We start from the raw sequence: 56329 nt of genomic DNA on the forward strand, positions 1-56329 counted from the left end.
CCCTACCGTCTGGTAAAACATCTAATACAACTGCCTCAATCAATGGAGGACTTAACATTTTTTCCATTTCTGCTTTATAATAGTTTAATTCTTTTCTTAGATTTTCAATTTCAATCTGTAATGACTTAATTTTTTCTTCCATCAATCTAACCAATTGAACCTCGTCTGAAGAAGAAGCATCCCTTATTGTGTCGAAATCTCCGGACAATTTAACCCGTATATATACTTGTTTGGCATAGACTAAAAACGTTTAATACAAGTATTTACAATAGGTATTTATATGCAAGCTAATAGTGAAGAATACTGTGAATTATGTGGATCTCCAATCCATGGTAAAGGTATAACTGTGTCATATGAAGGCTCAATTATTACTGTATGTAATTCATGTTATAATAGGATAAGAAAGCATGCAGTGATAGTAAAAGAAGACAGTAAGAAAAGCGAGACAAGAAAGAAAACTGATCCTAAACCACCTAAAATGGGAGATACAGAATTAGAAATTGTAGCAGACTATTACAAGATTATTAAAACAGCTAGAGAACAACTAGGTATCTCACAGCAACAATTAGCACAAAAATTAAAAGTATCAGAAAATATCGTTAAAAGATTTGAAAGTGGTAAATTAAAGCCTACGATCTCTCAAGCTAGGCAGCTAGAGAAAATTCTTGGCATTAAACTAGTTACCCCATTAGAAAATGAAGAAAGCGAGAGGGAATTCGACGATACTGGATTAACCTTAGGAGATGTGGTTAATATTAAAGAGGGAAAGAAGTGAAAACTGCAGCCCTTTTTGTATCTGAAGAATTTAAGGAAGAGGCAATAGCGTTAGCTGAGGGGGCTGATCACAAGATAGTTAGAATTTACAAATTACCAAAATCACCTAATGTGAAATTTTATATACAATATGATAAGTTACAACAAATCAAAAACGATGAGGAAATTTCTACGTTAATTATATTCGAAGAACTTAAGCCTAGACACTTTATAAATCTGAGAAAAGAACTAAAAGGAAAAGAGGTCCTAGACAAAATACTCCTTCTTTTGGATATATTTGCACTACATGCAGGGTCAAAAGAAGCAAAAATGCAAATAGAACTGGCCAGGCTTAAGTATGAACTACCCATAATAAAAGAAACGTATACTAAATCAAAAATAGGTGAACAACAAGGTCCTTTAGGAGCTGGAACATATGGAGTAGAATCTATAATAAAATTTTACAAAAGAAGAATCAATAAACTTATGAAAGAATTGGAAAATATAAAAGTTTTTAAAGAAAAATCCATAGAATCTAATAAGAGAAATAATATTCCTTCTGTTGGAATCGTAGGGTACACAAATTCTGGAAAGACCTCGTTATTTAACTCATTAACTGGGTTAACACAGAAAGTTGATACAAAACTATTCACTACAATGTCACCTAAAAGATATGGGATCTCAATAAATAATAGAAAGATTATGCTAGTTGACACTGTAGGATTCATTAGAGGAATTCCTCCACAAATTGTAGATGCTTTCTTCGTCACTCTGTCAGAAGCTAAATACTCTGATGCATTAATTCTTGTAATAGACTCTACATTCTCAGAAAATCTATTAATTGAGACTTTGCAATCCTCTTTCGAAATTTTAAGAGAAATAGGAGTTTCGGGTAAGCCTATAATAGTAGCCCTTAATAAAATTGACAGAATTAATGGCGATTTATATAAAAAGCTTGACTTAATAGAGAAGCTATCAAAAGAGTTGTACTCTCCTATATTCGATGTCATACCTATATCAGCTTTAAAGAGAACAAATCTTGAATTATTAAGGGATAGGATATACCAGCTAGTCACACAGTTGAGTTAAAAGATATATATGTTTTAAGGCTAGGCCATAGACCAGCTAGAGATAAAAGAGTGACAACACATGTAATTTTGGTAGCAAGAGCCTTTGGCGCTAAAGGTGTGTATATCGAAGGTAAAGATGAAAAAGTGATAAAATCTGTCTTCAAAGTTGTAAATAGTTGGGGTGGATCTTCGTATTTTTTTGTAAAAGAAATTGAAAATGGAAAGAATATAGTAAATGAATGGAAAGAAAAAGGAGGCACAGTAATACACTTAACGATGTATGGAATCAATATTAATGATCTTCAAGATAATCTTGAGAAAATAAAGTATCCTCTATTAATAATTGTAGGATCAGAAAAAGTTGAAGGTTGGTATTATCGTAATGTAGATTACAATATAGCAATAGGGAATCAGCCACATTCTGAAGTAGCAGCACTAGCAATCTTTCTAGACAGAATTTATAAGGGACGAGAGCTATATATGGAATTTGGAGATTCAAAAATAAAGATATTACCTCAGAATGCTGGCAAGAAGGTGATAAGAAATGGTTAATGCAGAGGACCTGTTTATTAATCTAGCGAAAAGTTTGTTAGGAGATGATGTAATTGATGTTCTACGAGTCCTATTAGAAAAAGGTACTGAGATGACCGATGAAGAAATAGCAAATCAGCTCAATATAAAAGTTAATGACGTGAGAAAGAAATTGAACTTACTAGAAGAGCAAGGTTTCGTAAGTTATAGGAAAACGAGAGATAAGGATAGCGGATGGTTCATTTATTATTGGAGGCCTAACATAGATCAAATTAATGAGATATTATTGAATAGAAAAAGACTAATATTAGATAAATTAAAGTCCAGATTAGAATATGAGAAAAATAATACGTTCTTTATATGTCCACAAGATAATAGTAGATACTCATTTGAGGAAGCATTTGAAAATGAATTTAAATGCTTAAAGTGTGGATCTCAATTAACCTATTATGATACAGAAAAAATTAAGTCGTTCTTGGAGCAAAAAATAAGACAAATAGAGGAAGAGATAGATAAGGAGACAAAACTTGGAGCAAATAAAAATCATTGATCTATTCTCCGGAGCTGGAGGATTTTCATTAGGTTTCAAAAAATTAGGAATAGAGCCTAAATTAGCAATAGATATAAATCACGCTGCGACTAGAACGTATTCATTAAATTTTCCAAACACAATAGTAATTGAAGATGATATAAGGGAAATAAGCGGAAAAGAGATTTTAAAAAATGTAGGAGATGAAATAGACGTAATAATTGGAGGTCCTCCATGCGAAGGATATACTGCAGCTAATCCCTTACGTATGCTAGATCCTTTAGATAGATTGTATTTAGATCAAAGAGGGAGTTTAACACTAGAATTCATAAGGATTGTGGATGAACTGAAACCGAAAATTTTTGTCATGGAAAATGTTCCAGCAATTATAGAGACTCAATCATTAAGAGATGCTCTAATCAGTGAATTTAAGAGAGCAGGATACGATAATATATTCTTCAATATACTACATGCTGAAGATTATGGTAACCCATCTAAACGAAAGAGAGTATTCATCTCTAATGTTAGAATATTACCTATTAAAACTCAAAAAAGAGTCACAGTTTATGATGCAATTCATGATTTAGATAGCAAACCAGACGTTCCTAATAACGATATAAGTGAGCCTAATGAGAAAAAACTTCTGAAAATTTCTAAAATTGGACATGGCGAGTATTTAACAATGTATAAGGCGAGTAAAGGAAAAAACATGCCACTATATATTAGACTTTCTCCATTTGATCTAGCACCTACAATTTTAGGTAATTCTAGATTTATACACCCATTTCATGATAGATTCTTAACTGTGAGAGAACAAGCCAGACTAATGAGTTATCCTGATGATCATGTATTTTTAGGAAGCAAGGATGAACAGTATAATCAAGTAGGTGAATCTGTTCCAGTAGCCTTATCTACCGCCATAGCTAAAGAGATTCTGGGTATCTTAAATGAAAGAGTTATATTTCGGCCTACATAATCTAACTAGTAACCAAAGACTCATCGACTTTTCTAAATTGGCTTTTAGTATAAAATACGTAAAGTATTTAATTCTTACTAAGGTAGGTGGGACAGCTGCACAATCTGGAGTTCCAGAAGTTAGTAAACTCGCATTTAAACTTAATAAGCCTATTTTAGTACTACCGGAACTAAAGGATGTTATAGACTTATTAAAACCAGAAATTACACTCCTAGTTTCACAGAATGCCGAAAAACAAATTGATTTTAATAATCTTATGAAATATGATAGAATATTGGTAGTATTTTCCGGAATAGAAGGAGGGGGGTTTAACAAAATAGAACAATCTCTAGGGGAGTATGTAAGAATAGTAGAAGACGCTCAGGATTTAGGAGCCGTAAGTTTAGCATCCTTCTTTTTATGTAAATATCTACAATTAGTAGAAGGTAAAGTTTAAAAGAGAAAACAATAACCTAGTATTAAGGGCCCGTCGTCTAGCCTGGTTAGGACGTCGCCCTGACACGGCGGAGGTCCTGGGTTCAAATCCCAGCGGGCCCAAACTTTTAATTTCATCATATTTTTATCGAAAAGTCAATTCATACAATATTAGCGGTTCATAACAGAAAGTCTCATATCTTTAGGGTAGCTAAAAAGAACAGACATAATGTTATGAGAACTTTTATTTTTACCCGTAATAAGTTATAAATGATAATCCTAGAAATTTTGTCAAGATATTAACAATTTGAAGTCAACTAATAATAGTTAAAACTGATTACTAGATAAATTATTAACCCTTAGACGGGTAAAGAAGTGTAAGTGTCTTCAAATCAAACAAATAAGCGTCTTTTATTGAAAGCTAGAAGAGTAGTTAAAGAAGGAAGATTTGTAAGTCTAACTCTTAAAGATACTTTGTATATGTTCTTTATTTATATTGGACGTAATAACGACTACGTGCTTAACCTTAATTATTGTAGTTGTCCATTCTATTTATTCAATGTACTTTTAAGAAACGAGTATGACTTTTGCTATCATACTTTAGGTTTAAAATACGCATTAGAAAAGGATCAGATAACAAAAATTGAGTTATACACGAAAGATTTTAAAGAAATATTAACCGAGATATACAGTTGTGGAAAATCTTTAAAACTAAGAAGAATATTGAACAGAGTGGAGAGTTAACTTTGAACGATGTGCAGTTAGTATTTATATCCGGAATTTTGATACTTACCTTTGTAATAATTTATATAATATTAATGGAATTTCCAATAAAGTCTTCAAGTACAAAAGATATTTATACGAAAAAGAAGAAAGGTAAAAGTAAATAGTGGTCGATTATGGGAGGAAAAAGACGAAAGAGGACTAAAATTATCAGAGTAAAGCCTAAATTACCTAAAACCTTCGAGTGTCCTAGATGTGGGAAGGTTTCAATTAGTGTAAAGATAAAAGATAATATTGCGACAATTACATGTGGGAATTGTGGCCTTTATACTGAAATTGAAGTGCCTCCTATATTTGATGAAGCAAATGCATATTCCAAATTCATAGACATGTACTTAGATGGAAGATTACAAATAAAAGAGAGAACGAATGAAAATATGGAAGAAGAAAATGAAATTGAAGGGGAAAGTGAAGAAATACCTCATGGACAAGTTGAATGATAATGAGAAATTGCATTTTTCTCTCCTAGATCCATTTAAAATTAATTCTAGTGAGGAGCTTAAATATATCGCAAAGAACTTATATGACGCAGGGACTGACGCATTTCTTATTGGAGGTACACTAGGTGTTTCTAAAGATAAATTAGATTTTGTCATATCCTTACTTGACGATTATGAGATACCGAAGATTGTATTTCCTAGCAATATAAACTTATTATCTGAGAAGGCTGATGCGTTGCTATTTTTATCCCTATTAAACTCTGATGATATATATTATGTAATAGGTGCTCAGATAGTTGCTGCTCCAATCATAAAAATGTTACAAATGGAGGTAATACCAACTGCTTATATAATAGTAGGACATGGAGGTACTGCAGCACATATAGGTAAGGCCAGAGTAATACCCTACGATAATTTTGAATTAGCAACTGCCTATACTTTAGCGGCGGAATATTTAGGAATGGATTTTGTTTACCTCGAAGCTGGATCTGGAGCCCCAGAACCAATAAGGCCAGAAATGATATCTTTTATCAAAAAGACTTCCAGTATTCCGTTAATTATAGGGGGTGGAATAAGAAGCGTAGAAGTTGCTTTGAAATTGATCGAAGCTGGGGCAAATATAATTGTTACTGGAAATATAATTGAAAGTGATGTCACTAAGGCAATAAAAATAATAAGGGGAATAAAGAATAAATAAGTAGAGAAAGAGGGATCTATAATGCCTTCACCAAAGAAGAAAAAAGACGTTGTTCCAGTAATGTCAATGGCAGGATTAATTAGATATTATGAGGAGGAAAACGAGAAAATTAAGATAAGTCCTAAAATTGTAATAGGAGCTAGTCTAGCATTAGCAATTATCGTTATAGTTATTACAAAACTATTTTAAAGCCATAATAAGAAGATTAATTATGGGACCCCTAGCGGGGGCAACGGGGTAAAACCCTGAGGAAACTCCGGCCTCCAACCCTTGCAAGAACCCCGTAAGGGGTAGGGATAGGATCCTTGGCAACTACACAGAAACGAAGTCCTAATACTAGATAGATGAGCGGAACTACTAGCAAGCAATTGCTAGTAGTACATGATAGATGAAAGTATTAGGACTTGAAACGGTAGACCTCTTGGGAGCAAGTCAAAGGGGGATGAGCAAAGGGTTGACCCCTTACAGTACGCTTAGTCGAATCCCCCAGTACAGAAGCCGGGTTATGCTAGGGGTCCCTACTAATGTATTAATGGAAGCCTCATCTACAATGTTTAAGTGATGTCTTATTCCCGTGATCTTTAGAGATTATAAAATAAATAGATGGAAAATTTAATGTTTAGCTACAATATAGTTCTTGTACCTCTCCAAAAGACAATACTTATCTTGGTCATCATCATCACCTATGTCATTATATATATTAATATATATTATTATATTAATCATTTTTAGATTATATTTTTGAAACTCATTTTAAGTTACTGATCATCCTTATACATAATTATATCTTTTCCCAAAATTAATTAATATAGATACATTAATTGTCGCAAAGTTCTTATAGCCATATAAAATTAAAACTCTGTGGATAAAAGTGGCTAGTGCGATAGTCCTTATAAATACAGACGCTGGAGGAGAAGAAGAGGTATTCGAAAAGCTAAAAAACATGAATGAAGTCGTGGAAGCGTACGTAGTTTATGGGGTATATGATATCGTAATAAAAGTTGAAACTGAGAATATGGATAAGCTTAAGAATTTCATTAGTAATTCCATACGAAAGATACCGAAAGTAAGATCGACATTAACAATGATAATAATGGAGGGAAGAAGTGTAATAAAGAAATGAAATATGTAATAGGAATTGATGACCATGATTCCTACAAGTTTGGATGTACTACACATTTTTCTATTATTCTAACCTCCTATTTATATAAAAATCATAGTACTATTTTATTAGACTTACCTTACTTAGTTAGATTAAATCCAAATGTACCTTGGAAAACAAGAGGCAATGCTAGTATAAAACTCGTTGTCGACTTTAATGGAACAAAGAAAGAGCTAGCGGATATAATTTTCTCGTATTCGGTTAAATATGCTAAAGATGTTTCACTAGCACTAGAACATGGAAGAAAACCTGGAATAGCAATAATCGAATATGATAAATATAAAACTTTATTCGAAGAACTATATAATTTCTATACTAAAGCAGTATCGGATATTGTTCCTATAGATTATGCGAAAAATTTCGCAGAAAAAAACGATATAGAAATTAGAGGGGATAGAGGTATTATCGGAAGTATTGCAGCGTTAGGAATGAGTGGAGACTATACCTATGAATTAATTACTTATAGGAAAAAAGAAAATTGGCTCAAAAAGAGAATGATAAATAAAGACTCAGTAAAGAAAGTAGATGAAGAGACGTTCCCGCTAACATTTGCAAATTACGATTATATAAATGATGTTCCCCTTATAACTCCACATGGAAGTGATCCAATCCTATATGGTATTAGAGGAACTTCCATTGAACATCTACTTAAAGCTATGAAATTGATAGAATCGGATGAAGATATTGATTTTTTCGCGGTGTTTAAGACTAATCAAAGTACTGATGTTCACTTCCAAAAAATTGGTAACTATTTCTATCAGCAAACTAGGAAAGTCGTAAAAATAAAAAATGTAAGGATACTTGAAGGAGGAGATGTAATAATTAGGACTACTGATGATGATGTGTTATTCGTGTATAAAGAAACCGGGGAGTTAAACAGTGCAGCTAAACTATTAAAGGAAGGTGACGAAATAGTAGCTTATGGCGCTATAAAGCCATCCATAGCTTATGGAAAGATCATAGAGCTGGAGAGATTTGAGATATTAAAATTATATGATACACAATTGGTCAATCCAAAATGCCCCATATGTGGTGGATCTACAAAATCTTTAGGAAAAAATAAGGGATATAAATGTAAAAAATGTAAATATATTATAAATACACATAATAAGAGTATAAAAAATATAATGAGAAACTTATCATTAGGAATGTATCAAACTAGAGCTTACAGGCATCTTACTAAGCCGATATTCTTAGAACTAGAAAATAATAATCAAAGTTTTTATGAAGAGAAAAAGTTCCTAGAGACATTCAGATCAGAATTATACAAGATTAATTATTATTATATTATTTAGTATGATGTTGTTTTACGTTGTGTACTACTCCAGTTGGCAGTTGCAAAAAATTCAATGCGTCGGTTTGTCATAGAGAAAAATAATGCACAACTTCACAACACCCTACCCTGCCCCTCACCGCTTATTTTGACACTATGGAAAACATTTTTTATATTTTCCTTCTTCTCTCTTCACATGGCTCAAAAAACGCTAATAGCTGTTATCGGTGTTTTGGTAGCATCCTTTTTATCTCTCTTCTTCTACATTCATATGTCTCAAACCACACAAACAGTTACATCTATCAACTTATCTAATATCAATTTTGCCGTGCCCCCTCTTCTAATTAATAACACTACCTATACTTATACTGGCAATACTAATAATTTCACTGGCAAAATCATTATACCCAACCAAACATCACCATGGTACATTCAATATCTACCAGAAATAATAATAACTGCCATTGTTGATGCATTTGTTATATCCCTCATCTTATCCCCAACTTTTAGACAGATATTAAGAAGATACCTCAAGCTGTAAACAGTTTTTATGATTTTGTTGAAATAGAAGCGGAAATTTACTCAATTTGCTCTGCGTCATTTTTTCTGTCTATTCATTTTTTACAATAACCTAAAACACAAAAGCGGGTTTAGAAAAAACTGTAGTACAGACGTCTGGCCTCCCGACAAATACAAACAAAGTGCTTCTGAAATTTATTTTCACATCACGTACGCAGTCAATAATTTACTTTTTTTGCACAATTGAGGAATTTTTGCCCCATTCTTTCAATTTCACAACTGTTTATGGCAAATGCCCCATGCTTAAAAGCTTATATCACGCAAAAGGGGCATAGTTAATATATGGGTTATAGAGTTTTCTCTGCCGGGCAATACAAAATACGTCAAAGAGGGAACAAGTATTACGTCTATAAGATAGAGAATGACGATAGAAATCACACAAAGGAAACTTACATAGGACCTTTAGACAAGATAATTAAAACATACATTAGGATTGGGAGTGTGGGGGTATCCCCACAGTGGACCGGCCGGGATTTGAACCCGGGACCTCTCGGGTGCAAACCGAGCACTCTTCCAGGCTGAGCTACCGGCCCTCGAATAAAATAAAGACAAGGATAGATTAAAAGTTTTACCCGTTTATATCTCAACTGACACCCCTTTATTTCTCTTGGAGATTACTTTAAACTATTCCTTCTTTTTATTATAGAGACTAAGAAATATACATTATACAAAGTGATTATATGCGGATAAAAACTAGAATTTATTGTATCGTAGAATTCTCCAAATGAAATGCTGGGGTATCCCTTTATATGATGTTTAACTTAGATTTTCCAGTGGAAATAAAGGGGTTTTTTACTCCCCGGTTAAATAGCTTACGTCTTAAAAACTGTGTTAGTATAAATGTTACAAAAGATGAGTGATATAATTGATGAGGTTATTTCTTCATTTAAGACCTCAAGTATCTTTGTAAACAGAGAATATTTAATGCCTGATTATATTCCAGACGAGTTACCACATAGAGAGGACCAGATAAAGAAAATTGCCAGCATTTTAGCTCCATTATATAGGGAAGAGAAACCCAACAATATCTTCATCTACGGTTTGACTGGAACAGGAAAGACGGCTGTAGTAAAGTTTGTTCTATCTAAATTACATAAAAAATTTTTTGGAAATTTTAAATATATCTATATTAACACTAGGCAGACAGATACACCATATAGAGTATTGGCTGATTTGTTGGAATCATTAGACGTAAAGGTTCCTTTTACTGGACTATCAATAGCTGAGCTTTACAGACGTTTAGTAAAAGCTGTAAGAGAGTATAATTCACAAGTTGTCATAGTTTTGGATGAGATAGATGCTTTTGTTAAGAAATATAACGACGATATTCTATATAGGTTAAGCAGGATCAATAGTGAAGTGAATAAGAGTAAAGTTTCGTTTATAGGAATAACTAATGATATTAAGTTTGTAGATCTATTGGACCCTAGAGTTAAAAGTAGCTTAAGCGAAGAAGAGGTAGTTTTTCCACCTTATAATGCTGAAGAGTTAGAAGATATTTTGACAAAGCGAGCTCAGATGGCATTTAAGCCTGGAGTTTTATCAGATAATGTAATTAAATTATGTGCAGCATTAGCTGCACGAGAGCACGGAGATGCACGTAGGGCATTAGATCTTTTGAGGGTAGCTGGTGAAATAGCTGAGAGATTGAAGGATTCTAAGGTTAAAGAAGAGTATGTACATTTAGCTAAGGAAGAAATAGAGAGAGATCGAGTAAGGGACATTATATTAACTCTTCCTTTTCACTCTAAGTTAGTTCTTACTGCAGTGGCCTCTATGTCTTCTAAAGAGAATGTAGTTTTGACTACTGGTGCTGTATATGAGAGTTATTTGGCTATTTGCAAGAAGTTAGGTGTAGAACCTATTACACAAAGAAGAGTTAGTGATATTATAAATGAATTAGACATGGTAGGTATATTAACAGCTAAGGTTGTAAATCGAGGTAGATATGGCAAGACTAAGGAGATAGGTTTGGCTATTGATAAAAATATAATTGTTAAATCTTTAATAGAAAGTGATAGTAGATTTGCTGATCTCTGGAGTTGATGACGGTTATTTTCCATTATCATATAAGGGAGGAAAAGGCAAAACTGCATTAGTTGTAGTTACTTTTTACGATTATGACCTGATTGATTTAGACTGGGGTCTAATAACTGTTGATGGAAATGACGCTACTTATGTTCTGAAGCAGTTGAAAAAAGGTGATATTCTTATTTTAGATGGTGTAATATTTGCTGGTTTCAACTATATTGTACCTTATTCTGATAACATGATTTTCTTTTATTCTAAGATGCCGAAGGTAGATCTGATTAAAAATGCTCTTATGAAGCACTTCCAGACTGATACGGAAAGAGTGAGAGAGATACTCTACGTTTTAAATAATCTTAAACAAATTCCCACAAAGAGGGGAAACGTTTTCCTTTATTCTACAGTCGAATTAAGCCTAGCTAAATCGATTATAGAGAAATATCAAATTTATTCGAAAATACCGGAGTTGTTGAGGAGTGCACATGTAATTGCAAGTAGTCTGGGAAGGTTTTTATCGCGTTATAAGAAAACAATATAAAAAATTTTACTTATCTGTACCTACTATCTCTCTTAATCTTTGATCTCCATGAATATCTAAGATGTACTTATATACAGGTTCCGGAACTAGCTCACTCCAATTATCGTTTAGGATTATAAGACGTCTAATATAAGTTGAGTTATACTTTTCTCTATTAAAAGCTGGAGGAATCTCTACTTTATATCCGGCTTCTTTGAATATTCTAACTACTAGCGGATTTCTGGCAAATACGACTTCAAATTTAGGGGTATAAGTACTTACATAATGTGCCCAAATGTTATTCATTAAAATATCTGGCATTGGTATTATAAATATTCTAGACAAATCTATCCCACTATACTTAAGAGAATTTCTTATCATTTCTACTCTTTCTCCTGCGGTAAATGGATTGGTTACTGTGTGACTTTCTTGTGAACTACCTACTAAAATTATTAACTCGTCAACTCTCTCTAAGCTCCACTTGATTACATTTAAATGACCTAGATGGAATGGCTGAAATCTCCCTGGGTATAACCCTCTAGGCATATCTCATCACCTTCTCTAACGTTTAATTTATCTTTTGCACTCCCTTTATTAATTCCTATTTCGACCATAAAATAACCGTTGAAGTAGATTAACAGCTCGTTTTCCATTCCGTAACCGAATGTTTTCACAAATCTACATTTATATTTAGAGTTATTTACCTTTATCTCTACGTTTTGACCATATTTGAAGTTATTTAGTAAAACTTCTTTAGGTATACTAGTTGCTATATTTCCAAAATGGTCTACATAAAGGATCTTTCCACAAATTTCATTCCCTAACGATTTATAGGTAAAATCTAATTTTGTAAGATCTTCGTATCTTAGCTGGTTTCCGAATATATCAGGTTCTACTCCAATTGAGATAAGAGCAGCAGCTACGGAGAAGATATCTCTACCATGGAAAGTATTCGAAATTGTTTTAGCTAAATATAGTTTCTCATTTTGTATCTCTATTATTTTTATTATTTTCTCAGAAGCTATAGCTGGGTATAACACACCATTATCTGGACCTATAAATACATAATTTTTTGTTTTTATTATTAAGGGTCTTCTGTTAGTACCTACCCCTGGATCTATAACCACAAGAAATATTGTATTTTTAGGAAAATATTTGTAAGATGTATATAATAGATATGCACCAGCAATCAGATTAAAAGGTTTGCTATTTCCAGTTATATATGTGATTTTGGCCTCTGGATTTATTTTCCTTATTACTGCCTCCATTACCCCATTATAGTTATCATTAAGCCCAAAATCAGTAAGTATTGCTATTTGACCTGAAATTCGCTTCATATTTATCAATTAGTAACTCTAGATAAGATTTTGTCGTTAACTTTCCTTTTATCTCATATTTTCTAATGAAGTTAGAAGTATAGTTCTGGATCTCTTGATCACTAATTTCATTAATGGCTTCTATTTCTATGAACTGCCCCAGGTTCTCGACTGAATCTAACGATATAATAAATGATTTATCTAAGTAATTTATTCTAGTCTTTTTGATAGTTATAACAGGATAAAATCCTATTTTCCCCAGAAGTTCAATTGTTTTATTAAGGTCATTTACAATTATAGATATTTCTTCTCGAGCTTTTAATGACGAGTGTAATTTAGGCCCCTTATATGTAAGCTCTATTCCTTTAGTATTAACCCTTATTCTAACTGCTTCATCAGTTATTTTGAAATTTCGGTAAACATAATTAAAATAAATATCTTCTTGTTTTTCTATATCCAATAATTTTAGTTCTTTTTCCAATGACTCTTTTAGCTCGTTTAATGATGGGTATTCAACTACTATTTTAACCTCTTTTTCGATCATTATTTCTCTGATGGAAAATCGCATAGCGAGATATTTAAGTGAACATGCCAATTTGTTTCATATTTCTCCTAGCTATAATGCTAAAAGATTAGCCTCTAAATATGGATTTTTAGATTATATGATAGAGCGATATTTGAATATGTTTAGTAATAAAGAAGAATTAGAAGAATATCTAAATTCTTGTAGTTTTCCTTTAAAAAAGAGTATTAGATGTAATACACTAAGAATTAATTGCAAAAAATTGGAAGAGATGATGCTAGATAAAGGATTTATTTTGGAAAAAGTCAAATGGCTTCAACATGGTTATATAATTAAAAAAACTCCACCTAAGCCATCTCTAGGTTCTACACTGGAGTATCTTATGGGATATTATCATATTCAAGGGCTAGCTTCTATGGTGCCAGCATACGTTCTAAATCCCTTACAAGATGATTTTGTTTTAGATATGGCTGCAGCACCAGGCGGGAAAACTACACAATTATCTCAAATAATGCAAAATAAAGGTTTGGTAGTAGCAGTTGAGAAAAAACGCAATAGAATTAGATCTCTTCTCAGTAATGTTAATAGGTTAGGAGCAGAAAATGTTATACTAATTAAAACCGATGTATCAAACTTAAGAAAAATAAATAAATTTCAATTCGATAGAATCTTATTAGATGCACCTTGTAGCGGTGAAGGATTAATACAAAGGGATCCTACTAGACGATATAAAACCACAATGGATGACTTAAGAGATTTTGCATATTTGCAGTTATCTCTAATCGAAATAGCATATGAACTCTTGAAAGAGGGTGGTTATATTGTTTATTCAACATGCAGTGTGGCACCGGAAGAGGACGAATTAATTGTTAATTTCGCCATCGAAGAGTTAGGTATGAAAACTATAAGTGTAGAAGGATATCCTGCTTCTAATGGATACGTAGAGTATTATAATACTAGATTTAATAATGATGTGAAGAATTGTTTAAGATTTTTTCCTCATATACAAGGTACTGAAGGGTTTTTCCTATGCCTTTTAAAGAAGGAATAAGGATGAGTTTTAGTGAAGTTAAAATAGATGAGGTTAAACCTAAACTTGAGATTATTTTCTCAAGATATGGTTGTTTAAATAAGTTAAGTACATTTATACTTAACAAATCGTTCTATGAACTTAAAGGAAAATATAATCAACTGTTTATGCTAGCTAATAATGTAAATAATATCCGTTTATCGGAGTTCCTAAGTAGTCTATTAAGTAAAGGTTTTCATCCATATTCCGTTGGTACGCCAATAATTATTTATGATAAGTCTGAGATCTTGCCTACTTTAGCTTTTGGAAGATATTTAGCTGAGATGTGTGAGAATAAGTTAGTAATATCAGATTACAATTTGATATATAAGATTATATATAAAAGACCTATATATATTAATTCTATGTATAATTATAATAATGATGTGATAATTGTAGATAAAATGAGCAATTTTATAGCATACGCAAAGGTTAAAAATAGGAAGAGAGGAGTGTATGAGGTAATACCAGTTAAAGATATAGGATGGTATTTAAGGCGCGGTGGATAAATATAAAAATTAGAAAGTAGAGGTATATGTCTAGTATAAATGTCTGGTGGTAATAGATGTCAAATGAAGTTGAGCAGAAAAAGAGTGTAAAAACAATTAATGATTTACCTGGAATTAGCCAGACTGTAATTAACAAGCTAATAGAAGCTGGTTACTCTTCCCTTGAAACCTTAGCCGTTGCATCTCCACAAGATCTGAGTGTAGCAGCTGGTATTCCGCTGTCTACAGCGCAAAAGATAATTAAAGAAGCTAGAGACGCATTAGATATAAGGTTTAAGACGGCTTTAGAAGTCAAAAAAGAGCGAATGAACGTTAAGAAAATATCTACCGGTAGTCAAGCATTAGACGGTCTTTTAGGTGGGGGTATAGAAACTAGGACTATGACTGAATTTTTCGGCGAATTTGGGTCTGGTAAGACGCAACTATGTCATCAGTTAAGTGTTAATGTACAATTACCACTTGAGAAAGGTGGCTTATCTGGTAAAGCAGTTTATATAGACACTGAAGGTACTTTTAGGTGGGAAAGAATTGAAAATATGGCTAAAGCTCTAGGATTAGATATTGATAATGTGATGAATAATATATATTATATAAGAGCGATAAATACAGATCACCAAATAGCTATTGTTGATGATTTGCAAGAGTTAGTCAGTAAAGATCCTTCAATTAAATTAATTGTTGTAGATTCTGTAACTTCTCATTTTAGGGCAGAATACCCTGGAAGAGAAAATTTAGCTATAAGGCAACAGAAGCTTAACAAACACTTACATCAATTAACCAGACTTGCAGAGGTTTATGATATTGCAGTGATTATAACTAATCAAGTAATGGCTAGGCCAGATATGTTTTATGGAGATCCCACCGTAGCAGTTGGTGGTCACACCCTTTATCACGTACCGGGGATAAGAATTCAGCTTAAAAAGAGCAGAGGAAATAGAAGGATAGCGAGAGTTGTTGACGCTCCGCATTTACCAGAAGGAGAAGTAGTGTTTGCATTAACTGAAGAAGGAATAAGGGACGCCGAAGAGTAAAAGTTAATATTTTATGTGTCAGTGAATAATATTTTACTTATGAATGTTTTATGGGCGCCATGGAGAGCTAAGTATATATCTGAAACCAGCAAGGCGAAACAAGACGAATGCTTATTTTGTAGAGTAATAAAAGAAGAGAACGACGAACAAAATTACGTAGTATATAGGGGAAAACATGCTTTCATAATACTTAATGCATTTCCTTATAATACTGCACATGTAATGGTCGTCCCTTATAGGCATATCCCTTCAATTGAGCTTTTAAGTAACGATGAAGCATTAGACATATTTAATTTAACTAGTGTCGCAATAAAAGCTATAAGAGAAATTTATACTCCAGATGGTTTCAACATAGGTGTAAATATAGGCAGAGTCGCTGGAGCGGGTATAGAAGCTCACATGCATGTGCATATTGTACCAAGATGGAATGGTGATTCCAATTTTATGCCAGTTATTTTTAATACTAAGGTTATGCCGGAGACACTTGGAGATACGTTTAAAAAATTAAATGCAAAAATTAATGAGATTATGAAGAAGCCCTCGAAATCTGAGTAATTGATGAAGGCAGGGTTTTACGGATGAATTATTTAGAATATTTTGATAGAATTAAGTTAGCAAAAGAGAAAATAGAAAAATATGTACATACTACTCCAATAGACTATTCTACAACATTTTCTAGGATTATAAACGCAAAAGTTTATCTTAAATTAGAAAACTTACAGAAAACGGGGTCATTTAAAGTTAGAGGTGCATTTAATAAACTATTATCTCTGAAGGAGGAAGACAAAAAGAAAGGCGTTATTGCCGTCTCAGCAGGTAATCATGCTCAAGGAGTCGCATATGCTGCCTCAACGTTAAATATTAGATCAACTATAGTGATGCCAGAAACAGCTCCAGCTTCTAAGTATTTAGCTACAAGATCCTATGGTGCAGAGGTGATCCTATATGGCAAGTATTTGCATGAGAGTATGAAGAAAGCAGAAGAATTAATTCAAAATACTGGTTTAATATTTGTTCATCCTTATGGCGATTTAGATGTGATAATCGGACAAGGTACTATAGGATTAGAATTATATGATATTGAACCAGATTACGTAATTATTCCAATAGGAGGTGGAGGACTAATTTCTGGTATAAGTATAGCTTTAAAGTATAGATTTCCAAATGTCAAGATAATAGGCGTTCAGTCTTCCTCTTCTCCTTCTATGAAGGTTTCTAAGAATCTTGGAAGACTTGTAGAAATAGAGCCGGGTTATTCTATAGCTGATGGCATACTAGTTAAATCTCCTTCTGAACTAACCTTTGGGATCATTAATGAATTAGTAGACGATATAGTATTAGTAGATGATGAAGAAATTGCTGAAGCAATAGTTTTACTACTAGAAAGAAGTAAAACATTAGCAGAAGGAGCAGGAGCTGCTTCACTAGCGTCAATAATCTCGGGGAAGGTTAAAGTGAATGGAATAGGCAAAAGGGTAATTTCACTAATAAGTGGAGGGAATATTGACTTGTCCTTATTATCTACTCTAACTGAGAAGTTCTTATATAGGCAAAAAAGGGTCGTCAAAGTAAGGGTAATAGTTCCAGATAAGCCAGGGCAATTAAATAAAGTATTAAGTTATGTGGTTAAGATCAGAGGTAATATAATCGATATAGTTCACGATAGGCATAGTAGCGATGTACTACCAGGATATACTAAAATATATATAACTTTCGAGCTTCAATCTTCAGAAGCTCTTAGCTCACTTTTGATGAATTTAGCAAATGAAGGAATAGATGTTAAAATTGTAGAATAGTTTATAAGTCATTTATGTAGAGATTTTAGATGGTAGATGCAGATGGAATTTATTATTTAGGTCCGGAGGGAAGTTTTACACACGAGGCAGCTACTCTGCTTAATGAAGGAAATTTGAAGAGTGAATTAACAATATCTTTAGTATTTAAGAAAGTCAAGGAAAGAGAAGGTTCTATAGGTATAGTTCCAATAGAAAATAGCATAGAAGGACCGGTAAATGAAACCCTTGATAATCTCTACACTTATGATAATATATATGTTGTAGGCGAGATTGAGAGAAAGATAGAACTCGCTTTAGCTGCTAGAAGTACTGATTTGAGTCAGATTAAGAGAATATACTCACATCCCCATGCTTTCAATGAGGCTAGAGAAAAGTTAAAGGAGTTAGGCTTTAACGAATACATACCAGTAGAAAGTACTTCAAAGGCTGCACAGATTGTATCTCGAGATTCGGAGGCTGCGGCTATTTGTTCTACTTTTGCAGCTAAGCTTTATAATTTAAAAGTTCTCTTCACAATTAATCCACATAATAATTATACTAGATTTGTAGTTCTATCTAAAAAAATGAGCTCTAATGGAACTAAGTCAATGATATTATTTACTGTTCCTCATAAGCCTGGAGCTCTTTATAAGGTTCTTCAAATATTTTATGAATATAATATAAATATTTCGATGATATATTCTAGGCCATTGAAATCAATACCTTGGCAATATTACTTTTATTTAGAGTATGAAGGCGATATCTCAAATCATGAGTTTATTGAAAAACTAGCTAAGTCTACATCTGTATTAAAAATAAAAGGATCTTTCTCTAAACTAAATAACGATTCCAGGTTTTAGGTTCTCTAAGCTGAATAATATCATGTAGCTTCTTGAATCTGTTTCTTTTGAAATCTCTTTTGCTACACTTCTTATAGTTTCTTTCTTACTTGCATGTATCATACTGTAGCACAAATATTTCCAACTTTCATCGTTAGATTCTCTAAGTACTACATGTGTAGCCTCCGGGATGTTTAAAGCTAACTTTTCACAAGCTTTTTCTACATTATTAGTATCTAGAAGAACCATTCCATTTTCAACTATTCCTATTTTCTCTCCATTAAGAGTTGCCCCATAATCTTTAATTACGTTTTTATCATATAATTCTTTAACTAATTCAATTAGCTCATCTTCTTTCATTTTATGTTTTTCAGCTATTTCTTTAAATGGCCTTTGTGAAATTTTTAATGGATAAGATAGCTCTGTTAATAACTGTTTATCTATTCCTAGTTCTTCTGCTGTAGGAACTCTATTAAGACTCCTTATGGAGTTATTTGGACTCCATGATACACCTCTTATAACATCATATTTTACACTTAATTTCAATGTTCTTTTAGAATATAATATAATATAATCATTACAATCCACCTGGCTAAGTAATTCTTTAACATTCTTGTTTAGCGTATCTCTATCACTTGCTTTTAAAACAAACCATATATTATACTTTGGATGATCCCTAACATAATTGTGAGTTAGTTCTTTAATTCCTAGTGCAATCTTCCTAAACCTTTCTATCTTATCTGGAGGAATACGTGCTGCAATTAACGCTCCATCCATTCCCTTTGCTCTAAAACTAACATACATTCCTATTCTTTTAATTACACCATTTTCTAGTAGTTTTTTAATTCTATTTAATAATTCTTCCTCGGAAATTTTTAGTTCTTCACTAATAATTTTAAAAGGTTCAGGATCAAAGGGAAAGTCGTATTCTAGTTTCATCAATATTTCCTTATCAATATCTGAAATTTCGGATAAATCCATAATTTAAAAAGCACTAACGTGATATATTAATCTAACCCTAACTTAATAGCAATTCCTCTTGCGGCCAATATACCAGTTGCAGCAGCTACGTTTATTCCCCTAGAAAGTCCAGTCCCATCACCAGCTGCAAATAAATTATCCACTACAGTTTCCATATTATTATCCACTACAGCTCTTACGCTATAATATTTTATTTCAGGCGCATATAGAAGTGTATTTGAAGAGAATATACCTGGCGCTATACTATCTAGCCTTTCTAAACCATCTATTAAATTATCCACTACTCTATAAGGAAGTCCCATACTTATATCACCTGGTGTTACATCTCTTAAAGTTGGTTTTACGGTAGATCTGTTTATTCTCTCCCATGTACTCCTTCTTCCTTTTTGAAAATCTATCAGCCTTTGCAATATTGGTTTACCACCACCTAGTCTAGTCATTAATCTAGCTATGCTCTTTCCATATTCTATAGTATCCTCAAGTGGATCTGAAAGCTTAATAGTAGTTAAGAATGCGAAATTAGTATTATTACTCTTTTTATCAACATAGGTTTCTCCATTAACTCCAATAGTTCCATCGTCATAAACCTCCTTCATAATATATCCTCTTGGATTAACACAGAACGTTCTTACTTTATCGTCATATCTCTTAGAGTATAATATCACCTTGGGATCCCATACAGCTTCTGTAAGTTCATCAAACACAAATGACTCAGTTTCTACTCTTACTCCTATATCTAATGGCCCTGGTATTGTATCAACCCCTAATTTTTTAGATTGCTCATAGAACCATTTAGCACCGGCTCTTCCCGGGGCCACAAGGACTATTCTAGACTCTATTTCACCTCTTGAAGTTTTAAGTAGGAATTTATTACCCTTCTTTTCTATATCTATAACCTCAGTTAGCTCTCCTATTTTAATTCCCTTCTTTTCAACATAGTTTACAATATTCTCTATTATTAATGGTGTTTTATCGGTCCCCATATGTCTTTGCCTAATTGGAACAAACTCAGCACCTACTTTTGCAGCTCTTCTTTGTATTTCTTTGACTTTTTCCATATTTGGTTCAAATACTCTGTCCTTTGGTGCTCCAAATTTTACGAAAATATCGTCAACGTAGTTTATTAATTCTTGTGCCTTATCCCAACTTCTAGTTATTTCATGCAATTCTCCTCCAATATCTGGCCTTAGGTTTATTATTCCACTACTGAACGTTCCCGCTCCACCAAAACCATACATGATATGACATGGATCACAAAATGTACATTTCTCCTTCGGAGATAAAAGTGGGCAAGTTCTTTTACTTGCTCTAGCTCCCTTATCAACTAATAATATCTTATAGTTAGTAACATTTTCTTTAGCCAAACTCACTAGCTCATACGCAGCGAATAGCCCAGCTGGACCTCCTCCGATTATCACAACATCATAAGAGCTCATTTATTCCACCTCCTCTCTCAGATCTATCATATCGTATGCATCTTCTCCAGTGCCAATAAGTCCAATAGGTGTTTTTAGCTCTTCTTCTAATTCATCTAACCACTTCCTAGCCTCAGCAGGTAATTTTTCATATTCTCTCACTCTATATGCGTCCTTAAATAAGGCATCTAGTTTAGTTATCGCAACTATTGTAGCTGAATTTATTCTAATTGCTTCTCTAGCAAGTTTAACGTTAAATGGTGCTACTCTCCTTAATCTTCCAGTTACCGTACCATATTCTGTTAAACCGAGTTTTTTTGCGTCTTCTTCTGTTAACTCACCTTCCAGTGGACCTTTTCCTACTCTGGTGACGTAACTCTTGAAGGTAATTATTATGTGATCTACATATTTTGGTCCTATTCCAGCCTCGCTTAATATCCCTGATGCAGTAGTGTTTCTACTAGTTACGTATGGATACTCGCCATGGTATAGACTTAAATAATGTCCTTGCGTTCCTTCTATAAGGATATTGTGACCATTATCTAAGTAATCCAATATTTTATTAGGAACATCTATGATAAACTTCTCAAGTTCTTTGTAATCTTTTGCTAACTTTAATTTTCTTAATATTCTTTTACTTTCTGCATAACCTACACCTTGACCAGTGCTTCCAATTACATTTATAAGATGTGGATCGTTTTTCTCTTCTCTTACCTCATCTTCAGTTATGATTCCAACATGAGAATCAATATATAATCTATCATAAGTTTCAGTTTCTCTCATCTCCTTAAATAGGACTTCTAATGACGTAAGTGCACCAGGAGCTAGAGCTAATTCTGTGGATTTATTTACAAATGCAGATGGAATAATCCTTAGCTTCCATATCTTTCCCGAATATATAACGGTATGTCCGGCATTAATAGATCCAGTTCTCACGCTTAATTTTGGTTTATCTTTAATACCCAAATAAGCCGCTACTTTTCCCTTTCCTTCATCGCCAAAAAATCCTCCAACTACTAATTCTAGCATCAAACACCGTTTTGTATACCTCTACTCTATCTTATTTAAACATATCTATGCGTTATTTAACATTATAGAAATCTAGACACTTTCGAAACATTTCGTTAACTAACGTAAAAATCATAATGACATATTAAGTTAGTATTTTTTCGGTAAGATTATTTATTATAGCATGCTTTATCTCTAATGCTATTCTTCTTCCTAAACTTATTGGTTTTCCGAAGTAAAATTTAGAATATTGACTCCCAATTCCCATATATGCATTTGTACCACCTCCAATTCTTGGGGCTACATCGTATACGATAAGATCTAAATCTGGAGTTACCATAACCTGTAGAGTAAAGGGTCCTATTATTCCAGGAGGCTCAAGTTTTTGTGTAGCCTCTACAAATCTATATCCTATCTCAAATACTTTTTCTAACAGACTTTCTCTTATTGTTACCGGCTCGTGGCCAACCTCTATCAGTCTCGGTATCCTACCTAATTTTATTTGTATGTCAGCAGGTAATCTATATAAGCTATCCCAATCACTTTGAATTCTTCTATCTACGCTTATTAGTTCTAGCCTATTAAATATTGGACTGTAAAAGTAGTTAAGATTAAAATGAGCTCCGAATACAAATTCCTCTATTACCATATTTTTTAATCCTTCATTATCTATTATGTTATTTTTAAATAATTCATTAAGTTTAGCTTCGAAATCTTCCTTATTTACAGCGAAAAAGAATCCCCTCTCAACTTTCCTTTTAGCCTCAGGTAGTTTAACTATTACTGGCCTATCGATCTCTTCTGGTTTGAATAATTTTGGTATAGGTATTTTTGCCTCATTTAATATTCTATAATAATTCTTCTCACCAACTCTTTCTTCCCATCGTAACATGTATCTATTGCCAAAGACTTTCGTTTTCATTTTTTCTATTCCATCATAACCTACATAAACTGCTAAGCTCCTATTAGGGATAATTATTGCGTTTTCGCTGAGTAATCTATCTTGCACCTCATCTGAGACTATTTCTTTAAAATCATCTAAGATTATACACTTATCTAAGATTGCCTTAAATTCCAAATAAGGCTTTTCTCTCCCCTTTTTGCACAGCCCTATTGTTTGAAAGCCTTCATCCTTAGCTCCATCGAAGACGTCAAGAGCAGAATGGCTAGCTAGTGCAGCTATCTTAACGTTCATTTAACTCACCACTAAACTTAACCTATCTTTTTCATTAGCAATTTTGATTTCTCTTGCGATTCTTCTTCCCATACTCATGGGCTCATCCCAGTAAAGCCAACTATATGGGCTCCCATTTACGTATAAATTAGTTCCGGCAACTATTCTTCCAGAGAACTCGAAAACTACTATATCTGAATTATCAGTTACTATTGATTCCAAACAAAATGGCCCTATCATACCTGGAGATACTAATTCCTTAGTAGTTCTAACGAAATTATCAGCGTATTCTAAAGCAACTGGTAGTAGGCTTTCTCTAGCCACAGCCGGAATATTACCAACAACTACAAACGTTGGGTTTATGTTAAGTTCTTTACTATACTCAAAAGGAAGTCTTTTAAGTCCATCCATATTAGTCTCATATCTTATATCTATTCCAAAGATTTCTGTTCTATTTATAATATTACTATAGAAAAATTGAAAATACATTGGGACTCCGACAACATATTCTTGGATAATTACTTCATTTTCATCTCTTATTATTTTAGTCTCAATGAGCTTTCGAATTCCCTCTTTTACTTCACTTTTGTTCCTAGCTAAGAAGTATCCTTTTCCCCCTTTAGCTCCGTTAAGTTTTACAATTACTAATCTATCCACATCTTCCGGTCTTTCAAATACCTCAGGAATCTTTATGTTTGACTTTCTAAGTAGTTCCATTTTCTTTTTCTGATCAGCCTCCCATTCGAATATTCTTCTATTCCCAAAGATTTTTGTCTCAATTCTATCTACTCTTTCCTTACCTAAATATTCTACTAAGCTTCCATGGGGTATCAATATACCGTTATCCTTTATTTCATTGATTAAAGAGACAGCTTCATCTAAATTAGTATATGCTAAAATATAATCGATAAAACTAAAATTTTTATAAAACTCTTTCCTTCTATTATCTGTTATTACCATAGTTTGAAAACCTTCCTTTTTGGCTCCATGTAAGATTTGTAATGCAGAATGACTTCCGATTGTAGCAACTATCATTGTTGTGAGATTACAGTATAAGTTAATAAATGTTGAACATACTTTACAATTAGCCATGGAAGATAGTATATGTCCTTTAGAATGGAGATACGGCAGCAATGAGATGAGAAAGCTTTTTAGCAGAGAAGAAATACTGAAAACGAGAATTCAAGTCGAAATTGCATTACTAAAAGCGTTAAGCAAGTACGGTTTAGTAAAAGAGGAAGACATTCAAAAAGTTGAGAAAGCTTCATTAACAATAAGACCAGAAGAAGTTGATGAACTTGAATCAAAAATCGGTCATGACGTAATGGCTATGGTAGTGTTGATGGCAGAAAGAAGTGGAGATGCTGGGAGATATATTCATTTTGGTGCAACAAGTTATGATATCGTAGATACGGCTTATGCATTAATATTTAGAGACGCAATAAGATTAGTAAAGAAAAAAGTAATAGAAATATTAGAAATAATGATTAGTCTAGCAATTAAGTACAAAGATTTAGTAATGGTAGGGAGAACTCATGGACAGCACGCATTGCCTATAACGTTAGGCTTTAAAATTACTAATTATATCTATGAATTTTCCAGATCATTAGAAAGATTAAATGAAGTTGAGAGAAGAATAGTAAAAGGTAAAATGGCAGGTGCAGTTGGCACAATGGCTGCTTGGGGTAATATAGGGTTAGAAATCGAAGAAAATGTCATGAAAATTTTAGGATTAAGACCTCATGAGATTTCAACTCAAGTTGCTCCACGAGATGCGTTTGCAGAATTAACTTCTGATCTTTCAATTTTAGCATCTCAATGTGATAGATTCGCATTAGAAGTTAGAGAATTAATGAGACCGGAAATAAATGAAATAAACGAAGGTGTAGAAGGTCGTGTAGGAAGTAGCACTATGCCTCAGAAGGAAAACCCCGTTACGTCAGAAAAGATTGGAGGTTTAGCTAAAGTCTTACGCTCTCTTGTTGTAGCGTCATTAGAAAATATTCCATTATGGCATGAAAGAGATCTGACTAACAGTTCGTCAGAGAGGATAATAATATCGCATGAATTTCTAATTATTGACGAAATACTAGATAGTATGATAAATCTCTTAAGGAATCTAAGGATAAATTTTGAGAATATTGAAAGGAATTTGAACTTGACTAAAGGACAAATAATGGCAGAAAGTCTGATGATAAACTTAACCTTAAAAGGTATGAAAAGGCATGAAGCTCATCAATACGTTAACAAACTAACGTCAAAAGTAAGGCAAACTGGAAAAACGTTACTAGAGGTTTGTCTAGAGGATAGTTTAATTCTAAGTTATTTCTCCAAGCAAGAACTTGAGAACATACTTAACCCTAAAAACTACCTAGGATCTTATGATAAACTAATAGAGAGGACTATAAGCTATGCGAAAGGAATAATTAAAGGTTCAGAAATATGAGAAGTTCAGAACAAGTGCAGTAAGGTTTATCTTTTAAGCTTTAAATAATCCATTTAAATATATAGTAGAGTGATGCCGCCGTAGCTCAGCCTGGTTAGAGCGCCGGCCTCGTACCCAAAGTGAGATAGCCGGCGGTCGCGGGTTCGAATCCCGCCGGCGGCTTAAAACCTTATTTTTGAGAAATTAATTAAGACTTTGATAACTAGCTAATACTTTGTGAAACTAAAAGATATAGGTGAGCATGAGTTCATCAAGAGATATATTAAGAGTTACATCGACATTAAACTATTAGATGATGTATTCATCAATGATAAAAGAGGATATAAGGTAGATGGATTTAAACTGTCATACGCTTTTCCATTTATGTCACTCTACGATATTGGATGGAAGGCAATTTCAGCCTCTACCAGTGACATTATAGCGAAGGGAGTTAAACCTGAATTCTATTTAATTTCATTGGGCTTACCTCATGACTTCGATGTGAATAAAGCAGAGGAACTTATTAGCGGTATATCTGATGCTATTCATTATTATGGAGGAAGATATGTAGGAGGGGATTTAAATGATTCTGATTCTAATGGCTGGGTTGATGTTTTTGTGGAAGGAGAAGTTTTATGCGATATTAGTGATAAAGTTATTGATGATGGTGATCTTTTAGTAATTGGCGACTATATTGGTTATACCACTAATGTTTTTATTTCTTATATAAACAATTTTAATATACAAATCTTGCCAGAATCGTTACTTAAAGTAAAACATCCCATCATTAAAAAGTCATTACTATTTTTTATGAAAAAATACTGTAAGTTCATTAAATATTCTACTGATATTAGCGACGGTCTTATGGTATCTTTATACAAAATAGTTGATAATTTCAACTTAGGGATAAACATTACCGAAATTCCAATAGATAAAAATGTCTTAAACTCATTAAAGCTTCGCTTGAATTTAACTGAACTTGATATTTTAAAATACGCTGGAGAAGAGTTTTTGCCTTTACTTATTATAGACAAAAATTCCCCAGTGAAGGAAATACTAACTGAACTTCAATATCTAGCGTTTAATCCATTAATTATCGGACAAGTTATTCATGGAAATAAACTAATAACATATAAAAATGCTGTGATTAAAAATACTGGATGGGATAATTTCATCGGCTGGTATTAACTGAATGTACGTAAGTCAAAGAGAATATCTTTATATATAAAGATCGCAAATCTTACTTTCAATGGCTCAGATAGTAAACACTGAAAGGCATTCTAGACTTTTGCCTGCACCGTCAAGTTTCGAGGAAGGAGTAGTTAAATTTGGAGATAAAGAAATTAAGATAGGAGGACCCTTACCAACATTAGCTAAAGATGAGAAATTAGTTAGAGTAACTCATTCACTGTGTCCAGCGTGCTATAGGCTTTTACCAGCTACTATATTTGAAAAAGAAGGAAAATTGTTCATAAGAAAAATATGCCCAGAGCACGGAGAATTTGAGGACTTATATTACGCAGATTCTAGTTTATACTATAAGTTTGACTATTGGGAGTATGAAGGAAAAGGACCTAAAGTCCCCTATGTTGACTTGAAATCTCCTTGTCCTTATAACTGTGGACTATGCCCGATGCACCATCAACACTCAGCATTAGTTAATTTAGTGATAACAAATAGATGTGACTTATCTTGTTGGTATTGCTTCTTCTATGCTGAAAAGGCAGGATATGTTTATGAACCTACGTTAGAGCAAATTAAGTTTATGGTAGATCAACTAAAGAAACAAGATATTACGCTGGTTATCCAAGTGACTGGAGGAGAGCCTACATTAAGGGAGGACATAATAGAAATAATAAAGATGCTTAGAGAAAATGGTGTAAAACATATTCAGTTAAATAGTTGGGGAGGTACTTTTGCTAAACTGTACTTAGAAGATCCCGATAAGGCAATTAAATATGCTAGAGCTCTTAGAGAAGCAGGAGTAAATACTGTATACATGAGTTTTGACGGCACAACCAGAAAAACTAATCCAAAGAACCATTGGGAAATTCCATATACGCTAGAAGTGTTCAGAAGAGCAGGGATGACAAGCGTTGTATTAGTTCCCACTGTAATTAAGACAGTTAATGATAATGATCTAGGTAATATAGTTAAGTTTGCAGCATACAATATGGATGTTGTTAGATCAGTAAACTTCCAGCCAGTGAGTTTAACCGGAATGATGAAAAGGAATATGAGAGCTAAATTCAGAATCACGATACCTGAAGTTATAAAGAATATAGAAGAACAAACTGATGGTGAGATAACTAAGGATAGTTGGTATCCAATAGGTACTTCTGTTGTCTTCTCAAGGCTAGTTGAAGCTTTAACTGGTAAGGAACAATTCGAAATGGCTAATCATCCTTCTTGTGGAGCTGGGACATATGTGTATGTAGAATGGAGAAATCATGAACCTCACTTTATACCAATTTCGAAATTTATTGATCTAGAAGGTTTGCTAGAATATCTTAAAGAGAAAGAAGAAGAGTTAAGAGAGGGTGCTAACAAAGTATGGGTTGCAAGTAAAGTATTGTATAGTATAAGGAAGTTCATAGACAAAGAAAAAGGACCTAAGGACTTTGATGTATATAAGATGCTCTATAACATAATAATTCATCATAATTACGAAGCACTTGGAGAGTGGCACTATAGAACATTATTCTTAGGAACTATGCACTTCATGGATTTATATAACTACGATGTACAAAGAGTAATGAGATGTGATATTCACTATGTTGTGCCAGATGGTAGAGTGATTCCATTCTGTACCTATAATGTATTAAACGATTTGTATAGAGATAAAGTACTGAGAGAGTATCAAATACCTCTTGATAAATGGACTAAGGAACATGGAGAAAACTCATTAGGTGATGCTATAAAATATAAGCGTATAGCTTCAACCTTAGAGAATTCCGAGATCTATAAGAATACTTACAAATCCTTTCAACAACTTTGACTTAGCTTAATCAAAAGTATTTTTCTAATGTGGTTTTTTCTTGTTTTCTAAGCTGTTGTTTTTTATTTGGAATTAAATCTTTGAACCATACTCTTAGATTACAATCGCTTCGCTTTTTACATAATGTACAGCACTGATAACAAACATTAATTTTGAGTATTGAACAGTATTTTGTTTCCTTTATTTTCCCACAAGATTGACAATTCTCCTCGAAGACCATTTTAATCACTTGCCGATCTACAGTTGTTTACATCGCAAATATATTTTATGTATTTAGGATATTGTGTGATCCTTGTATTACTTCCGGAAAACAAGACATCATTATATTTTACCACTATATTTCCATTAGTGATATTTTTACTTAGAGTTATTAAAAAATTATCCAAAATATACTGTTTTTGCTTAATTTCCAGTGATATTGGAGATGGTGTGTATGTTCTATTTTCACACTCACCTTTTCTGATCATTATAGAGTCTGGAAAATGGGCTATCGTAATTGGTTTAAATAAATTATAAATATAGTACAATCCACCACTATTTTCAAACTTGCAGCTTGTTAATATAACGTATTTTAGTTTATCCTTTCCTTTTAAGACTTCTAAAAGGCTCTCTATTACATATTGAATGTTAGCACCAGTTGTAGTGTCAATGAGCGTATAATAATTTTTTTGGTCGTCATAAACTAGATATGCATTGGAATCATTACTATCTATTAATCTACCACCTATGACGTAAACGTTTCTTTGAATTTTAGCTATACTCATACTTTAAAAAGCACCATAACATTTATATCTTTGTCAATAAATTTATCCTTCCAAATATCAGTATTAGTTGCTATTATAAGGGCGCCTACTACACTTGCATTAGCTTTACTTATCAAGTTGTAAAGTGAAAGTAGGGTTTTTCCACTTCTAATTACATCATCAACTATAAGTATCTTATCCTTTTTTGAAATATAATCACTCCTCATGTAAAGTGTTGAAATTATGCCATTGCTTTCTCTGATATTCTCCTCAATATATTGTATCTGAGTAGAGTCCTTATGTTTTTTCGATATTATGAGTGGTTTTTCTAATATTGAAGCCACTATTGTAGCAAATGGGATTCCGTTTGAGGCAATACCTACTATTTTTGTTACATCACTAGCTTTATTTAATTTAATTAAATATAATTCTAGAAATGTTCTTAGTAAGTTAGGATAAAATAGTAAGTTAGATACATCTATGAAATCATCTTCATAAACTCTTATTTTTCTTATAAAGAAATTATATAGAAATTCCTTATTCTTTATCCTTGTAACGATTTCTAAAGCTTGTCTCTCGCTAGGAATTGTTCTCCCATTAACGTATCTACATATTAAACTTTCTTGAATATTGAAGAAATTGGACAATTCTTTGTAAGTATAAATATTTTTTAATTCTTTTAAGATATCTACACTAAATAGCCTAAGCCGCAATTCTTTTTCCTTTATTTGATTATTCTGTAACATAAAAATCTCCATGTTAAGTTAAACCTAGCTTCTTTTTTATTATTTCAACTGTCATTTGAGGGTCAGCTCTTTTTCCCGTCTTCTTCATTACCATACCTACTAAATAATTTACAACTTTTGGATCTTTCTTAGCTTTCTCTACAGCCTCTTTCTCTTCATTTAGTACTTCATCTATAATCCTTTCTAAGTAATTCTCATCTTTGATGTTTGTCATACCCTTTTCCTTAATTAGTTGTCCCGGAGTTTTTCCAGATAAGATCATTTCAGGTAGTAGTTCTTTTACTATCTTTATTGATATTAAGCCAGAATCTAAGTACTCAAATAGTTCAATGATATGATTGGCTTTGGCTTTACTTTGTGTTACTGTGATATTATTTTCGTTAAGCCATCTCATGTAATCGTTAATTAACAGATTTGCAACTTTAGCATAGTTTTTATACTTGTTTGTGATTTCTTCAAATAAATCCGCTAAAGCTTTTTCATTAACCAAAACTTGAGCTTGATATGGGGTAACATTGTATTGTTTTACAAACCTCTCAGCTCTCTGGTCTGGTAACTCTGGCATTTCACGTTTAAACTTCTCGATAAGCTCTGGTGTTATTGAGTATGGTGGTAAATCTGGATCTGGAAAATATCTATAATCCTCCTCAGTCTCTTTAGTTCGTAAAGGTACTGTAACTCTCCTTTCGTTATCCCAATGTCTAGTCTCTCTTTCTATCTTGATACCTTGTAGTACACTAGCTCTCTGTCTTGCAATTTCATAATTTATAGCATCCTCAACGTCTTTAGGAGAACCCACATTCTTAACTTCCACTCTCTCTCCTCCTTTTACTGATATATTTACATCAGCTTTCATTGAACCTTCAATGCCACAGTCACATACACCTAAATGTTCTAGGATTGACCTTAATTTTTCTAGGAAGAATCTGGCTTCTTTAGCAGACCTTAGATCTGGTTCTGTTACAATTTCTAACAATGGCGTACCAGATCTATTATAGTCTAGTAACGTATATTTGCTAGTTAGTATAGAACCAGTAGGGTAGACTATCTTTGCTGGATCTTCTTCTATATTTATTCTTCTAATTCTTATGATTTTATCATTTAATTTGATATAACCGTCTTTAGCTATGGCCATACTACCTGGTCCATCATATTGGGATATCTGATAATTTTTAGACATATCTGGATAAAAATAATGTTTCCTATCGAAAATTAATTTCTCAGCAATTTGGCAGTTAAGGGCTAGTGCAGTTAAGATACCATATTTTACCGCGTTTTCATTTAATACGGGAATAGCTCCAGGTAATCCTAAACATACGGGGCAAGTTACTGTATTTGGGTCTTTTCCAGTATAATCTGATGGACATGAGCAGAAAAGTTTAGTCTTTAACGCCGTTATGTGAACGTGAACTTCTAATCCTATTTTTACATCATCATCCATATCTTATCACCCAAACGCTCTATCTCCAGCGTCTCCGAGACCAGGTAAAATATAACCTTTATTATTAAGTTCAGGGTCAACTGTAACTGTGAAAAGATAAATAAATGGATATTTAGAGAGAATTTTGTTTGCTCCATATTCTGAAGAGATTATTGACACAATATATATTCTTTTAGGAGTAGCTCTTACAACTTCTTCAAGTACTTTTAACATAGTGCTTGCTGTTGCGATCATGGGATCTGCAATTATTACGTTATCAACTTTAGCTCTTATATCTGGTATTTTTTTGTAATATACATAAACGTCCATATCTTTTGGTACTTCTTTCCCATCGACTTCTACTCTACTTGCCCCTATCACACCTTGTCTTGCTTTAGGAAATGCCTTAAGTAAACCCTCAACTAAGGGTACTGCTGCCCTTAATATGTTTATAATCACTATGTTGTTTAGGTCTGTTATTTCTATTCCTTTAGTCCTAACACCTAATGGCGTTTCAACTTCTACTATTTCGTAATCCAAGGTGTTTACTATTTCGTAGCCCAATATCCTTCCTAATCTTACCAAGTTTTTCCTAAAGTTAATTTGATCAGTATTTTTATCTCTAAGTTGCGTTAATATATGTAGTGTTATAGGTTTATCGATTATGTATAATGGCATTAGTTTTTGTTACCTCTTAGTTGTTATTTTCCTGGCTTCCCTCTCTGTCTCTCTTAATATTAAAATATCACCTACTCTTACTGGTCCCTTTACGTTTCTGGTAAGTATTCTCCCTTTGTCCCTACCCTCTAATATTCTTACCCTTACTTGGGTAACTTCTCCAGTTACGCCGGTTCTATCCAAAATTTGGATAACTTCAGCTGGAAATCCAAATTCTTCTATTATAGATGAACTTTGTGATTGCTGGGTTTTTTCACTCATTTTTCCACCAGCTATTACTATGAACAATTCACTTAAATACTTCACCCATATTGTTTATTTGTGGTTTGAATGCCTACTACTAGGCAATGTAGTTTCTGTGGTCACGAAATACCTCCAGGCACTGGATTAATGTATGTGAGGAACGATGGCGCGATCTTATGGTTTTGTTCAAGTAAGTGTAGGAAATCAATGCTAAAATATCATAGAGATCCAAAGAAGTATAAATGGACTACTAAATATATGAAGGTTAGATGAAAAATGGTTATGCAAAGGACATTTGTAATGATAAAACCAGATGGAGTTAGGAGAGGATTAGTAGGAGAAATAATTAGTAGATTTGAGAGAAGAGGATTAAAAATTGTATCTCTTAAAATGGTGAAAATGTCAAGGGAAGTAGCTGAAAAGTTGTATGAGGAGCATAAAGGAAAAAGTTTCTTTGAAGAACTTGTAAATTATGTTACCTCCGGTCCAGTAGTATGTATTGTGATAGAAGGTGATGATGTAGTGCAGGTGATAAGGCGAATGATCGGTAATACGGATCCTAAAGAAGCACCTCCTGGCACTATAAGAGGAGATTATGCGTTATCTAAGTCAGAAAACGTTATTCATGCTTCTGATTCTATCGAAAAAGCTCAGCGGGAGATATCGTTGTTCTTCGATAAATCAGATCTGTAATCCTAATCCATATAAAGGATCTTCTTTTCTCTTTATTCTTATTATTTCTTTTATTACTTCTCTCATATCATCCGTGATAGAACTTGAATACTTATTAACCAATATTTCAAGGTCTTCTTTAGGTACATCGGTGTATAAAACATCTCCTTCATTTACATGTCTTCCTATCATTAGATTGCCTTTAATTGATATTGCAACTTCCATTCCTTTAGTTGCCCTTTCAAGACTCTTCTTATTATCTTGTATTTGTAGTATCTCACCAACTTTCCTTCCATCTTCTTTAATTAAAGGATACTTAGGTCTTATAACACCTCCTATAACTTCAATACCTACTACTACTGGATCACTGCGTCTAAATACATAACCCGGCAATATCCTTATTTTGCCTGGTAATATCAAAGTGTCAAATGTACGCCTTTTCTCAGCTTCCCTAACTTCATTAATATGCTTCTTGATATCTTCAATTAACTGATAAATTATTTCATTATATAATATTTTTACTCCACTAGTATCAATTCCTTGTAATAATTTTACTCTAAAAGCAGCAATAATTCCATATTCTTTTGATCTTTGAGCTACTATACTCGCCTCTATAACATCTCTCTTCGAAATTGGACCTATATCTGCTAGCCTTATTGGTATACCTTCTCGCTGCAAAGCGCTAACTAAGGCTTCTAGTGTTCCTAAGCTATCTGCCTTAAGCACTATTCCGTCGATATCACTGTACAGTCTAACTTCTTTAATTTCCTCTTCTATCTGCTGTTTATATTGCTCAACTTTAGACTCGTCTTCTATCACATAAAGTGGCGATCCAGCTAAGGCTTCCTCCAAATTAGGTGCAGATATCTTCACTCCAGCTGCTGCATATACTTCATCTATTGGTGTTAGATCATACTTGCTTAATTTCATATCTTGTAATGGTCTAGGTACAAATATTCCCCTAACTTTAGTTATAATAATGCCGTTGATACCTCCTAATATTATAGTATCATTTTTCTTAAGCACTCCATCGTAAATTATAACATCTATGGTGTGCCCTAAGCCGGGATCTTCTTTTACTTCTAATATAACTCCCTTTGCAGGACCCTCTGCAAACTTTAATCTAGTCTCTAAGTATCTTTGGGTTAATCCGGCGAGTAATGCTAAAAGATCTGCAACACCTTCCCCAGTCTTAGCAGAAACCGGAACTATTGCTACTGTTTTAGTGAAATCCTTTATTCTATCATAACGTTCAGCACTAAAGCCTAAGTTAGCTAGTTGTGAAACCAAATTATAGACTAAGTTATCTAAATAAACTTTAACATCGTTCCTCTGTTTCTCAATTGACGCTAAAAACGGTATGTCATTAGTTGATTTCCATCCGGGTATTTTATCTATTTTATTCGCAGCTACGAGAAATGGAACTTTTCTTTCTCTTAGTATTTGTATTGATTCTATTGATTGCTTCTGGAGGCCTTCAGTAATATCAACAACTAGGATTGCAATATCCGCTACGCTTCCACCTCTTCTTCTCAAATTCGAAAAATACTCGTGGCCGGGTGTATCAATAAACAATAATCCTGGTATTTGGAGTTTTATAGGTATTACCTTTTTAAGAGGTTCTGCTAATTTTTCAATTATATAGCTTGGAACAAAACTAGCTCCCACCTCTTGTGTCATTTCTCCAGGTTCCTTTTTAACCACTGTTGTACCCCTTATTTTATCAAGTAATGTAGTTTTTCCATGATCTACGTGGCCTAATACTACTACTATTGGTTGCCTAAGCCTTCTCCCAGCGTTGCTAATTTTCATTCACCTATATGACCTTAATATATTATTAGAATAAATTAGTTTGCCATGAAATTGCGTGAAAGACGAAATATTCTTTTCAATCGCATTATTTATAGCTATAGTTAAAAATATTTAGCGCATTGTAGATGAATACTTTAGCTGAGAAGTTGATCAATACTATTAAGATTTAGGTAATTTTTCCAGAGTAGGAATAGATTACTCTAAAACTGGATGTAACTTTTATATATGTATTGATGAATAAAACTACAAAGTGCTTAAAAGCTAACGCTTCGAATAATATATAGCCTAATTAAGTAAGTCAGAGTAAAACTCTTATTACCCAAATGTAGTATGTGAATAATGGTTAATAATGAGAGGATCATCTAATAGGAAAATTGATCCAAGAGTTCATTATCTTGTACCCAAGCATGAGGTACTTAGTATCGATGAAGCATATAAAATTCTAAAAGAATTAGGAATTAGACCAGAACAATTGCCTTGGATAAGGGCCTCAGATCCCGTTGCTATAAGCATAAATGCGAAACCAGGTGACATAATTAGAGTTATGAGAAAGAGTCAATTATATGGAGAGGTTGTCTCGTATAGGTATGTAATTAGTGGGTGAATGAATTGGCATCTATTTTAAGCGTTGATGAAAGATGGAAAGTTATCGAAGCTTATTTTAAATCTAAAGGCTTAGTTAGACAGCATCTGGATTCATACAATGACTTTGTTAGAAACAAGCTTCAAGAGATCATTGACGAGCAAGGAGAAATCCCAACAGAAATACCAGGTTTGAAAGTGAGATTAGGCAAGATAAGAATAGGAAAACCAAGAGTTAGGGAATCAGATAGGGGAGAAAGGGAGATCAGTCCAATGGAAGCTAGACTAAGGAACTTGACCTATGCTGCTCCACTATGGCTTACAATGATTCCAGTTGAAAATAATATTGAAGCAGAACCAGAGGAGGTTTATATAGGAGATTTACCTATAATGCTCAAATCAGCAATAGATCCGATATCACAGTATACTTTAGATAAGCTGATTGAGATTGGTGAGGATCCTAAAGACCCGGGAGGGTATTTCATAGTAAATGGGTCCGAAAGAGTTATAGTAACTCAAGAAGATTTAGCTCCAAATAGAGTTCTTGTAGATACTGGAAAGACGGGGTCAAATATTACACATACGGCTAAAATTATCTCTAGTACTGCAGGCTATAGAGTGCCCGTTACAATAGAAAGACTAAAAGAGGGTACATATCATGTATCATTTCCAGCAGTTCCAGGTAAAATTCCGTTTGTTATTTTAATGAGAGCACTTGGTATATTAACTGACAGGGACATAGTATATGCAGTATCATTAGATCCTCAGATTCAGAACGAATTATTTCCCTCTTTAGAACAAGCAAGTTCTATAGCTACTGTTGATGATGCACTAGATTTTATAGGTAGCAGAGTAGCCATAGGCCAAAAGAGAGAAAATAGAATAGAAAAAGCACAACAAATAATTGATAAATACTTTCTGCCTCATTTAGGAACTTCGGCAGATGATAGAAGAAAGAAAGCATATTATTTAGCTTATGCTATATCAAAAGTTATTGAGCTGCATCTGGGTAGAAGAGAACCTGATGATAAAGATCATTACGCTAATAAAAGATTAAGATTAGCCGGAGACTTATTCGCGTCATTATTTAGAGTAGCTTTCAAGGCTTTCGTAAAAGATTTAACATATCAACTAGAAAAATCCAAGGTAAGAGGTAGAAAGCTCACTTTAAAGGCATTAGTTAGGCCAGATATCGTAACAGAAAGAATAAGGCATGCATTAGCTACTGGTAATTGGGTTGGTGGAAGAACTGGAGTTAGTCAATTACTTGATAGAACTAACTGGCTGTCTATGTTAAGCCATCTGAGGAGAGTAATATCCTCATTAGCAAGGGGTCAACCTAATTTCGAAGCGAGAGATTTACATGGTACACAATGGGGTAGGATGTGTCCCTTTGAAACACCTGAAGGTCCGAATAGTGGATTAGTTAAGAATTTAGCGTTAATGGCTCAAATTGCTGTAGGAATAAATGAGAAGATTGTTGAAAAAACTCTTTATGAGATGGGAGTAGTTCCGGTGGAGGAGGTTATAAGAAGAGTAACTGAAGGTGGAGAGGATCAGAACGAATATCTAAAATGGTCTAAAGTTTTACTTAACGGAAGATTAATAGGCTATTACCAAGATGGACAAGAATTAGCTAACAAGATCAGAGAAAGAAGGAGAAAAGGAGAAATTAGTGATGAAGTAAATGTAGCTCATATAGTTACAGATTTCATTAATGAAGTTCATGTTAATTGCGATTCTGGAAGAGTTAGAAGACCACTTATAGTTGTTTCTAACGGTAACCCGTTGGTAACTAGAGAAGATATTGAAAAGTTAGAATCTGGCACTATTACCTTTGACGATCTCGTTAGACAAGGAAAGATAGAGTATCTGGATGCAGAAGAAGAAGAGAACGTTTATGTTGCTTTAGAACCTAGTGACTTAACTCCAGAGCATACTCATTTAGAGATATGGTCTCCAGCTATTTTGGGCATAACAGCTTCTATAATACCTTATCCAGAGCATAATCAATCGCCTAGAAATACATATCAGTCAGCTATGGCTAAACAAGCTTTAGGTTTATATGCAGCGAACTATCAGTTACGTACAGATACGAGAGCCCATTTACTCCATTACCCACAGAGACCTTTAGTTCAAACTAGGGCATTAGATATTATAGGCTATACAAATAGGCCAGCCGGAAATAACGCTATCCTAGCTGTAATGTCATTTACTGGATACAATATGGAAGATTCAATAATTATGAATAGGTCCTCCGTTGAGAGAGGAATGTATAGGTCTACATTCTTTAGACTTTACTCAACAGAAGAGGTAAAATATCCTGGAGGTCAAGAAGACAAAATAGTAGTTCCAGAGCCTGGTGTTAGAGGATACAAAGGCAAAGAATACTATAGACTTCTAGAGGATAACGGAGTGGTCTCACCCGAGGTCGAAGTGAAAGGAGGAGACGTATTGATAGGTAAAGTTAGCCCTCCAAGATTCTTACAAGAATTTAAAGAATTATCTCCAGAACAAGCTAAGCGTGATACCTCAATAGTTACTAGACATGGTGAAATGGGTATCGTAGATCTAGTTTTAGTTACTGAAACTGCAGAAGGCAATAAGCTAGTTAAGGTAAGAGTAAGAGATCTTAGAATACCTTCTATAGGTGATAAATTCGCTAGTAGACATGGACAAAAAGGTGTAATTGGTATGCTTATACCACAAGTTGATATGCCATATACTGTTAAAGGTGTAGTGCCTGATATAATATTAAATCCTCACGCATTGCCATCTAGAATGACATTAGGTCAAATTATGGAAGGAATAGCGGGTAAATATGCTGCACTATCTGGGAATATTGTAGATGCTACACCTTTCTACAAGACACCTATAGAACAATTACAAAATGAGATCATGAAATATGGTTATCTACCAGACGCTACCGAAGTAACATATGATGGCCGTACTGGGCAGAAAATTAAATCTAGAATATATTTTGGAGTAGTATATTATCAGAAATTGCATCATATGGTAGCAGATAAGATTCACGCCAGAGCTAGGGGCCCAGTTCAGATTTTAACAAGACAGCCAACTGAAGGAAGAGCAAGAGAAGGTGGTTTAAGATTTGGAGAAATGGAAAGAGACTGTTTGATCGGTTTTGGCACTGCAATGCTCCTTAAGGATAGGTTATTAGATAACTCTGATAGAACAACAATTTACGTTTGCGATCAGTGCGGTTATATAGGTTGGTATGATAAGAATAAGAATAAATACGTATGCCCAATACATGGTGATAAGAGTAACTTGTTCCCGGTTACTGTATCTTATGCATTTAAGCTTTTAATTCAAGAACTAATGAGCATGATCATATCACCCAGATTAATTTTAGAGGATAGGGTTAGATTGAGTGGAGGTAAAGAAAATGAGTGAAAAGAATATAAAAGGAATAAAATTTGGAATACTTTCTCCTGATGAAATAAGAAAGATGTCAGTGACCGCAATAATAACTCCAGACGTTTATGATGAAGACGGGACTCCAATAGAAGGTAGTGTAATGGATCCTAGGTTAGGTGTAATAGAACCTGGACAGAAGTGTCCTACTTGTGGTAATACTTTAGGTAACTGCCCCGGACATTTTGGGCATATAGAATTAGTTAGACCAGTAATTCATGTAGGATTTGTAAAACATGTATATGAATTCCTAAAGGCTACATGTAGGAGATGTGGTAGAGTTAAAATTTCTGAAGAAGAAATAGAGAAATATTCTAGAATATATAACGCAATTAAGAAAAGATGGCCATCTGCAGCTAGGAGATTAACAGAATATGTGAAGAAGTCTGCAATGAAAGCTCAAGTTTGTCCACACTGTGGCGAAAAGCAATTCAAGATAAAGTTAGAAAAACCGTATAATTTTTACGAAGAGAGGAAAGAAGGCGTAGCAAAACTAACTCCTTCTGATATACGAGAAAGATTGGAGAAAATACCAGAATCCGATGCCGAAATATTAGGTTACGATCCTACAACCAGTAGGCCAGAGTGGATGATATTAACTGTTCTTCCAGTTCCTCCAATTACAATTAGACCTTCTATTATGATAGAGAGTGGAATAAGAGCTGAAGATGACTTAACTCATAAGTTAGTCGATATAGTAAGGATTAATGAACGATTGAAAGAGAGTATAGATGCAGGAGCTCCACAACTGATAATAGAAGATTTGTGGGACCTTTTACAGTATCATGTTGCGACTTACTTTGATAACGAGATTCCCGGATTGCCTCCTTCTAAACATAGATCTGGAAGGCCATTAAGAACACTAGCCCAAAGATTAAAGGGGAAAGAAGGTAGATTTAGAGGTAATTTATCTGGTAAAAGAGTTGATTTCTCATCCAGAACAGTCATATCCCCAGATCCTAATATTAGTATTGATGAAGTAGGAGTCCCAGAGATTATAGCTAGAACACTTACAGTCCCAGAAAGGATAACCTCATGGAATATAGAAAAATTAAGACAGTTTGTTATTAATGGTCCCGATAAATGGCCTGGCGCTAATTACGTAATTAGACCAGATGGTAGAAGAATAGATCTGAGATATGTGAAAGATAGAAAGGAGCTTGCATCAACTTTAGCTCCAGGATATGTAGTAGAACGTCATCTAACTGATGGAGATATAGTTTTGTTCAATAGGCAACCTTCTCTGCACAGAATTTCAATGATGGCTCATAGAGTTAGAGTACTAAAAGGGTTAACATTTAGGTTAAACTTGCTTGTATGTCCACCATATAATGCAGACTTCGATGGAGACGAAATGAACTTACACGTTCCACAGTCAGAAGAGGCAATAGCGGAAGCCAAGGAAATAATGCTTGTACATAAAAACATAATAACCCCAAGATATGGTGGTCCTATTATAGGAGCTGCTCAAGATTATATAAGTGGTGCGTATTTACTAACAGTAAAAACTACGTTATTAACTAAAGAAGAAGCCCAGCAAATATTAGGTGTGGCAGACGTTAAAATTGATCTTGGGGAACCGGCAATTTTAGCACCTAGAGAATATTATACTGGAAAACAAGTAGTAAGTGCTTTTCTGCCTAAAGATTTTAATTTCCACGGTCAAGCTAACGTTAGTAGTGGCCCTAGGCTATGCAAGAACGAAGATTGCCCGCACGATTCGTATGTAGTGATTAAGAACGGAACACTGTTAGAAGGCGTATTTGATAAAAAGGCTATAGGAAACCAGCAACCAGAAAGTATCCTCCATTGGCTGATTAAGGAATATTCTGATGAATATGGTAAGTGGTTAATGGATAACCTATTTAGAGTATTTATTAGATTTATTGAATTACAAGGGTTTACGATGAGACTTGAGGACGTATCATTAAGCGATGATGTAAAGAAAGAAATTTACAACGAAATAGATAGGGCTAAAGTGGAAGTCGATAATCTAATACAAAAGTATAAAAATGGAGAGTTAGAACCAATACCAGGGAGAACTTTAGAGGAAAGTTTAGAAAACTATATTCTTGATACCTTAGACAAATTAAGAAGCACTGCCGGTGATATAGCAAGTAAATATCTAGATCCATTTAATTTCGCTTACGTAATGGCAAGAACTGGAGCTAGAGGTAGCGTATTAAACATAACTCAGATGGCCGCTATGTTAGGTCAGCAATCAGTTAGAGGTGAAAGAATAAAAAGAGGATATATGACTAGAACATTACCTCACTTTAAACCTTATGACATCTCACCAGAAGCTAGAGGTTTTATATATTCATCATTCAGAACTGGTCTTAAACCAACTGAATTATTCTTCCATGCTGCTGGAGGTAGGGAAGGTCTAGTGGATACTGCAGTGCGAACTTCACAGAGTGGTTATATGCAAAGAAGATTAATAAACGCATTATCGGACTTAAGGGCTGAATATGATGGGACTGTAAGAAGTTTATATGGCGAGGTTATTCAAGTTGCGTATGGTGACGATGGTGTATTTCCCATGTATTCAGCTCATGGTAAAACGGTAGATGTAAATAGGATCTTTGAGAGAGTCGTGGGGTGGAAGATATGATTGATGAAAAGGATAAATCTTTTTTGGAAGAAAAAGTAAAACAAGCTTCCAAGATTCTTCCTCAAAAAATTGTTGATGATTTGAAAAATTTGATATCTAATAAAGAAGTGCTAGTTACTAGAGAAGAGATTGAAAAAATCTTCGATTTAGCTATTAAAGAGTATAGTGAAGGACTAATAGCTCCAGGAGAGGCTATTGGAATTGTAGCTGCACAATCAGTAGGAGAACCCGGTACACAAATGACGTTAAGGACTTTTCATTTTGCGGGTATAAGAGAGTTAAACGTAACGTTGGGTCTTCCAAGACTAATAGAAATTGTAGACGCTAAAAAAGTTCCATCAACTCCAATGATGACTATTTATTTAATCGATGAATACAAACACGATAAAGAAAAAGCGTTAGAAGTTGCTAGAAAAATAGAGTATACAAAAATAGAGAATGTAGTTACTTCAACAAGTATCGATATAGCTTCAATGTCAATTATTCTTCAACTCGATGATGAAATGCTTAAAGATAAAGGCGTTACTGTTGACGATGTTAAAAAAGCTATAAATAGATTGAAATTAGGAGAATTTGTGATAGAGGAATCTGAAGGTAATGCACTAAAAGTAAGTTTTGCTAATATAGATAGTATAGCTGCATTATTTAAATTAAGAGATAAGATACTTAATACTAAAATAAAGGGAATAAAAGGAATAAAACGTGCGATAGTTCAGAAAAAAGGGGATGAATACATTATTATAACAGATGGTTCAAATCTATCTAGCGTTCTTAGTGTGAAAGGAGTTGATATAGCCAAAGTAGAAACTAATAATATTCGTGAAATCGAGGAGGTATTTGGAATAGAGGCTGCAAGGGAGATTATAATTAGGGAAATTAGTAAAGTGTTAGCAGAACAAGGTTTAGACGTTGATATTAGACATATATTACTGGTTGCGGATGTAATGACTAGAACAGGTGTCGTAAGACAGATAGGTAGGCATGGTGTAACTGGAGAGAAGAGTAGTGTGTTAGCAAGAGCTGCATTTGAGGTTACTGTTAAACATCTTTTGGATGCTGCAGCTAGAGGAGATGTAGAAGAATTTAAAGGTGTAGTAGAAAACATTATAATTGGTCATCCAATTAAACTAGGTACTGGAATGGTTGAATTAACAATGAGGCCGATAGTAAGGTGATAAAAAGTGTCAGAACAACAAGTTTCATTTGAAGGAGAGTTGAAAACTCTTTTAAAGACTGGTAAAGTTGTTTTTGGTGCTAAGAGAGCTATAAAATATATAAAATTAAGTAAAGTGAAGATGGTAATTATCGCATCAACATTGAGGGGAGACCTTAAGCAAGATATATTGTATTATGCTAAGTTATCTAACGTGCCCGTATATGAATATAAAGGTAGCGGTTGGGATCTTGGGACACTATGTGGTAAACCATTTATGATTTCTACAATAAGCATTGTTGATGAAGGAGATTCTAAAATTTTGGACATTATAAAGGAGAGGTGATTTTTTCTGCCAGAAATTAGATTAACTCCAGAGGAAATACGTTATATTTCTCTATTTCAAGAAGTAACAAGAGCTAACGTAAGGGATTGTATAATCGATAATGAAAATAATAGGATAATATTTCTAGTGGATTCAAAAGATATGGGAGTTGCAATAGGTAAAAATGGTATTAATGTTAAGAGGTTAAGGAAAATCATAGGTAAAGATATAGAATTAGTAGCCTATAGCGATAATTTAGAAGAATTAGTAAAAAATCTGATGAGTCCAGCTAGAGTTAGAGGCGTAAAAGTAGTAAATACTAGCTCTAAAAAGTCAGTATATATTACTATAGATCCTCAAGATAAAGGATTAGCGATAGGTAAGAATGGAAGGAATGTAGCAAGAGCAAAGCTAATTTTAAAGAGGTATATGGATATTGATAATGTAGTAATAGTTTAAGGGGTTGGAAAAAGTGAGTAAGAGTAAATCACCTAAAGGAATATATGCGGCTAGAAAATTAAGACTAAAAAGGTTAAAATTCAGAAGGAGTCAAAGAAAGTATAAGAACAAGATACTAAAGTTGAAGGAAAAATACGATCCTTTAGGAGGAGCACCAATGGCAAGAGGGATAGTTTTAGAGAAAGTAGGAATAGAATCAAGGCAACCAAATTCAGCGGTCAGAAAATGCGTAAGAGTTCAGTTAGTGAGAAATGGCAGAGTTGTTACTGCATTCGTACCTGGGGATGGTGGTGTTAATTTCATTGACGAACATGATGAAGTCATAATTACCGGAATTGGAGGTACGTTAGGTAGATCGATGGGTGACTTACCTGGAGTGAGATACAAAGTTATAATGGTAAATGGTGTGTCATTAGATGCGTTATATAAAGGCAAGAAGCAAAAGCCAGTTAGATAAGTATTTTACAAATATATCTTAATAGATAATTAGTTATTAATTGTTTATAAATATAAAAGTAATGTAAGATTGATAATTTTAAAATTTTTGTTGTCCTTCTCTACTTTCCTTTTCTTGTTCGTCAACTAATCCTTTCTTGACAAAAATTGGTTTATTCGAAATTATGGCAAGAAATATTGCGTGACTTGGTATCATTCTTTTCTGAATTATTACACCATCAAATTTAAACTCAACTGTAGCAACATAAACTCCTGTATCTCTTATCATATCGTCTATAACAACTTTTTCTATATGCTTAGAAAACTCCTCCATAATTTCAGGGATAAAGGAGATAATATCATATATATTTTCTCTTTTATCGCTAAACTCCTCCTCTTTATTTCCCTTTGTTTTATTTATTGCTATAACAATTTCTGCAGGTACACTAAATAGATAAAATTGTCTTCCGTCTTCTAAATAGCATACGATAGTTGGTATACCATGAAGAGGCATAAAGAATGCATCAACAGAGTTGACTTTTATATAATCCTCGTCCTTAATTGGTTGAAGATTCATCACGTATACACTACATATACTTATGTATCATAAATTTAAATATCCAAATCATAGATAGCATTAAGAGGTAACAAATAGATGTCCTTAGATAACTTGCAATTAGACATCAAAGTATTTGGTAAGTGGGATACTAAAGTTGAAATCAGAGATCCTAGCTTAAAGAAGTATATTTCTCTAATCCCAGTTTATTTACCACATACAGGAGGTAGGCACGAGCATAGGAGATTTGGTAAGGCTAAGGTTCCAATAGTTGAGAGGTTAATAAACCAAATAATGAGACCCGGTAGGAATAAAGGAAAGAAACATCTAGCATATAATATTGTAAAATTGTCGTTTGATATAATTTATTTAAAAACTGGCCAAAATCCAATACAAGTATTAGTTAGAGCCATAGAAAATAGCGCACCTAGAGAAGAAGTTACGAGAATAATGTACGGTGGTATAGTGTATTACGTTGCAGTAGATGTAGCTCCACAAAGAAGAATAGACTTAGCCTTAAGGCATATAGCTATTGGTGCCAAGGATGCCTCATTCAATAATCCAAAACCCATTGAAGAAGCATTAGCGGAAGAAATAATTGCTGCAGCAAATAATGACCCCAAGAGTTTTGCAATTAAAAGAAAAGAAGAGATAGAGAGAATAGCCTTAAGCTCAAGGTAAACTTTTATTAACTCTATCACTATATCGGTTAAGAGAGTGTTATAAATGTCTCAAAAGCCTCACCTTAATTTAATAGTAATAGGTCATATCGATCACGGTAAAAGTACACTAGTGGGAAGACTACTAATGGATAGAGGTTTCATAGACGAAAAGACAGTGAAGGAAGCAGAAGAAGCTGCTAAAAAATTAGGTAAAGAATCTGAAAAGTTCGCATTTCTATTAGATAGATTAAAAGAAGAGAGAGAAAGAGGTGTAACAATAAATCTAACATTCATGAGATTTGAAACTAAAAAGTACTTCTTTACGATAATTGATGCCCCCGGTCATAGAGACTTCGTAAAGAACATGATAACTGGCGCTAGCCAAGCAGATGCCGCAATTCTAGTGGTTTCAGCTAAGAAAGGTGAATATGAAGCTGGGATGAGCGTAGAAGGACAAACAAGAGAGCACATAATTTTAGCAAAGACTATGGGTCTAGATCAATTAATTGTGGCAGTAAACAAAATGGACTTAACAGAACCACCTTATGATGAAAAACGCTATAAGGAGATTGTTGACCAGGTCAGCAAATTTATGAGAAGTTACGGCTTTAATACAAATAAGGTTAGATTTGTACCAGTGGTAGCACCTACTGGCGATAATATAACTCATAGATCAGAAAATATGAAATGGTATAATGGTCCTACCTTGGAAGAATACTTAGATCAGCTAGAATTACCGCCAAAACCAGTAGACAAACCATTAAGAATTCCAATCCAAGACGTTTACTCCATCTCCGGAGTAGGTACTGTACCAGTAGGTAGAGTAGAAAGTGGAGTGTTAAAGGTCGGTGATAAAATCGTATTTATGCCAGCGGGCAAAGTAGGTGAAGTTAGATCCATAGAGACTCATCATACTAAAATGGATAAAGCGGAACCTGGTGACAACATTGGATTCAACGTTAGAGGTGTCGAAAAGAAAGATATAAAGAGAGGAGATGTTGTAGGTCATCCAAATAATCCACCTACTGTTGCTGATGAATTTACTGCCAGAATAATAGTAGTATGGCATCCTACGGCATTGGCAAATGGTTATACGCCAGTAATTCACGTTCATACTGCAAGTATAGCATGCAGGGTTTCTGAATTAGTGTCTAAATTAGATCCAAGAACTGGTCAAGAGGCAGAAAAGAACCCACAGTTCCTAAAACAAGGAGATGTTGCAATAGTCAAATTTAAACCAATCAAACCATTATGCGTAGAGAAGTATAACGAGTTCCCACCATTAGGCAGATTTGCCATGAGAGATATGGGTAAGACTGTTGGAGTTGGCATAATTGTTGATGTAAAACCAGCCAAAGTAGAAATCAAATAATTTTAATTTTTTTATTGGTGGTTTTTATGCCTACAAAAGCTAGAATTCGATTATGGAGTACTAATGTGGAGAATTTAAACTACGTTATAACGCAAATAAGGGGTATCGTTGAGAAAACAGGAATAGAAATGAGAGGTCCGATACCATTGCCAACTAGTAAGCTGGAAGTTCCAATAATGAGGCTTCCTCACGGGGAAGGAAGGAAAAAGTGGGAAAAATGGGAAATGAGAGTACATAAGAGATTAATAGATATTGCAGCAGATGAACGTGTAATGAGGCAATTAATGAGAGTAAGGGTACCAGAAGACGTTTACATCGAGATACAATTAATATAAACCTTTTTACCCTTCTATATATAATTGTAATAGAGTGCCGGGGTGCCCGAGCGGACTAAGGGGCTGGCCTGGAGAGCCAGTGGGGGTTTCCCCGCACGGGTTCAAATCCCGTCCCCGGCGCTTGTAAATTTCAATTATATTTCTAGCTAGTATGGCTGTACAAAATGTTAATTGTTTTAAAACTCAAACTCCATTAATTTCCTCGTATTTATCATTCTTATTTGATGTGAAAGTAGCTCTATCATATTACTTAAATAATTGTAAATTAAATCTGTAATTTTATAACAAAGATGAAAATTCCTCAAGAGTTTGAGTAAGTTATTCTAGTGGAAAGGATAACAATAACTTTAAAGGTACTGTAGATTATATTTTAAAATGGCGGGGTAGAATAGCGGGGTGGGCTAGCCTGGTAAGGCCGCGGGGCTCATATACTCTTTGAACACGCGTTGGGAAACCCCGAGGTCCCTGGTTCAAATCCAGGCCCCGCTACCATTTCATTTAATATCTTATGTATTGCTTGAGGATTTTAGCGAGCGAAGGCTTTTTAAGTAAGTTATTAGTAGATACTCATGCATACGTGAAATTGCCGCGGTAGTCTAGTGGTCTAGGATGGGGGCCTGTCGAGCCCCTGACCCGGGTTCAAATCCCGGCCGCGGCGTATTTGTATTTTTACAAGGACTTTATATACATGGGATGAGGTAAGAAGCCTTAAGGTGGGAGTAGAATCTTTATACTTTATATACTTGTGTTATACTATCTTGATTTTGATGATGACGAAAAGCCGTTTTGAAATAGTGATATCGCGAGGCAGCCACTGATGATCTATGTCGGTATTGATCCAGGTAGTGAAAGTTATGCTTTTGCATTTGTTGATGAGATAGGGAATTTGGTTAAATATTTTGAGATATCTACAGATCTCGTAGAGAAAAACGCTATAGTTTTAGCTAAGTTAATAGCGGGTTATAGACCTATTGCAGTGGCTTTACCTTCTGGCCATGGATTACCTTTTTATAACATTAGAGACGTTAACTATAGGGAAATATTTCTTCTTACGCTAAAAGATCCATTATCTCATGGTCCTTTAAGGGATTTTGTATTAGCTTCAAAGCAATATTTAGCCTTGTACAATTCTTTTACACTTCCATCAGTAATTGAGCTAGACAGTATATCTAGCGAAAAAAAGATAAACATTATAGATAAGGGTACTGCAGATAAAGTTGCTTCTGCGTTTTTCTACAGGGTTTATCTTAAACTAGATGATTTTATTCTAGTTGAAATGGGGAGAAAATTTACAGCAATTGTTATCGTTATGAACGGTAAAATTGTTGATGGCTACGGTGGAACATATTTGGCTGGCTTAGATGGAGAGATAGCTTATCTTCTTCATAAATATTCTAGGATTGATAAGTCAACTATTTATAATGTTGGTAGAAATTTAGACCTTGTTAGGATTATAGTGGAATGGTATAGTGAGAAGTATAAGTTACCAATTATAGTATCAGGATATAATAAGAATTTCCTAGGGATTGGTGAGAAATACGATTTTAAGTTTAAAGAGGCTGCAGTTGGAGCAGCGTTTATTGCTAATGCGTATTTTGGTGGAACTTTACGTTGCTATACTAATATGTTAGAAAGTAGTGGGACTCCAATCTCATTCGTGAGGCTGAAAGAATGGGGAGAGATTATTTCTTGGATAGAGACATTATAATTGATAGAGAAGGTAATGTATATACCATTTTAACTAACTATAATCCTCCTGGTTACGTTTTTGCTTATTTGAAATATATTTATACTGGTAAAGGTCTTTGGAAAGGATATGAGAGGGTACTTAAGAAGTATGGTGTTCATAATCTTAGTAAGATTAATCAAATGTTTAATTTTGAGAGTTGTTACGATGCATTCTTTCCTATAGTTCTCCTATCTAATATTTCTAGACATTTAAAACCTGAAGAAAGGTTGCAAGAGATACTGAAGAAAAGTACTAGTGATAATATAATCTATACTCTCATTAATTTTATAGAAGAATATGTGAGAGTAAACAATGTAGGTGTCACTGGATCCATTTTACTAGGTAATTATCACGAAAACTCTGACATTGATATAATAATATATGGGCGCAAGAGTGCCTTAGATTTCATTGAATCTTTTGACGGATTTGAGAAGGATTATGAGTGGATTATTGAAGCTAATGAGAATTATGGTATAGATTTTGCAAATTTATTATATGATAATAGGAGACGAGGAATATATAATGGTACGAAGATTTCTATACTCTTCGCTGATGACAAACCTTGGAGATACTGTAACGATGTTTGTAAAAAAGTAGGTAAGGTGAGATTTAGAGCTCATATTTCAGGTAGTTATGAGGCTTTAATTTACCCTTCTATTGCGTATGTTTTAAGTAATAATGAATATAACGTTGCCAGAATAATAAGTTATGAGGGTATTTTTTCATCAGTTTTATTTGGAGAGAGACAGGTTGAGATTGAGGGTTTATTAATGAGGTGTGAGAAGGAGAACGTTGTACTTGTTGGTGATAGGGATGTCAGAGGATTTGTTAGACCACTGTAATGATGTCTCTTTCATTTTATCTCAAGCTTCTGTTGTGGAATCATATATTTTTAAACCAGGTAACGCAAGCAGATTTCAAGACCTCGCTAATGTGAAATATATTGATATACTTAAAAGTGCGTTAATTTCTTCTACGTATTATAGAGAGTTATGCATAAGGGGATTTAAGGGGATTATGAGACTCTATGATACGCTAGTTGAATTAATAACTCGTTCTAGGAAATTTGGATTTGAATATCAGCTACTTGGTACTTATCTTTTAATTGCACCCATTGCATATGAGGCTGCTAGGAGTGATAACGTTTTTGAGTTGAAGAAAAAAGTTGCTAAACTCATAAGGAGTTTTGGAGCTCAAGAGAGTAAATGGTTTCTGGATACGTTAAAAGAGTTAAATTTGAAATATTTAGGTAGATTAAGTTTGATGGATTATAGGGAGATAGAGAATGTTGACTTTTTTACGCTTATGAAGTTTTCATCAAAATATGATATAGTAGCGTTAAATATAGTTAGCGATTATTCCATTACATTTAATGCATATAAAGTCATAAAGGAAGGTCTTTGTGGGTTCGAGAGAGATGTGCAAAAAGCGTTTTTGTATATACTCTCAAATTATCCAGATACTTTGATTTATAAAAAATATGGAGCTTATGCTGCATTAAAAGTGTCTAAGTTAGCCAGACTGGTTTCCTCTAATGATTGTCCATCTTATAACGAGCTAAAGTGGCTTAATGAGTATTTGATTGTAAATAATTTTAATCCAGGGTCAACAGCTGATCTTATAGCATCCTCATTAGCTATATACTATTTAGATGAATGGTATAGCAAGAAGGATAATCCTCATAGCAGGGTTTCCATGTGATTTAGATCTTATAAATTTGGTAAATGAGCTTAACGCTGACCTTTTCATTGGATTAGGGGATATTGAGTGTCCTCAGTTTATAAGAAATTTTATAGGAATAGTTGGTGATATGGAAGATGTTTCAGTGTTTAAATATTTAAAGAACACTGGTAAATATCTCGAGAAATATTTCAATATCTCTTCAGACTTTTCAACAAATATTGTGATTTCGCATTATCCCCCAAAAGGCTCAATTACTGGGATTATAAATGATGTTAAAGTTGGTTCTCAAGAGATTATGGCTAGGGTATTATCTAATCAACCTAAGATTCTTTTTCACGCTCATTCTGAGATTCAAAAGGAGTATTATATAAATAATACAAAGGTTGTATCTATTGGTAATTTCAGTAAGGGGTATTATGTTGAGTATGACTCAGAAAAAGGTGAGGTAAAACTGGCTAGAGTTGCCTTGCCATAAGATAAGCATCTTCTCCATCAGCATAGTAACCTTTTAGTACCTTAACTTTTTTAAAATTCAGTTTCTCATAAAGGGCAATTGCAGGATAATTTGTAACTCTTACTTCTAAATATATTTCCTCAGCATTATAGTCATTTTTCATGCTTTTCATTGAAGCTTCTAATAATGCAGTAGCTATTCCTTTTCTTCTATATTCTTCTAATACCGCTATTGAAACCACATGTCCTTTTCTAACCAATGAAGGTAACTGCTTAATGTTACTAAATCCCCATTCTATTCTAGGCATTATATATCCTACTACTTTATCATCAGCTATGGCTACAAAAAATGCCAGACCATATTCCTTTAAGTGTTCGACGAAAAAATAATATGGGTAATTTTCTGGAAGTGTTAGTCTATTTATTTTTATTATTTGATCTATATCATCCATTCTTGCATTTCTCAGTGTGAAATCTCTTCCTTTATCTTTTTCTGCGAGCTCCATATCAATATCTTTATATAATGTAGTTAATATATATGCACACATATATGGCTCATCCTTCAAAGAAAATAATTGGAAGTGTAAGTAAGGAACTAGCTGACAAAAAGGTATTATTAGCAGTAACTGGAAGCGTAGCAATATATAAGTCATTGGATTTAGCCAGAAGTTTAATGAGGAATGGTGCAGAAGTGAGCGTTATCATGAGTAAAGATGCAGCGAAACTAATTTCTCCAGAGATGTTTAAGTGGGCTACTGGGAAGGATGTGGTTGCTAAGCTTACTGGTGACTTAGAACACGTTTCATTAGCAGAAGATAATGATGTGATGATTATAGCTCCATCTACTGCGAATACTATAGTAAAGATAGCTTATGGAATAGCTGATACGCCAATAACTGCTACTGCATTGAATTTTGTTGGTATGAAAAAACCCTTAATCATAGTTCCTTCAATGCATTTACAAATGTATATTTCACCTCAGGTCGCAGATGCTGTAAATAGGTTAAAGGGGATAGGAGTAGAGATAATAGAACCAGATATAATAGGAGATTTAGCGCATTATCCGGAATTAGAGTACCTAGCTGGCAGAATAACCTCATTTATTTTGAGAGGAAAAGACTTATCTGGACTTAATATATTAGTTACTGCTGGGCCTACACGTGAGTACTTAGACTCTGTCAGGTTTGTTTCAAATCCTAGTAGCGGAACTATGGGGATATCTATTGCGAATGAAGCTTATTTTAGAGGAGCAAATGTTAGAGTTATTTGTGGTCCTATAAGTTCTAAGCTAGAGCCTTACGTTAGGGATATAGTGCGCATAGAGACAACTGAGGAAATGCTTAATGAAGTTGTAAAAAGTATAGAAAATGATAAGTTTAGTGTTGTAATTTTAGCAGGAGCTCCTGCTGATTATAAGTTTAAAAACAGATTTGACAGTAAGATAGATAGTCATACAGAAATACCTAAGGTTGAATTAGAAAGAACACCAAAAATTTCTGAATATATTAGGAAATATAATATATTATTGGTTGGTTTTTCTGCGGAGACTGTAAATTCTGATGAGGAGTTAGTAGAGAAAGCTAAAATTAAGATGAGAAGACACGGATTTGATTTAATTGTGGCAAATAATGTTAGGAGGAAGGATATAGGATTTTCATCAGAATATAACGAAGTTATAGTTATAGATAAGGCTGGTAATGTAAGGAAGATAGAAAAGGATTTTAAGACAGTAGTAGCGAGGAAGATATTGGATATAGTGAAGGAGCAATTAAAAAGATGATAAAAGAAGAGTTTAAAATGAATTAGATAATGATATACAATAGCGGCTGGCTCGGGTAGCTCAGCCTGGGAGAGCGCCGGGCTGTGGACCCGGAAGTCCCGGGTTCAAATCCCGGCCCGAGCCCTTCCATGTAATTGTGCTAATATACATAAAGCTCATTTTTATATTTCATGACATTTTATACTATTATATGGGTAAGTTATTTGGAACAGATGGGATAAGAGGAATTACTAATACTGAATTACAACCAGAATTTGCGTTGAAGATTGGAAAAGCTATAGGAACATATTTTGGTAAAGGTGCTAGAATTCTAATAGGTAGGGATGTAAGAGCTGGAGGAGATATGTTGCTTAAAGCCGTTGAAAGTGGACTGTTGAGTAGTGGTGTATTAGTCTATGAAGCAGGGATGGCTCCTACTCCAGCTTTCCAGTACGGTGTAAAAACTTTAGGATATGATGGCGGTATTATAATAACTGCGAGTCATAATCCAGCAGAATATAACGGTATCAAAGTTCTTTCCCCCGATGGTATTGAGATATCTAGAGAAGACGAGGATAAAATAGAAGATATATACTTTCATGATAAATTTCATGTAGTAGAATGGAACGGTTTAGTAAATGATGTGAAAAGAGAAGACAAAGTTATTGAAACTTACGTAAAAGGGATACTCTCTCACGTTGATACTGATAAAATTAGGAATAAAAAGTATAAGGTTCTCATAGATCCTGCTAATAGTGTAGGTGCATTAGTAACGCCAATTGTCGCTAGAGAGTTGGGATGTAAAGTTTTTACTATTAACGGGAATTTAGATCCTCTATTTCCAGCTAGAACACCAGAACCCACATTTGAGAGTCTTAGTGAAACTGCAAAAATTGCTAAACAATTAGGCGTAGATTTGGCAGTAGCTCATGATGGCGACGCGGATAGGACAATTTTCATAGACTCTATGGGAAGAATTCAATGGGGTGATAGAAGTGGTACTTTATTGTCATATTGGGCTTCGATAAAAGCTCCAAATCTGCCTAAGCGTATATATACCGCAGTTTCTAGCTCTAGTTTAGTTGAAGAATATCTAAAACAGTATAATATAGAGGTTAAGTGGACTAAGGTAGGTAGTGTAGATATAGCGCATATGTTATTTAAGGAAAAAGGAGTGGCAGGATTTGAGGAAAATGGTGGATTTATGTATCCTCCTCATCAGACGGTAAGAGATGGCGCAATGTCATTCGCTTTAATGCTAGATATGATGGCATCTGAAAATGAAAACTCTGCTGAACTGTTTAATAGATTGCCCGTTTATTATTTAGTGAAAACAAAAGTGAGAATTACGGAAAAAAGTGATATAAAGAAGATTTATGATAAAATAATAGATAAGTATGGGAAGTACGGGAATATAGTTACAATAGATGGTGTAAAGATTATTGGTAATGATTTCTGGCTTCTCGTTAGGAAAAGTGGTACAGAGCCAATAATAAGAATATTAGTAGAGGCAAAAGATGAGAATAAATCCAAAGAATTATCTAAAGAGCTAGAAAAGTTAGTTAGTGAGTTAGTATGAAATATAGGCTAATGGATTTACTTGCATGTCCTATGTGTAAACATTTTCCGCTGAAACTTTTTGTTTTCTCAGAAAAGGAAATAGATAGAAAATTAAGTCAAGAAGATAAAAAACCGTTGTGTGAATTATATTGTGCATATAAATCTGCATTTATTAAGGAATTGAACTCTCTTCCTCCTTGCGAGGAATGCATTAGAAACGAAATAGTGGAAGGTATGCTTTATTGTGAAGCTTGTAATAGATGGTATCCAATAATTGATGAAATTCCAAGAATGTTACCAGACAAACTGAGAAAAGAAGAGGAGGATATCAAATTTTTGGAAAAACATAAAGACAAGATTCCGAAGACAATACTAACTAGTGGCGTTCCATTTCGTTTAAAATGAGCTTATTAATTTGTTTGACGAGTGTATAATATGGTGTAAGTGATGGAGAGTTCATTTATAGGAAATTTAGATGAGTGGATAAAATTGCAGAAGAATTTACTGAGTACTTTAAAAGATATGGAGAAAAAGGAGAAAACTGAGGATATGGATAGATTAGACTTAATATTAGCGTCCAGAACAGCATTTCAGCATATGATGAGAACATTAAAAGCCTTTGATCAATGGTTGCAAGATCCAATGGTTATAAAGCATATGCCTAGAGAAATGTTGGAGGATGTAAAGAATACCAGTTGGGAATTGCTTCAGAGGTTATTAGAGTTAGATATTAGACATACGAGCCAATTTAGAGAAATGATCTCAAAGATGAGCAAAGAAGGTAAATTGGATCCATTAATCTGGACCAGACCAGTAACAGAGGAACATCCAGAAAGAGAAAGAAGAGGTCCACTATCTACGATTTAAAAATTTTTTATTAATTATCTCCTTCTCAATTTCATCTCATTTTTTATCTTTAGGTTATACTCTTCGTCATATGCGAGTATTTTTGTTTTTATTTCATTTAGAGCCTGAGCTAATTTATTTTTGAAGTCCTCTTCTATTTGAGCTTTGTCTAACATCTCTATACCATTGCTTGAGATACCTATTTTCTTAGATATCGGATCATTTTCTATTAGCCCTAGATATAAGAGCGAAGTTAAGTCTTCTTTTGCCATTAAACTAAACACATTGTTTCCTATTACGTTGAATTGATATCCTAAATCAATACCTTTCTGCTTCAATTCGTATAATAACATTATTATAGATTTTTCGGTTAATTTTCCTATTTGTCTTATTATATATAATAACTGCAATTTTCTCTTATCTTCATTTATTATATTAGAACTTATAACTTGTTTAGATACCATCTTCACGTCTTTAGACTTTTGTTGTCCTGGTTGTGACAAATTTAAACCCCATATATAACTATTATCTCCCCTTTAATATGTTAACTATCTCTTTAGAGACGTTCTTAGGTTCCTTACTTCGAGTTATCGCTCCTCCTACTACATATATGCTTACTGGTAGATCTATGAGTTCTAAAATTCTATCTTTATTTAATCCTCCAGCTATTGATATTATTAAGTCTAGTTCAGATACCTTTCTAATCTCATTCTTTAAATCTGCTACACTAATGCCTCTACTTTTTTGTACATCCAAACCTACATGGAAACCTATAATATCTACTCCCAATTGTTTTAGCTCTTTTGCTCTTTCATATATATTTTTAACGTTGATCAAATCAGCTTGGACTAATATATCTAATTCTCTAGCCTTTTTTACTGCTGAATGAATAGTGGAATCATCCATTATTCCTAAAACTGTCATTATGTTAGCTCCACCTAATTTAGCAATTTCAACTTCAACATCTCCTGCATCTGCAGTTTTAGTATCAGCTACAATTATTTTATCTGGTACTATTGATTTTATTTTTCTTATTCCTTCTATCCCGAATGATTTTAGTAGTGGTGTTCCTATTTCAATGATTTCGTTTTCTAGATCTTTAACTTCATTAACTACTCTTATTGCATCATTGATATCTATAAAATCTAGAGCTATTTGTAAAAATTTTTCAGAATGAAGTTTTTCAAGTAGTACCTCTCTCATTTAAGGTTAATATGTGCTTTAAAAGTACTTAAAGTAATT

General features: G+C 33.7%; 63 protein-coding genes, 7 tRNA genes, 1 other RNA gene and 1 pseudogene (1 of these 72 cut by a window edge). 52 read left to right on the top strand and 20 right to left on the bottom strand.

From position 1 onward, the window contains the following. Nucleotides 1-208 carry the 5' portion of a proteasome-activating nucleotidase gene (locus tag GFS03_RS10235; protein WP_153423992.1) on the bottom strand. Its footprint begins 974 nt before the window's first position, so the window shows 208 of its 1182 coding nt (coding positions 1-208); it begins with the start codon at nt 206-208; its stop codon lies beyond the left edge, outside the window. Between the two features lie 72 nt (nt 209-280). Here GFS03_RS10235 and GFS03_RS10240 point away from each other — a divergent pair, with 72 nt between their 5' ends. The 16 genes and pseudogenes from GFS03_RS10240 to GFS03_RS10320 form a co-directional block, all read left to right on the top strand. Next, the gene (locus GFS03_RS10240) at nt 281-775 is read left to right on the top strand and encodes a multiprotein bridging factor aMBF1 (RefSeq protein ID WP_153423993.1); all 495 of its coding nucleotides are present in this window, start codon (nt 281-283) and stop codon (nt 773-775) included. Then, complete coding sequence (gene hflX / locus GFS03_RS10245; protein ID WP_153423994.1) at nt 772-1842, top strand: GTPase HflX; 1071 nt, start codon at nt 772-774, stop codon at nt 1840-1842. The genes GFS03_RS10240 and hflX overlap by 4 nt, the downstream gene beginning before the upstream one ends. A 50-nt stretch (nt 1843-1892) precedes the next feature. Next, entirely contained in the window at nt 1893-2375 is a 483-nt protein-coding gene (locus GFS03_RS10250) for a tRNA methyltransferase (RefSeq protein WP_153423995.1), read from the top strand. Beyond that, on the top strand, nt 2368-2904 hold the full coding sequence (gene tfe / locus GFS03_RS10255) for a transcription factor E (RefSeq protein ID WP_153423996.1): 537 nt from the start codon (nt 2368-2370) through the stop codon (nt 2902-2904). Before GFS03_RS10250 ends, tfe begins: the two co-directional genes overlap by 8 nt. After that, nucleotides 2882-3859: a DNA cytosine methyltransferase gene (locus GFS03_RS10260; RefSeq protein WP_153423997.1), complete on the top strand. Its 978-nt coding sequence runs from the start codon at nt 2882-2884 to the stop codon at nt 3857-3859. Before tfe ends, GFS03_RS10260 begins: the two co-directional genes overlap by 23 nt. Next, a complete protein-coding gene (locus tag GFS03_RS10265; RefSeq protein ID WP_153423998.1) occupies nt 3831-4295 on the top strand; it encodes a RecB-family nuclease in 465 nt (154 codons plus the stop codon). Before GFS03_RS10260 ends, GFS03_RS10265 begins: the two co-directional genes overlap by 29 nt. A gap of 26 nt (nt 4296-4321) precedes the next feature. Further along, a tRNA-Val gene (locus tag GFS03_RS10270) sits at nt 4322-4396 on the top strand. Nucleotides 4397-4654: 258 nt separating this feature from the next. Further along, nucleotides 4655-5017 carry an SWIM zinc finger family protein gene (locus GFS03_RS10275; protein WP_153423999.1) on the top strand — a complete coding sequence of 121 codons (363 nt, stop codon included), beginning with the start codon at nt 4655-4657 and terminating at the stop codon, nt 5015-5017. Nucleotides 5018-5172: 155 nt separating this feature from the next. Then, complete coding sequence (locus GFS03_RS10285; protein WP_153424001.1) at nt 5173-5496, top strand: transcription elongation factor; 324 nt, start codon at nt 5173-5175, stop codon at nt 5494-5496. After that, nucleotides 5426-6193, top strand: a complete 768-nt coding sequence (locus GFS03_RS10290) for a geranylgeranylglyceryl/heptaprenylglyceryl phosphate synthase (protein ID WP_153424002.1) — start codon at nt 5426-5428, stop codon at nt 6191-6193. Before GFS03_RS10285 ends, GFS03_RS10290 begins: the two co-directional genes overlap by 71 nt. 21 nt (nt 6194-6214) lie before the next feature. Then, nucleotides 6215-6382, top strand: coding sequence for a preprotein translocase subunit Sec61beta (locus GFS03_RS10295; protein ID WP_153424003.1), 168 nt, complete (start codon nt 6215-6217; stop codon nt 6380-6382). 24 nt (nt 6383-6406) lie between these two features. Beyond that, an RNA gene (gene rnpB / locus GFS03_RS10300) (RNase P RNA component) lies at nt 6407-6712 on the top strand. A gap of 352 nt (nt 6713-7064) precedes the next feature. Then, on the top strand, nt 7065-7316 hold the full coding sequence (locus tag GFS03_RS10305; protein WP_009990524.1) for an Lrp/AsnC ligand binding domain-containing protein: 252 nt from the start codon (nt 7065-7067) through the stop codon (nt 7314-7316). Beyond that, nucleotides 7313-8650, top strand: coding sequence for a tRNA(Ile)(2)-agmatinylcytidine synthase (locus tag GFS03_RS10310; RefSeq protein ID WP_153424004.1), 1338 nt, complete (start codon nt 7313-7315; stop codon nt 8648-8650). The genes GFS03_RS10305 and GFS03_RS10310 overlap by 4 nt, the downstream gene beginning before the upstream one ends. A 174-nt stretch (nt 8651-8824) precedes the next feature. Further along, nucleotides 8825-9169, top strand: a complete 345-nt coding sequence (locus tag GFS03_RS10315) for a hypothetical protein (protein ID WP_153424005.1) — start codon at nt 8825-8827, stop codon at nt 9167-9169. Between the two features lie 320 nt (nt 9170-9489). After that, nucleotides 9490-9633: pseudogene (locus GFS03_RS10320) on the top strand (putative integrase); the annotation flags it as partial. Nucleotides 9634-9666: 33 nt separating this feature from the next. Here the strand turns inward: GFS03_RS10320 and GFS03_RS10325 are convergent. Then, nucleotides 9667-9740: transfer RNA gene (locus tag GFS03_RS10325), tRNA-Ala, on the bottom strand. A gap of 319 nt (nt 9741-10059) precedes the next feature. Here GFS03_RS10325 and GFS03_RS10330 point away from each other — a divergent pair. Together GFS03_RS10330 and GFS03_RS10335 are read left to right on the top strand one after the other, a co-directional pair. Next, entirely contained in the window at nt 10060-11253 is a 1194-nt protein-coding gene (locus GFS03_RS10330) for a Cdc6/Cdc18 family protein (protein ID WP_153424006.1), read from the top strand. After that, nucleotides 11234-11773 (top strand): DUF99 family protein, encoded by a 540-nt coding sequence (locus tag GFS03_RS10335; RefSeq protein ID WP_153424583.1) that lies wholly within the window; start codon nt 11234-11236, stop codon nt 11771-11773. Before GFS03_RS10330 ends, GFS03_RS10335 begins: the two co-directional genes overlap by 20 nt. 6 nt (nt 11774-11779) lie before the next feature. On the opposite strand, the gene GFS03_RS10340 is transcribed toward GFS03_RS10335, so the two are convergent. Genes GFS03_RS10340 through cyaB form a run of 3 tightly spaced genes read right to left on the bottom strand, consistent with a single transcriptional unit; the run spans nt 11780 to nt 13612 of the window. Beyond that, nucleotides 11780-12298, bottom strand: coding sequence for a nicotinamide-nucleotide adenylyltransferase (locus GFS03_RS10340; protein WP_153424007.1), 519 nt, complete (start codon nt 12296-12298; stop codon nt 11780-11782). Next, on the bottom strand, nt 12253-13089 hold the full coding sequence (locus GFS03_RS10345; protein WP_153424008.1) for an SAM hydrolase/SAM-dependent halogenase family protein: 837 nt from the start codon (nt 13087-13089) through the stop codon (nt 12253-12255). The genes GFS03_RS10340 and GFS03_RS10345 overlap by 46 nt, the downstream gene beginning before the upstream one ends. Then, nucleotides 13052-13612, bottom strand: a complete 561-nt coding sequence (gene cyaB / locus GFS03_RS10350; RefSeq protein WP_153424009.1) for a class IV adenylate cyclase — start codon at nt 13610-13612, stop codon at nt 13052-13054. Before cyaB ends, GFS03_RS10345 begins: the two co-directional genes overlap by 38 nt. A 10-nt stretch (nt 13613-13622) precedes the next feature. On the opposite strand from cyaB, the gene GFS03_RS10355 reads away from it, so the two are divergent. The 6 genes from GFS03_RS10355 to GFS03_RS10380 are packed head-to-tail and all read left to right on the top strand — an operon-like array spanning nt 13623 to nt 18835. Then, nucleotides 13623-14642, top strand: a complete 1020-nt coding sequence (locus GFS03_RS10355; RefSeq protein ID WP_153424010.1) for an RsmB/NOP family class I SAM-dependent RNA methyltransferase — start codon at nt 13623-13625, stop codon at nt 14640-14642. Further along, nucleotides 14621-15169: a hypothetical protein gene (locus GFS03_RS10360; protein WP_153424011.1), complete on the top strand. Its 549-nt coding sequence runs from the start codon at nt 14621-14623 to the stop codon at nt 15167-15169. The genes GFS03_RS10355 and GFS03_RS10360 overlap by 22 nt, the downstream gene beginning before the upstream one ends. A 56-nt stretch (nt 15170-15225) precedes the next feature. Further along, the gene (gene radA, locus GFS03_RS10365; RefSeq protein WP_153424012.1) at nt 15226-16200 is read left to right on the top strand and encodes a DNA repair and recombination protein RadA; all 975 of its coding nucleotides are present in this window, start codon (nt 15226-15228) and stop codon (nt 16198-16200) included. Between the two features lie 39 nt (nt 16201-16239). Next, a complete protein-coding gene (locus GFS03_RS10370) occupies nt 16240-16755 on the top strand; it encodes an HIT family protein (RefSeq protein WP_153424013.1) in 516 nt (171 codons plus the stop codon). 23 nt (nt 16756-16778) lie between these two features. Further along, nucleotides 16779-17996, top strand: a complete 1218-nt coding sequence (ilvA, locus tag GFS03_RS10375) for a threonine ammonia-lyase (protein WP_153424014.1) — start codon at nt 16779-16781, stop codon at nt 17994-17996. 29 nt (nt 17997-18025) lie between these two features. After that, nucleotides 18026-18835 (top strand): prephenate dehydratase, encoded by an 810-nt coding sequence (locus GFS03_RS10380; RefSeq protein WP_153424015.1) that lies wholly within the window; start codon nt 18026-18028, stop codon nt 18833-18835. Here the strand turns inward: GFS03_RS10380 and GFS03_RS10385 are convergent. From GFS03_RS10385 to GFS03_RS10405, 5 genes are all read right to left on the bottom strand, one after another. After that, complete coding sequence (locus GFS03_RS10385; RefSeq protein ID WP_153424016.1) at nt 18812-19795, bottom strand: Lrp/AsnC family transcriptional regulator; 984 nt, start codon at nt 19793-19795, stop codon at nt 18812-18814. The genes GFS03_RS10380 and GFS03_RS10385 overlap by 24 nt on opposite strands. Before the next feature lie 26 nt (nt 19796-19821). Continuing rightward, on the bottom strand, nt 19822-21231 hold the full coding sequence (locus GFS03_RS10390) for an NAD(P)/FAD-dependent oxidoreductase (RefSeq protein ID WP_153424017.1): 1410 nt from the start codon (nt 21229-21231) through the stop codon (nt 19822-19824). Next, entirely contained in the window at nt 21232-22239 is a 1008-nt protein-coding gene (locus GFS03_RS10395; RefSeq protein ID WP_153424018.1) for an adenylosuccinate synthetase, read from the bottom strand. 124 nt (nt 22240-22363) lie between these two features. Further along, on the bottom strand, nt 22364-23413 hold the full coding sequence (locus GFS03_RS10400) for a formate--phosphoribosylaminoimidazolecarboxamide ligase family protein (RefSeq protein WP_153424019.1): 1050 nt from the start codon (nt 23411-23413) through the stop codon (nt 22364-22366). Further along, nucleotides 23414-24427: a formate--phosphoribosylaminoimidazolecarboxamide ligase gene (locus tag GFS03_RS10405; RefSeq protein WP_238699102.1), complete on the bottom strand. Its 1014-nt coding sequence runs from the start codon at nt 24425-24427 to the stop codon at nt 23414-23416. Nucleotides 24428-24431: 4 nt separating this feature from the next. Between GFS03_RS10405 and purB the strand changes: the two genes are divergently transcribed. The 4 genes from purB to tes all read left to right on the top strand — a co-directional run bounded on the left by purB (nt 24432) and on the right by tes (nt 28815). Further along, nucleotides 24432-25838 carry an adenylosuccinate lyase gene (gene purB / locus GFS03_RS10410; protein WP_153424021.1) on the top strand — a complete coding sequence of 469 codons (1407 nt, stop codon included), beginning with the start codon at nt 24432-24434 and terminating at the stop codon, nt 25836-25838. A gap of 74 nt (nt 25839-25912) precedes the next feature. After that, nucleotides 25913-26000 (top strand) — tRNA-Thr (locus GFS03_RS10415). Nucleotides 26001-26054: 54 nt separating this feature from the next. Then, entirely contained in the window at nt 26055-27005 is a 951-nt protein-coding gene (locus GFS03_RS10420) for a thiamine-phosphate kinase (RefSeq protein ID WP_153424022.1), read from the top strand. A gap of 61 nt (nt 27006-27066) precedes the next feature. Next, the gene (gene tes, locus GFS03_RS10425; protein WP_153424023.1) at nt 27067-28815 is read left to right on the top strand and encodes a tetraether lipid synthase Tes; all 1749 of its coding nucleotides are present in this window, start codon (nt 27067-27069) and stop codon (nt 28813-28815) included. Between the two features lie 221 nt (nt 28816-29036). On the opposite strand, the gene GFS03_RS10435 is transcribed toward tes, so the two are convergent. The 5 genes from GFS03_RS10435 to GFS03_RS10455 are packed head-to-tail and all read right to left on the bottom strand — an operon-like array spanning nt 29037 to nt 32663. Continuing rightward, nucleotides 29037-29579 carry an MBL fold metallo-hydrolase gene (locus GFS03_RS10435; protein WP_153424025.1) on the bottom strand — a complete coding sequence of 181 codons (543 nt, stop codon included), beginning with the start codon at nt 29577-29579 and terminating at the stop codon, nt 29037-29039. Beyond that, nucleotides 29576-30316, bottom strand: coding sequence for a phosphoribosyltransferase family protein (locus GFS03_RS10440; protein ID WP_153424026.1), 741 nt, complete (start codon nt 30314-30316; stop codon nt 29576-29578). The genes GFS03_RS10435 and GFS03_RS10440 overlap by 4 nt, the downstream gene beginning before the upstream one ends. A 1-nt stretch (nt 30317) precedes the next feature. Next, nucleotides 30318-31745, bottom strand: a complete 1428-nt coding sequence (gatB, locus tag GFS03_RS10445) for an Asp-tRNA(Asn)/Glu-tRNA(Gln) amidotransferase subunit GatB (RefSeq protein ID WP_153424027.1) — start codon at nt 31743-31745, stop codon at nt 30318-30320. 6 nt (nt 31746-31751) lie between these two features. After that, a complete protein-coding gene (gene upp / locus GFS03_RS10450) occupies nt 31752-32402 on the bottom strand; it encodes a uracil phosphoribosyltransferase (protein ID WP_153424028.1) in 651 nt (216 codons plus the stop codon). A 9-nt stretch (nt 32403-32411) separates the two neighbouring features. Further along, nucleotides 32412-32663: a 30S ribosomal protein S28e gene (locus GFS03_RS10455; RefSeq protein WP_153424029.1), complete on the bottom strand. Its 252-nt coding sequence runs from the start codon at nt 32661-32663 to the stop codon at nt 32412-32414. Nucleotides 32664-32732: 69 nt separating this feature from the next. Here GFS03_RS10455 and GFS03_RS10460 point away from each other — a divergent pair, with 69 nt between their 5' ends. Together GFS03_RS10460 and ndk are read left to right on the top strand one after the other, a co-directional pair. Next, nucleotides 32733-32918, top strand: a complete 186-nt coding sequence (locus GFS03_RS10460; RefSeq protein ID WP_153424030.1) for a 50S ribosomal protein L24e — start codon at nt 32733-32735, stop codon at nt 32916-32918. Nucleotides 32919-32921: 3 nt separating this feature from the next. Beyond that, nucleotides 32922-33338, top strand: coding sequence for a nucleoside-diphosphate kinase (gene ndk / locus GFS03_RS10465; protein ID WP_153424031.1), 417 nt, complete (start codon nt 32922-32924; stop codon nt 33336-33338). On the opposite strand, the gene infB is transcribed toward ndk, so the two are convergent. After that, nucleotides 33327-35129, bottom strand: a complete 1803-nt coding sequence (gene infB, locus GFS03_RS10470; RefSeq protein WP_153424032.1) for a translation initiation factor IF-2 — start codon at nt 35127-35129, stop codon at nt 33327-33329. The genes ndk and infB overlap by 12 nt on opposite strands. Before the next feature lie 349 nt (nt 35130-35478). Between infB and GFS03_RS10475 the strand changes: the two genes are divergently transcribed. From GFS03_RS10475 to GFS03_RS10505, 7 genes are read left to right on the top strand one after another with little or no spacing between them, the layout of a single operon-like run. Further along, nucleotides 35479-35733: a DNA-directed RNA polymerase subunit H gene (locus GFS03_RS10475; protein ID WP_153424033.1), complete on the top strand. Its 255-nt coding sequence runs from the start codon at nt 35479-35481 to the stop codon at nt 35731-35733. After that, entirely contained in the window at nt 35730-39125 is a 3396-nt protein-coding gene (locus tag GFS03_RS10480; protein ID WP_153424034.1) for a DNA-directed RNA polymerase subunit B, read from the top strand. The genes GFS03_RS10475 and GFS03_RS10480 overlap by 4 nt, the downstream gene beginning before the upstream one ends. Beyond that, nucleotides 39118-41760, top strand: a complete 2643-nt coding sequence (gene rpoA1 / locus GFS03_RS10485; RefSeq protein ID WP_153424035.1) for a DNA-directed RNA polymerase subunit A' — start codon at nt 39118-39120, stop codon at nt 41758-41760. Before GFS03_RS10480 ends, rpoA1 begins: the two co-directional genes overlap by 8 nt. Beyond that, nucleotides 41757-42935: a DNA-directed RNA polymerase subunit A'' gene (gene rpoA2 / locus GFS03_RS10490; RefSeq protein ID WP_153424036.1), complete on the top strand. Its 1179-nt coding sequence runs from the start codon at nt 41757-41759 to the stop codon at nt 42933-42935. Before rpoA1 ends, rpoA2 begins: the two co-directional genes overlap by 4 nt. A gap of 6 nt (nt 42936-42941) precedes the next feature. Continuing rightward, complete coding sequence (locus tag GFS03_RS10495) at nt 42942-43259, top strand: 50S ribosomal protein L30e (protein WP_153424037.1); 318 nt, start codon at nt 42942-42944, stop codon at nt 43257-43259. A gap of 6 nt (nt 43260-43265) precedes the next feature. Then, nucleotides 43266-43697, top strand: coding sequence for a NusA-like transcription termination signal-binding factor (locus GFS03_RS10500; protein ID WP_153424038.1), 432 nt, complete (start codon nt 43266-43268; stop codon nt 43695-43697). 13 nt (nt 43698-43710) lie between these two features. Beyond that, a complete protein-coding gene (locus GFS03_RS10505; protein ID WP_153424039.1) occupies nt 43711-44154 on the top strand; it encodes a 30S ribosomal protein S12 in 444 nt (147 codons plus the stop codon). A 78-nt stretch (nt 44155-44232) separates the two neighbouring features. On the opposite strand, the gene GFS03_RS10510 is transcribed toward GFS03_RS10505, so the two are convergent. After that, nucleotides 44233-44709, bottom strand: coding sequence for a bifunctional nuclease family protein (locus tag GFS03_RS10510; RefSeq protein ID WP_153424040.1), 477 nt, complete (start codon nt 44707-44709; stop codon nt 44233-44235). Nucleotides 44710-44787: 78 nt separating this feature from the next. On the opposite strand from GFS03_RS10510, the gene GFS03_RS10515 reads away from it, so the two are divergent. The 10 genes from GFS03_RS10515 (at nt 44788) to GFS03_RS10560 (ending at nt 50944) form a co-directional block, all read left to right on the top strand. Further along, nucleotides 44788-45369 carry a 30S ribosomal protein S7 gene (locus GFS03_RS10515; protein WP_153424041.1) on the top strand — a complete coding sequence of 194 codons (582 nt, stop codon included), beginning with the start codon at nt 44788-44790 and terminating at the stop codon, nt 45367-45369. Between the two features lie 45 nt (nt 45370-45414). Then, nucleotides 45415-46722 (top strand): translation elongation factor EF-1 subunit alpha, encoded by a 1308-nt coding sequence (gene tuf, locus GFS03_RS10520; RefSeq protein ID WP_153424042.1) that lies wholly within the window; start codon nt 45415-45417, stop codon nt 46720-46722. A gap of 26 nt (nt 46723-46748) precedes the next feature. Further along, entirely contained in the window at nt 46749-47057 is a 309-nt protein-coding gene (rpsJ, locus tag GFS03_RS10525) for a 30S ribosomal protein S10 (protein ID WP_009990464.1), read from the top strand. A 36-nt stretch (nt 47058-47093) separates the two neighbouring features. Next, nucleotides 47094-47177, top strand: a tRNA-Ser gene (locus tag GFS03_RS10530). Nucleotides 47178-47447: 270 nt separating this feature from the next. Next, nucleotides 47448-47549 (top strand) — tRNA-Met (locus tag GFS03_RS10535). Nucleotides 47550-47642: 93 nt separating this feature from the next. Next, nucleotides 47643-47715: transfer RNA gene (locus GFS03_RS10540), tRNA-Asp, on the top strand. 159 nt (nt 47716-47874) lie between these two features. After that, nucleotides 47875-48765 (top strand): DUF1464 family protein, encoded by an 891-nt coding sequence (locus tag GFS03_RS10545; RefSeq protein ID WP_153424043.1) that lies wholly within the window; start codon nt 47875-47877, stop codon nt 48763-48765. After that, a complete protein-coding gene (locus GFS03_RS10550; protein WP_153424044.1) occupies nt 48729-49628 on the top strand; it encodes a nucleotidyltransferase domain-containing protein in 900 nt (299 codons plus the stop codon). Before GFS03_RS10545 ends, GFS03_RS10550 begins: the two co-directional genes overlap by 37 nt. Further along, nucleotides 49600-50487 carry a triphosphoribosyl-dephospho-CoA synthase gene (locus tag GFS03_RS10555; RefSeq protein ID WP_153424045.1) on the top strand — a complete coding sequence of 296 codons (888 nt, stop codon included), beginning with the start codon at nt 49600-49602 and terminating at the stop codon, nt 50485-50487. Before GFS03_RS10550 ends, GFS03_RS10555 begins: the two co-directional genes overlap by 29 nt. After that, nucleotides 50438-50944 carry a hypothetical protein gene (locus GFS03_RS10560; protein WP_153424046.1) on the top strand — a complete coding sequence of 169 codons (507 nt, stop codon included), beginning with the start codon at nt 50438-50440 and terminating at the stop codon, nt 50942-50944. The genes GFS03_RS10555 and GFS03_RS10560 overlap by 50 nt, the downstream gene beginning before the upstream one ends. On the opposite strand, the gene rimI is transcribed toward GFS03_RS10560, so the two are convergent. Next, nucleotides 50925-51428 carry a ribosomal protein S18-alanine N-acetyltransferase gene (gene rimI, locus GFS03_RS10565; RefSeq protein ID WP_181443807.1) on the bottom strand — a complete coding sequence of 168 codons (504 nt, stop codon included), beginning with the start codon at nt 51426-51428 and terminating at the stop codon, nt 50925-50927. The two genes, GFS03_RS10560 and rimI, sit on opposite strands and share 20 nt — an antisense overlap. A gap of 32 nt (nt 51429-51460) precedes the next feature. Here rimI and coaBC point away from each other — a divergent pair, with 32 nt between their 5' ends. From coaBC to GFS03_RS10590, 5 genes are all read left to right on the top strand, one after another. Continuing rightward, a complete protein-coding gene (gene coaBC / locus GFS03_RS10570) occupies nt 51461-52702 on the top strand; it encodes a bifunctional phosphopantothenoylcysteine decarboxylase/phosphopantothenate--cysteine ligase CoaBC (RefSeq protein ID WP_153424048.1) in 1242 nt (413 codons plus the stop codon). 49 nt (nt 52703-52751) lie between these two features. Then, nucleotides 52752-52825 (top strand) — tRNA-His (locus GFS03_RS10575). A 67-nt stretch (nt 52826-52892) separates the two neighbouring features. Beyond that, a complete protein-coding gene (gene glmM / locus GFS03_RS10580; RefSeq protein WP_153424049.1) occupies nt 52893-54260 on the top strand; it encodes a phosphoglucosamine mutase in 1368 nt (455 codons plus the stop codon). After that, a complete protein-coding gene (locus tag GFS03_RS10585) occupies nt 54257-54646 on the top strand; it encodes a Trm112 family protein (RefSeq protein WP_153424050.1) in 390 nt (129 codons plus the stop codon). Before glmM ends, GFS03_RS10585 begins: the two co-directional genes overlap by 4 nt. Nucleotides 54647-54688: 42 nt before the next feature. After that, entirely contained in the window at nt 54689-55108 is a 420-nt protein-coding gene (locus GFS03_RS10590; protein WP_153424051.1) for a DUF2153 domain-containing protein, read from the top strand. A 14-nt stretch (nt 55109-55122) separates the two neighbouring features. Here the strand turns inward: GFS03_RS10590 and GFS03_RS10595 are convergent, their stop codons facing one another. Both GFS03_RS10595 and GFS03_RS10600 read right to left on the bottom strand, forming a co-directional pair. Further along, on the bottom strand, nt 55123-55590 hold the full coding sequence (locus GFS03_RS10595) for a DUF1411 domain-containing protein (protein ID WP_153424052.1): 468 nt from the start codon (nt 55588-55590) through the stop codon (nt 55123-55125). 22 nt (nt 55591-55612) lie between these two features. Beyond that, the gene (locus tag GFS03_RS10600; protein ID WP_153424053.1) at nt 55613-56290 is read right to left on the bottom strand and encodes an orotidine 5'-phosphate decarboxylase / HUMPS family protein; all 678 of its coding nucleotides are present in this window, start codon (nt 56288-56290) and stop codon (nt 55613-55615) included. Nucleotides 56291-56329 lie beyond the last annotated feature (39 nt).

It is taken from the genome of Sulfolobus sp. E5-1-F (assembly GCF_009601705.1).
Taxonomy (GTDB): Archaea; Thermoproteota; Thermoprotei_A; order Sulfolobales; family Sulfolobaceae; genus Saccharolobus.

Excerpts from the sequence above, each read along its gene's own strand:
- GFS03_RS10240 (WP_153423993.1), top strand. The coding sequence starts at position 281 with ATGCAAGCTAATAGTGAAGAATACTGTGAATTATGTGGATCTCCAATC.
- tfe (WP_153423996.1), top strand. The coding sequence starts at position 2,368 with ATGGTTAATGCAGAGGACCTGTTTATTAATCTAGCGAAAAGTTTGTTA.
- GFS03_RS10265 (WP_153423998.1), top strand. The coding sequence starts at position 3,831 with ATGAAAGAGTTATATTTCGGCCTACATAATCTAACTAGTAACCAAAGA.
- GFS03_RS10285 (WP_153424001.1), top strand. The coding sequence starts at position 5,173 with ATGGGAGGAAAAAGACGAAAGAGGACTAAAATTATCAGAGTAAAGCCT.
- GFS03_RS10290 (WP_153424002.1), top strand. The coding sequence starts at position 5,426 with ATGAAAATATGGAAGAAGAAAATGAAATTGAAGGGGAAAGTGAAGAAA.
- GFS03_RS10295 (WP_153424003.1), top strand. The coding sequence starts at position 6,215 with ATGCCTTCACCAAAGAAGAAAAAAGACGTTGTTCCAGTAATGTCAATG.
- GFS03_RS10310 (WP_153424004.1), top strand. The coding sequence starts at position 7,313 with ATGAAATATGTAATAGGAATTGATGACCATGATTCCTACAAGTTTGGA.
- GFS03_RS10315 (WP_153424005.1), top strand. The coding sequence starts at position 8,825 with ATGGCTCAAAAAACGCTAATAGCTGTTATCGGTGTTTTGGTAGCATCC.
- GFS03_RS10330 (WP_153424006.1), top strand. The coding sequence starts at position 10,060 with ATGAGTGATATAATTGATGAGGTTATTTCTTCATTTAAGACCTCAAGT.
- GFS03_RS10340 (WP_153424007.1), bottom strand. The coding sequence starts at position 12,298 with ATGCCTAGAGGGTTATACCCAGGGAGATTTCAGCCATTCCATCTAGGT.
- GFS03_RS10345 (WP_153424008.1), bottom strand. The coding sequence starts at position 13,089 with ATGAAGCGAATTTCAGGTCAAATAGCAATACTTACTGATTTTGGGCTT.
- cyaB (WP_153424009.1), bottom strand. The coding sequence starts at position 13,612 with ATGATCGAAAAAGAGGTTAAAATAGTAGTTGAATACCCATCATTAAAC.
- GFS03_RS10355 (WP_153424010.1), top strand. The coding sequence starts at position 13,623 with ATGGAAAATCGCATAGCGAGATATTTAAGTGAACATGCCAATTTGTTT.
- GFS03_RS10360 (WP_153424011.1), top strand. The coding sequence starts at position 14,621 with ATGCCTTTTAAAGAAGGAATAAGGATGAGTTTTAGTGAAGTTAAAATA.
- radA (WP_153424012.1), top strand. The coding sequence starts at position 15,226 with ATGTCAAATGAAGTTGAGCAGAAAAAGAGTGTAAAAACAATTAATGAT.
- GFS03_RS10370 (WP_153424013.1), top strand. The coding sequence starts at position 16,240 with ATGAATGTTTTATGGGCGCCATGGAGAGCTAAGTATATATCTGAAACC.
- ilvA (WP_153424014.1), top strand. The coding sequence starts at position 16,779 with ATGAATTATTTAGAATATTTTGATAGAATTAAGTTAGCAAAAGAGAAA.
- GFS03_RS10380 (WP_153424015.1), top strand. The coding sequence starts at position 18,026 with ATGGTAGATGCAGATGGAATTTATTATTTAGGTCCGGAGGGAAGTTTT.
- GFS03_RS10385 (WP_153424016.1), bottom strand. The coding sequence starts at position 19,795 with ATGGATTTATCCGAAATTTCAGATATTGATAAGGAAATATTGATGAAA.
- GFS03_RS10390 (WP_153424017.1), bottom strand. The coding sequence starts at position 21,231 with ATGAGCTCTTATGATGTTGTGATAATCGGAGGAGGTCCAGCTGGGCTA.
- GFS03_RS10395 (WP_153424018.1), bottom strand. The coding sequence starts at position 22,239 with ATGCTAGAATTAGTAGTTGGAGGATTTTTTGGCGATGAAGGAAAGGGA.
- GFS03_RS10400 (WP_153424019.1), bottom strand. The coding sequence starts at position 23,413 with ATGAACGTTAAGATAGCTGCACTAGCTAGCCATTCTGCTCTTGACGTC.
- GFS03_RS10405 (WP_238699102.1), bottom strand. The coding sequence starts at position 24,427 with ATGATAGTTGCTACAATCGGAAGTCATTCTGCATTACAAATCTTACAT.
- tes (WP_153424023.1), top strand. The coding sequence starts at position 27,067 with ATGGCTCAGATAGTAAACACTGAAAGGCATTCTAGACTTTTGCCTGCA.
- GFS03_RS10435 (WP_153424025.1), bottom strand. The coding sequence starts at position 29,579 with ATGAGTATAGCTAAAATTCAAAGAAACGTTTACGTCATAGGTGGTAGA.
- GFS03_RS10440 (WP_153424026.1), bottom strand. The coding sequence starts at position 30,316 with ATGGAGATTTTTATGTTACAGAATAATCAAATAAAGGAAAAAGAATTG.
- gatB (WP_153424027.1), bottom strand. The coding sequence starts at position 31,745 with ATGGATGATGATGTAAAAATAGGATTAGAAGTTCACGTTCACATAACG.
- upp (WP_153424028.1), bottom strand. The coding sequence starts at position 32,402 with ATGCCATTATACATAATCGATAAACCTATAACACTACATATATTAACG.
- GFS03_RS10455 (WP_153424029.1), bottom strand. The coding sequence starts at position 32,663 with ATGAGTGAAAAAACCCAGCAATCACAAAGTTCATCTATAATAGAAGAA.
- GFS03_RS10460 (WP_153424030.1), top strand. The coding sequence starts at position 32,733 with ATGCCTACTACTAGGCAATGTAGTTTCTGTGGTCACGAAATACCTCCA.
- ndk (WP_153424031.1), top strand. The coding sequence starts at position 32,922 with ATGGTTATGCAAAGGACATTTGTAATGATAAAACCAGATGGAGTTAGG.
- infB (WP_153424032.1), bottom strand. The coding sequence starts at position 35,129 with ATGAAAATTAGCAACGCTGGGAGAAGGCTTAGGCAACCAATAGTAGTA.
- GFS03_RS10475 (WP_153424033.1), top strand. The coding sequence starts at position 35,479 with ATGAGAGGATCATCTAATAGGAAAATTGATCCAAGAGTTCATTATCTT.
- rpoA1 (WP_153424035.1), top strand. The coding sequence starts at position 39,118 with ATGAGTGAAAAGAATATAAAAGGAATAAAATTTGGAATACTTTCTCCT.
- rpoA2 (WP_153424036.1), top strand. The coding sequence starts at position 41,757 with ATGATTGATGAAAAGGATAAATCTTTTTTGGAAGAAAAAGTAAAACAA.
- GFS03_RS10510 (WP_153424040.1), bottom strand. The coding sequence starts at position 44,709 with ATGAATCTTCAACCAATTAAGGACGAGGATTATATAAAAGTCAACTCT.
- GFS03_RS10515 (WP_153424041.1), top strand. The coding sequence starts at position 44,788 with ATGTCCTTAGATAACTTGCAATTAGACATCAAAGTATTTGGTAAGTGG.
- tuf (WP_153424042.1), top strand. The coding sequence starts at position 45,415 with ATGTCTCAAAAGCCTCACCTTAATTTAATAGTAATAGGTCATATCGAT.
- rpsJ (WP_009990464.1), top strand. The coding sequence starts at position 46,749 with ATGCCTACAAAAGCTAGAATTCGATTATGGAGTACTAATGTGGAGAAT.
- GFS03_RS10545 (WP_153424043.1), top strand. The coding sequence starts at position 47,875 with ATGATCTATGTCGGTATTGATCCAGGTAGTGAAAGTTATGCTTTTGCA.
- GFS03_RS10550 (WP_153424044.1), top strand. The coding sequence starts at position 48,729 with ATGGGGAGAGATTATTTCTTGGATAGAGACATTATAATTGATAGAGAA.
- GFS03_RS10555 (WP_153424045.1), top strand. The coding sequence starts at position 49,600 with ATGTCAGAGGATTTGTTAGACCACTGTAATGATGTCTCTTTCATTTTA.
- GFS03_RS10560 (WP_153424046.1), top strand. The coding sequence starts at position 50,438 with ATGAATGGTATAGCAAGAAGGATAATCCTCATAGCAGGGTTTCCATGT.
- rimI (WP_181443807.1), bottom strand. The coding sequence starts at position 51,428 with ATGGAGCTCGCAGAAAAAGATAAAGGAAGAGATTTCACACTGAGAAAT.
- coaBC (WP_153424048.1), top strand. The coding sequence starts at position 51,461 with ATGCACACATATATGGCTCATCCTTCAAAGAAAATAATTGGAAGTGTA.
- glmM (WP_153424049.1), top strand. The coding sequence starts at position 52,893 with ATGGGTAAGTTATTTGGAACAGATGGGATAAGAGGAATTACTAATACT.
- GFS03_RS10585 (WP_153424050.1), top strand. The coding sequence starts at position 54,257 with ATGAAATATAGGCTAATGGATTTACTTGCATGTCCTATGTGTAAACAT.
- GFS03_RS10590 (WP_153424051.1), top strand. The coding sequence starts at position 54,689 with ATGGAGAGTTCATTTATAGGAAATTTAGATGAGTGGATAAAATTGCAG.
- GFS03_RS10600 (WP_153424053.1), bottom strand. The coding sequence starts at position 56,290 with ATGAGAGAGGTACTACTTGAAAAACTTCATTCTGAAAAATTTTTACAA.